The sequence below is a fragment of the Pseudomonas sp. S5D5 genome (assembly GCF_003013355.1).
Lineage (GTDB): Bacteria > Pseudomonadota > Gammaproteobacteria > Pseudomonadales > Pseudomonadaceae > Aquipseudomonas > Aquipseudomonas aylmerensis.
On sequence record NZ_PTEO01000001.1, the window covers coordinates 509,470 to 567,140 of the forward strand.

Annotated in this window: 49 protein-coding genes, 1 tRNA gene and 1 pseudogene (2 of these 51 only partly in view); 17 read left to right on the top strand and 34 right to left on the bottom strand. The window is 61.7% G+C overall.

Annotated features, from left to right (window positions below; genetic code table 11):
- A protein-coding gene (locus tag C9990_RS02405; RefSeq protein ID WP_106802455.1) for a malate synthase G crosses the window boundary here: on the bottom strand, positions 1–950 show its 5' end (the start). 1,228 nt of this gene lie to the left of the window's left edge; 950 of the gene's 2,178 nt are visible here — the first part of the coding sequence; it begins with the start codon at positions 948–950; its stop codon lies beyond the left edge, outside the window.
- Between the two features lie 365 nt (positions 951–1,315).
- Here C9990_RS02405 and C9990_RS02410 point away from each other — a divergent pair, with 365 nt between their 5' ends.
- Positions 1,316–1,828 carry a glycine cleavage system protein R gene (locus C9990_RS02410; protein WP_065904712.1) on the top strand — a complete coding sequence of 171 codons (513 nt, stop codon included), beginning with the start codon at positions 1,316–1,318 and terminating at the stop codon, positions 1,826–1,828.
- A gap of 222 nt (positions 1,829–2,050) precedes the next feature.
- On the opposite strand, the gene rarD is transcribed toward C9990_RS02410, so the two are convergent.
- The 5 genes from rarD to C9990_RS02435 all read right to left on the bottom strand — a co-directional run bounded on the left by rarD (position 2,051) and on the right by C9990_RS02435 (position 7,930).
- Positions 2,051–2,935 (bottom strand): EamA family transporter RarD, encoded by an 885-nt coding sequence (gene rarD, locus C9990_RS02415; protein ID WP_065904709.1) that lies wholly within the window; start codon positions 2,933–2,935, stop codon positions 2,051–2,053.
- A 171-nt stretch (positions 2,936–3,106) separates the two neighbouring features.
- Entirely contained in the window at positions 3,107–4,081 is a 975-nt protein-coding gene (locus tag C9990_RS02420) for a serine/threonine protein kinase (protein WP_065904707.1), read from the bottom strand.
- A 311-nt stretch (positions 4,082–4,392) separates the two neighbouring features.
- Positions 4,393–6,291, bottom strand: coding sequence for a PhoX family phosphatase (locus C9990_RS02425; RefSeq protein WP_106802456.1), 1,899 nt, complete (start codon positions 6,289–6,291; stop codon positions 4,393–4,395).
- 79 nt (positions 6,292–6,370) lie between these two features.
- The gene (locus C9990_RS02430) at positions 6,371–7,135 is read right to left on the bottom strand and encodes a TOBE domain-containing protein (protein ID WP_106802457.1); all 765 of its coding nucleotides are present in this window, start codon (positions 7,133–7,135) and stop codon (positions 6,371–6,373) included.
- A gap of 57 nt (positions 7,136–7,192) precedes the next feature.
- Entirely contained in the window at positions 7,193–7,930 is a 738-nt protein-coding gene (locus C9990_RS02435; RefSeq protein WP_106802458.1) for a ComF family protein, read from the bottom strand.
- A gap of 92 nt (positions 7,931–8,022) precedes the next feature.
- Between C9990_RS02435 and bioB the strand changes: the two genes are divergently transcribed.
- The 10 genes from bioB (at position 8,023) to C9990_RS02490 (ending at position 20,511) form a co-directional block, all read left to right on the top strand.
- The gene (gene bioB, locus C9990_RS02440; RefSeq protein ID WP_016977842.1) at positions 8,023–9,078 is read left to right on the top strand and encodes a biotin synthase BioB; all 1,056 of its coding nucleotides are present in this window, start codon (positions 8,023–8,025) and stop codon (positions 9,076–9,078) included.
- A gap of 163 nt (positions 9,079–9,241) precedes the next feature.
- Entirely contained in the window at positions 9,242–10,411 is a 1,170-nt protein-coding gene (gene bioF / locus C9990_RS02445; RefSeq protein WP_106802459.1) for an 8-amino-7-oxononanoate synthase, read from the top strand.
- Positions 10,404–11,135 carry an alpha/beta fold hydrolase gene (locus C9990_RS02450; RefSeq protein ID WP_106802460.1) on the top strand — a complete coding sequence of 244 codons (732 nt, stop codon included), beginning with the start codon at positions 10,404–10,406 and terminating at the stop codon, positions 11,133–11,135. Before bioF ends, C9990_RS02450 begins: the two co-directional genes overlap by 8 nt.
- Entirely contained in the window at positions 11,128–11,940 is an 813-nt protein-coding gene (gene bioC / locus C9990_RS02455; protein ID WP_106802461.1) for a malonyl-ACP O-methyltransferase BioC, read from the top strand. Before C9990_RS02450 ends, bioC begins: the two co-directional genes overlap by 8 nt.
- Positions 11,937–12,617 (top strand): dethiobiotin synthase, encoded by a 681-nt coding sequence (gene bioD / locus C9990_RS02460; RefSeq protein ID WP_065904689.1) that lies wholly within the window; start codon positions 11,937–11,939, stop codon positions 12,615–12,617. The genes bioC and bioD overlap by 4 nt, the downstream gene beginning before the upstream one ends.
- 106 nt (positions 12,618–12,723) lie before the next feature.
- On the top strand, positions 12,724–13,005 hold the full coding sequence (locus tag C9990_RS02465) for a pyrroloquinoline quinone biosynthesis protein PqqE (RefSeq protein ID WP_065904687.1): 282 nt from the start codon (positions 12,724–12,726) through the stop codon (positions 13,003–13,005).
- A 316-nt stretch (positions 13,006–13,321) separates the two neighbouring features.
- Positions 13,322–15,127 (top strand): phenylacyl-CoA dehydrogenase, encoded by a 1,806-nt coding sequence (locus C9990_RS02475; protein WP_065904685.1) that lies wholly within the window; start codon positions 13,322–13,324, stop codon positions 15,125–15,127.
- A 208-nt stretch (positions 15,128–15,335) separates the two neighbouring features.
- The gene (locus C9990_RS02480; RefSeq protein WP_106802463.1) at positions 15,336–16,625 is read left to right on the top strand and encodes a diguanylate cyclase; all 1,290 of its coding nucleotides are present in this window, start codon (positions 15,336–15,338) and stop codon (positions 16,623–16,625) included.
- A gap of 90 nt (positions 16,626–16,715) precedes the next feature.
- On the top strand, positions 16,716–18,485 hold the full coding sequence (locus C9990_RS02485; RefSeq protein ID WP_106802464.1) for an acyl-CoA dehydrogenase C-terminal domain-containing protein: 1,770 nt from the start codon (positions 16,716–16,718) through the stop codon (positions 18,483–18,485).
- Between the two features lie 247 nt (positions 18,486–18,732).
- A complete protein-coding gene (locus C9990_RS02490) occupies positions 18,733–20,511 on the top strand; it encodes an acyl-CoA dehydrogenase C-terminal domain-containing protein (RefSeq protein ID WP_106802465.1) in 1,779 nt (592 codons plus the stop codon).
- A gap of 241 nt (positions 20,512–20,752) precedes the next feature.
- Here C9990_RS02490 and C9990_RS02495 read toward each other — a convergent pair whose 3' ends face one another.
- A complete protein-coding gene (locus C9990_RS02495; RefSeq protein WP_065904676.1) occupies positions 20,753–21,652 on the bottom strand; it encodes a LysR family transcriptional regulator in 900 nt (299 codons plus the stop codon).
- A gap of 209 nt (positions 21,653–21,861) precedes the next feature.
- Here C9990_RS02495 and C9990_RS02500 point away from each other — a divergent pair, with 209 nt between their 5' ends.
- From C9990_RS02500 to C9990_RS02510, 3 genes and pseudogenes are all read left to right on the top strand, one after another.
- Positions 21,862–23,130 carry an aspartate aminotransferase family protein gene (locus C9990_RS02500; protein WP_106802466.1) on the top strand — a complete coding sequence of 423 codons (1,269 nt, stop codon included), beginning with the start codon at positions 21,862–21,864 and terminating at the stop codon, positions 23,128–23,130.
- A 172-nt stretch (positions 23,131–23,302) separates the two neighbouring features.
- A pseudogene (locus C9990_RS32645) lies at positions 23,303–23,410 on the top strand (helix-turn-helix domain-containing protein); the annotation flags it as partial.
- A 96-nt stretch (positions 23,411–23,506) separates the two neighbouring features.
- Positions 23,507–23,665, top strand: a complete 159-nt coding sequence (locus C9990_RS02510; protein ID WP_007904205.1) for a YqaE/Pmp3 family membrane protein — start codon at positions 23,507–23,509, stop codon at positions 23,663–23,665.
- Positions 23,666–23,670: 5 nt separating this feature from the next.
- On the opposite strand, the gene pqqE is transcribed toward C9990_RS02510, so the two are convergent.
- The 15 genes from pqqE to rpsU all read right to left on the bottom strand — a co-directional run bounded on the left by pqqE (position 23,671) and on the right by rpsU (position 41,857).
- Positions 23,671–24,801, bottom strand: a complete 1,131-nt coding sequence (gene pqqE / locus C9990_RS02515; protein ID WP_065904671.1) for a pyrroloquinoline quinone biosynthesis protein PqqE — start codon at positions 24,799–24,801, stop codon at positions 23,671–23,673.
- The gene (pqqD, locus tag C9990_RS02520) at positions 24,794–25,069 is read right to left on the bottom strand and encodes a pyrroloquinoline quinone biosynthesis peptide chaperone PqqD (RefSeq protein WP_106802467.1); all 276 of its coding nucleotides are present in this window, start codon (positions 25,067–25,069) and stop codon (positions 24,794–24,796) included. Before pqqD ends, pqqE begins: the two co-directional genes overlap by 8 nt.
- Complete coding sequence (gene pqqC / locus C9990_RS02525; protein ID WP_017138042.1) at positions 25,066–25,818, bottom strand: pyrroloquinoline-quinone synthase PqqC; 753 nt, start codon at positions 25,816–25,818, stop codon at positions 25,066–25,068. The genes pqqD and pqqC overlap by 4 nt, the downstream gene beginning before the upstream one ends.
- Positions 25,819–25,829: 11 nt before the next feature.
- Positions 25,830–26,741: a pyrroloquinoline quinone biosynthesis protein PqqB gene (gene pqqB / locus C9990_RS02530; protein ID WP_106802468.1), complete on the bottom strand. Its 912-nt coding sequence runs from the start codon at positions 26,739–26,741 to the stop codon at positions 25,830–25,832.
- A 71-nt stretch (positions 26,742–26,812) separates the two neighbouring features.
- Positions 26,813–26,887, bottom strand: coding sequence for a pyrroloquinoline quinone precursor peptide PqqA (pqqA, locus tag C9990_RS02535; RefSeq protein WP_003194766.1), 75 nt, complete (start codon positions 26,885–26,887; stop codon positions 26,813–26,815).
- Positions 26,888–27,046: 159 nt separating this feature from the next.
- Complete coding sequence (gene pqqF / locus C9990_RS02540; RefSeq protein ID WP_106802469.1) at positions 27,047–29,413, bottom strand: pyrroloquinoline quinone biosynthesis protein PqqF; 2,367 nt, start codon at positions 29,411–29,413, stop codon at positions 27,047–27,049.
- A 48-nt stretch (positions 29,414–29,461) separates the two neighbouring features.
- Positions 29,462–30,256, bottom strand: a complete 795-nt coding sequence (locus C9990_RS02545) for a carbon-nitrogen hydrolase family protein (protein WP_106802470.1) — start codon at positions 30,254–30,256, stop codon at positions 29,462–29,464.
- A 10-nt stretch (positions 30,257–30,266) separates the two neighbouring features.
- Complete coding sequence (locus C9990_RS02550; protein ID WP_065904799.1) at positions 30,267–31,949, bottom strand: NAD(P)/FAD-dependent oxidoreductase; 1,683 nt, start codon at positions 31,947–31,949, stop codon at positions 30,267–30,269.
- 168 nt (positions 31,950–32,117) lie between these two features.
- Positions 32,118–32,564, bottom strand: coding sequence for an Lrp/AsnC family transcriptional regulator (locus tag C9990_RS02555; RefSeq protein WP_065904662.1), 447 nt, complete (start codon positions 32,562–32,564; stop codon positions 32,118–32,120).
- Between the two features lie 84 nt (positions 32,565–32,648).
- Positions 32,649–33,167, bottom strand: a complete 519-nt coding sequence (locus C9990_RS02560) for a hypothetical protein (RefSeq protein ID WP_106805600.1) — start codon at positions 33,165–33,167, stop codon at positions 32,649–32,651.
- A 169-nt stretch (positions 33,168–33,336) separates the two neighbouring features.
- Positions 33,337–33,413: transfer RNA gene (locus C9990_RS02565), tRNA-Ile, on the bottom strand.
- Positions 33,414–33,428: 15 nt separating this feature from the next.
- Positions 33,429–37,172, bottom strand: coding sequence for an EAL domain-containing protein (locus C9990_RS02570; RefSeq protein ID WP_106802471.1), 3,744 nt, complete (start codon positions 37,170–37,172; stop codon positions 33,429–33,431).
- 136 nt (positions 37,173–37,308) lie between these two features.
- A complete protein-coding gene (gene rpoD, locus C9990_RS02575) occupies positions 37,309–39,159 on the bottom strand; it encodes an RNA polymerase sigma factor RpoD (protein ID WP_065904657.1) in 1,851 nt (616 codons plus the stop codon).
- Positions 39,160–39,226: 67 nt separating this feature from the next.
- Complete coding sequence (dnaG, locus tag C9990_RS02580) at positions 39,227–41,197, bottom strand: DNA primase (protein WP_065904655.1); 1,971 nt, start codon at positions 41,195–41,197, stop codon at positions 39,227–39,229.
- 444 nt (positions 41,198–41,641) lie between these two features.
- Positions 41,642–41,857: a 30S ribosomal protein S21 gene (rpsU, locus tag C9990_RS02585; protein ID WP_002551877.1), complete on the bottom strand. Its 216-nt coding sequence runs from the start codon at positions 41,855–41,857 to the stop codon at positions 41,642–41,644.
- Positions 41,858–42,059: 202 nt separating this feature from the next.
- Here rpsU and tsaD point away from each other — a divergent pair, with 202 nt between their 5' ends.
- Positions 42,060–43,085 carry a tRNA (adenosine(37)-N6)-threonylcarbamoyltransferase complex transferase subunit TsaD gene (gene tsaD / locus C9990_RS02590; RefSeq protein ID WP_065904654.1) on the top strand — a complete coding sequence of 342 codons (1,026 nt, stop codon included), beginning with the start codon at positions 42,060–42,062 and terminating at the stop codon, positions 43,083–43,085.
- 33 nt (positions 43,086–43,118) lie between these two features.
- Here the strand turns inward: tsaD and plsY are convergent, their stop codons facing one another.
- A complete protein-coding gene (gene plsY, locus C9990_RS02595; protein WP_065904651.1) occupies positions 43,119–43,688 on the bottom strand; it encodes a glycerol-3-phosphate 1-O-acyltransferase PlsY in 570 nt (189 codons plus the stop codon).
- Between the two features lie 74 nt (positions 43,689–43,762).
- Here plsY and folB point away from each other — a divergent pair, with 74 nt between their 5' ends.
- Both folB and folK read left to right on the top strand, forming a co-directional pair.
- Positions 43,763–44,116 (top strand): dihydroneopterin aldolase, encoded by a 354-nt coding sequence (gene folB / locus C9990_RS02600; protein WP_015886183.1) that lies wholly within the window; start codon positions 43,763–43,765, stop codon positions 44,114–44,116.
- Positions 44,107–44,625: a 2-amino-4-hydroxy-6-hydroxymethyldihydropteridine diphosphokinase gene (folK, locus tag C9990_RS02605; RefSeq protein WP_065904649.1), complete on the top strand. Its 519-nt coding sequence runs from the start codon at positions 44,107–44,109 to the stop codon at positions 44,623–44,625. The genes folB and folK overlap by 10 nt, the downstream gene beginning before the upstream one ends.
- A gap of 58 nt (positions 44,626–44,683) precedes the next feature.
- Here folK and C9990_RS02610 read toward each other — a convergent pair whose 3' ends face one another.
- The 11 genes from C9990_RS02610 to C9990_RS02660 form a co-directional block, all read right to left on the bottom strand.
- Complete coding sequence (locus C9990_RS02610) at positions 44,684–45,913, bottom strand: multifunctional CCA addition/repair protein (protein WP_106802472.1); 1,230 nt, start codon at positions 45,911–45,913, stop codon at positions 44,684–44,686.
- A 63-nt stretch (positions 45,914–45,976) separates the two neighbouring features.
- Positions 45,977–47,542, bottom strand: coding sequence for a SpoVR family protein (locus tag C9990_RS02615; protein WP_065904645.1), 1,566 nt, complete (start codon positions 47,540–47,542; stop codon positions 45,977–45,979).
- Complete coding sequence (locus tag C9990_RS02620) at positions 47,539–48,810, bottom strand: YeaH/YhbH family protein (RefSeq protein ID WP_065904643.1); 1,272 nt, start codon at positions 48,808–48,810, stop codon at positions 47,539–47,541. The genes C9990_RS02615 and C9990_RS02620 overlap by 4 nt, the downstream gene beginning before the upstream one ends.
- Positions 48,811–48,923: 113 nt before the next feature.
- Positions 48,924–50,846 carry a PrkA family serine protein kinase gene (locus C9990_RS02625; protein ID WP_003194732.1) on the bottom strand — a complete coding sequence of 641 codons (1,923 nt, stop codon included), beginning with the start codon at positions 50,844–50,846 and terminating at the stop codon, positions 48,924–48,926.
- A 285-nt stretch (positions 50,847–51,131) separates the two neighbouring features.
- On the bottom strand, positions 51,132–51,461 hold the full coding sequence (gene glpE / locus C9990_RS02630) for a thiosulfate sulfurtransferase GlpE (RefSeq protein WP_065904641.1): 330 nt from the start codon (positions 51,459–51,461) through the stop codon (positions 51,132–51,134).
- A gap of 29 nt (positions 51,462–51,490) precedes the next feature.
- A complete protein-coding gene (locus C9990_RS02635) occupies positions 51,491–52,342 on the bottom strand; it encodes a symmetrical bis(5'-nucleosyl)-tetraphosphatase (RefSeq protein WP_106802473.1) in 852 nt (283 codons plus the stop codon).
- A complete protein-coding gene (gene apaG, locus C9990_RS02640; protein WP_065904636.1) occupies positions 52,342–52,722 on the bottom strand; it encodes a Co2+/Mg2+ efflux protein ApaG in 381 nt (126 codons plus the stop codon). Before apaG ends, C9990_RS02635 begins: the two co-directional genes overlap by 1 nt.
- Positions 52,723–52,897: 175 nt before the next feature.
- Entirely contained in the window at positions 52,898–53,710 is an 813-nt protein-coding gene (gene rsmA / locus C9990_RS02645) for a 16S rRNA (adenine(1518)-N(6)/adenine(1519)-N(6))-dimethyltransferase RsmA (protein WP_065904634.1), read from the bottom strand.
- On the bottom strand, positions 53,707–54,696 hold the full coding sequence (gene pdxA / locus C9990_RS02650; protein WP_106802474.1) for a 4-hydroxythreonine-4-phosphate dehydrogenase PdxA: 990 nt from the start codon (positions 54,694–54,696) through the stop codon (positions 53,707–53,709). Before pdxA ends, rsmA begins: the two co-directional genes overlap by 4 nt.
- A complete protein-coding gene (locus C9990_RS02655) occupies positions 54,693–56,033 on the bottom strand; it encodes a peptidylprolyl isomerase (RefSeq protein ID WP_065904630.1) in 1,341 nt (446 codons plus the stop codon). The genes pdxA and C9990_RS02655 overlap by 4 nt, the downstream gene beginning before the upstream one ends.
- Positions 56,008–57,671, bottom strand: the 3' portion of a protein-coding gene (locus tag C9990_RS02660; protein ID WP_106802475.1) for an LPS-assembly protein LptD. Its footprint extends 1,147 nt past the window's final position; 1,664 of the gene's 2,811 nt are visible here — the last part of the coding sequence; its start codon lies beyond the right edge, outside the window; its stop codon occupies positions 56,008–56,010. Before C9990_RS02660 ends, C9990_RS02655 begins: the two co-directional genes overlap by 26 nt.

Below are 57,671 nucleotides of genomic sequence, written 5' to 3' on the forward strand. Positions count from 1 at the left end.
GCGTTCATGGTGCGGGTGAAGGTCTTGCCGCCCTTGGCCACTTCTTCGGCCAGGTCGCCTTTCATCAGGCCGAGCCAGTTGCGGTAGATCACCACTTTGTCATCGGCATCGACGGCGGCGACGGAGTCTTCGCAGTCCATGATGGTGGTCAGCGCTGCTTCCATCAGCACGTCTTTGACGCCGGCGGCGTCGGTCTGGCCGACCGGGGTGCTGGCGTCGATCTGGATTTCGAAGTGCAGGCCGTTGTGCTTGAGCAGGATCGCGATCGGCTCGGCCGCGGGGCCCTGGAAACCGATCAACTGGGCGTCGTCGCGCAGGCCGCTGTTGCTGCCGCCCTTGAGGCTGACGATCAGCTTGCCGTCGACGATCTTGTAGCCGGTGGAGTCGACGTGACTGCCGGCCGTCAGCGGCGCGGCTTCGTCGAGGAAAGCGCGGGCAAAGGCGATGACCTTGTCGCCACGCACCTTGTTGTAGCCCTTGCCCTTCTCGGCGCCGTCGGCTTCGCTGATGGCGTCGGTGCCATACAGCGCGTCGTACAGCGAACCCCAGCGCGCATTCGAGGCGTTGAGGGCGAAGCGGGCATTCATCACGGGCACGACCAACTGGGGGCCGGCCATGCGGGCAATTTCGTCATCGACGTTTTGAGTCGTTGCCTGGAAATCTGCGGCTTCTGGCAGCAGGTATCCGATATCTTGCAGGAAGGCTTTGTAGGCCACCGGGTCATGGGCCTGGCCGGCGTGAGTCTGGTGCCAGGTGTCGATCCGCGCCTGGAAATCATCGCGTTTGGCGAGTAGGGCTTTGTTCTTCGGTGCCAGGTCATGGATGACCTTGTCGGCGCCGGCCCAGAACTGGTCGGCAGTGATGCCGGTGCCGGGAATGGCTTCGTTGTTCACGAAGTCGAACAGGACTTTGGCGACCTGCAGGCCACCGACTTGAACGTGTTCAGTCATTGCTTGCCTCACTCTGCGGAGCTTATGCGCTGTTTCAGATTTTCATTATGTAGTGCACGGTTGGGCATACTACATGATGACTTGCGGTTGTGAAAATTAGACTAAATACGTCGTTTAGCGACCCACTTTGGTCGTACGGTCACAGCGGAGAACGGGATGTTCTCAAAAAACTATGAGATTGTTCCAGATAAATCTAAAAATGGTACACGATTTGTTTTCGGCCACGCCTGCGTCCACCTTGTAAGAGCTGGGGGGACGCTGAGTCCTTGCCAGCGATGAGGCCCTTGAACCTCGCGGCGATGATCAGGCCGCTGTCGCCGGAAAGCCGGCTCCTACAGAAAACAACAACATCTGAGGAATTCGCCATGGACCATCTTGTACTCACTATTATCGCCGCCGACAAACCCGGCCTGGTGGAACGCATCGCGCAGAACATCGCGGCGCACGGCGGCAACTGGCTGGAAAGCCGCATGGCGCACATGGCTGGGCAGTTTGCCGGGATCCTGCGCGTCAGTGTGCCGGCGGAAAGCCGTCAGGCCCTGGTGGCCGCGCTGGAGGACTTGTCCACCCACGGCATTCGGGTGCTGGTGGGCGAGGGCAGCAGCGGGCAGGCGTCGGCGTCCAAACCGATCCTGATGACGCTGGTGGGCAATGACCGTTCGGGCATCGTGCGCGAGATCACGGCGCTGCTGAGCAAGCAGGGGGTCAACCTTGAGCGCTTGAGCACCGATGTGCGCCCGGCGCCGATGAGCGGTGACCTGCTGTTCAGCGCCGAGGCCCTGCTGCAGGTGCCGTCGAACGTGTCCCTGGAGGCGTTGCAGGAATCCCTGGAAACCCTGGCGGATGACCTGATGGTGGAACTGCGCAACGAGGAATAACCACGCACAAGGTTATGCATGGAAATCTTGCATGGGCCTGTGGATAACCTGTAGAGACCTGGCCCCAGGCCACGCGCTGCGTGCGTCTTCGCGAGCTGAGCAAAAAACGAGCAGTTTCAAGGGCTTGTGCACAAATGGCGGGGATCAGGTTGTGGATAACCTTGGGGTGGATGTCTGCAAGCCACGCCATTCGTGGCCTGCAGGGGGTTGTACGTTATTTGATCAGCGTTTGCGCACGCTCATCCAGGCGTCCAGGCTGTAGACCACCAGGCCGGCCCAGATAAAGGCGAAGGCGATCAGCGTGCTTTGCGCCAGATGTTCGCCGAACAGCAGCACGGCTTCCAGCAGCACCAGCGTCGGCGCTACGTACTGCAGGAAGCCCAATGCGGTGTAGGGCAAATGCCGCGCAGCGGCGTTGAAGCACACCAGCGGGATCAACGTGACCGGGCCTGCGGCTACCAGCCACCAGGCCTCGGACGTGCTCCAGAATTCCAGCTGCGCACTGTGCGCCGACGGATTGAACAGCAGCCACGCCACCGCAATCGGCACCAGCATCCAGGTCTCAACCACCAGCCCCGGCAACGCCTTGACCGGTGCCTGCTTGCGGATCAGGCCGTAGAACCCGAAAGTCAGTGCCAGCACCAGCGACACCCACGGCAAGCTGCCCACCTGCCACACCTGCTGGGCTACACCCACCGCTGCCAGGCCTACGGCGACCCACTGCAGGCGGCGCAGGCGTTCGCCGAGGATCAGCATGCCCAGCAGCACATTCACCAACGGGTTGATGTAGTAACCCAGGCTCGCTTCGAGCATGCGCCCGCTGTTCACCGACCACACATAGGTCAACCAGTTACCCGCAATCAACGAACCGCTGAGGGCCAGGATCGCCAGGCGCTTGGGGTTGTCCCGCAGTTCGCGGAACCAGCCGGGGTGTTTCCACACCATCAGCAGCACGCCACCGAACAGCGCCGACCACAGCACCCGGTGCACGATGATTTCGGCGGCGGGTACGCTGGCGATGGCTTTGAAGTAGAGCGGGAACAGACCCCAGATGACATAGGCGCTCAGGCCCAAAATGTACCCTTTGCGAGGGTTGGCGGCGTGCATGCAGAATCCTTGCTTAGGCAGCTAACAAAGCGCGATTGTAAGGATTTTTGTCAGACAGTGGGACTGGCTTTTCTGTGGAGCTGGCTTGCTTGCGATGCAGGCAACTCGGTGTATCAGGCTCGCCGAGGTGACGCCATCGCAGGCAAGCCAGCTCCCACAGGAGCATTTCGGTCAGAACAGTTTCAGCGGTTCTTCGTTGAGCGCCGAGAGCTGTTCGCGCAACGCCAGCACTTGATCGCCCCAGTACCGTTCACTGCCGAACCACGGGAAGCTGTGGGGAAACGCCGGGTCATCCCAGCGCCGTGCCAGCCAGGCGCTGTAGTGCATCAGGCGCAAGGCGCGCAGCGGTTCGATCAGCGCGAGTTCACGCGGGTCGAAGTCGTGGAATTCCTGGTAACCGTCCATCAGTTCTGACAGCTGCCCCAGGCATTCCTGGCGGTCGCCGGCGAGCATCATCCACAGGTCCTGCACGGCCGGGCCCATGCGGCAGTCATCGAGGTCGACGATATGGAACATCTCGTCGCGGCACATCATGTTGCCGGGGTGGCAATCGCCGTGCATGCGGATGTTTTTGTGCGGGGTGGCCTTGTACACCTCTTCCACCCGCTTGAGCAGGTCGCGGGCCACCGATTCATAGGCTGGCAACAGGCTCTTGGGGATGAAGTTGCCTTCCAGCAGGGTGGTGAGGGAGTCGTGGCCGAAGTTCTTCACGCCCAAGGCTTCGCGGTGTTCGAACGGGCGCGTGGCCCCCACCGCGTGCAAGCGGCCGAGCAATTGCCCGAGGCGATAGAGTTGATCGAGATTGCCCGGCTCCGGCGCACGGCCGCCACGGCGAGGAAACAGGGTGAAGCGGAAACCTGCGTGTTCGAACAGGCTTTCGCCATTGTGGATCAGCGGCGCAACCACCGGGACTTCGCACTCGGCCAGCTCAAAGGTGAAGCGGTGTTCTTCGAGGATCGCTTCGTTGGTCCAGCGCTGGGGGCGGTAGAACTTGGCGATCAGCGGTTCGGCGTCTTCGATGCCCACTTGGTAGACACGGTTTTCGTAGCTGTTGAGCGCGAGAACGCGCGCATCGCTGAGGAAACCGATGCTTTCGACGGCGTCGAGCACCAGGTCGGGGGTGAGTGTTTCAAACGGATGGGCCATGCGAACTCCTGCGCGCAGCAGAGCGCCGCGTCCGGCCGGGTATGGTAACGCACACGGGCAGAGATAGGTGGTGGCTGTGCGGACGCCTTCGCGGGCAAGCCCGCTCCCACAGTTGACCCAGTTCCAGCATGCACCGGCGTCCAATCCGCCCACGTCCCCAGGCTGGAATGCGTCCACCTGTGGGAGCGGGCTTGCCCGCGAAGACGGCCTACCAGGCACCCCCAACCCCGCAGATGCAATTAACATCCGCCCATGCCCCAGGTTGGAATGCGTCCACTTGTGGGAGCGGGCTTGCCCGCGAAGACGGCCTATCAGGCGCCCACGACGCCACCATCATCCCGCCGAATCGCCATCACCGACGAGCGCGGCTTGCCGTTGGGCAGATGCTCCGGCCACGTCGAACCGCCCGTTTCGCCCGGGTGCTGAATCCCCACGAACAGGGTCTTCTGATCCGGCGAAAAGCTGATCCCCGTCACCTCACAGGCCACCGGTCCGACCATGAAGCGGCGAATCTCACCAGTGCTCGGGTCGGCGCACAGCATCTGGTTATTGCCCATGCCGGCGAAGTCGCCCGCGTTGCTGTAGTCGCCGTCGGTGAGGATCCACAGGCGTCCGGCTTTGTCGAACCCCAGCCCGTCGGGGCTGTTGAACATGTTCTGCGGGTTGATATTCGACGAACCGCCCTTCGGCGCGCCGGCATGCACACCGGGGTTGCCGGCGACCACAAAAAGGTCCCAGCTGAAGGTGTTGGCACCGTGGTTATCGGCATCCGCCTTCCAGCGCAGGATCTGGCCGTAGACGTTCTTTTCACGCGGGTTGGGGCCGCCCACCGGCTGGCCGTCTTCGCCACGCTTGGCGTTGTTGGTCAGGGTGCAATAGACCTGCCCGTCGGTGGGGCTGACCACGATCCATTCCGGGCGGTCCATGCGCGTGGCTTTCACCACGCTGGCGGCCAGGCGGGCGTGGATCAGCACTTCAGCCTGGCTGGCAAAACCGCTGCTGGCATCGATGCCGTTTTTGCCGTGGGTCAGCTCGACCCATTGGCCCTTGCCCTTGGGGTGGTCGGCATCGCCGTCGCCTGCATCGAAGATCGCCACGTACAAGGTGCCGTGGTCGAGCAGGTCTTTGTTGGCCTTCGGATTCTTGTGGTTGATCTTGTCGCGGCTGACGAATTTGTAGATGAACTCACCGCGTTCATCATCGCCCATGTACACCACGGCGCGGCCGTCGCGGGTTTCGGCGAGGGCGGCGTTCTCGTGTTTGAAGCGGCCCAGGGCGGTACGCTTGACCGGCGTGGAGTGCGGGTCGAACGGGTCGATCTCCACCACCCAGCCGTGGCGGTTGAGCTCGTTGGGGTTTTTGGCGATGTCGAAGCGCGGGTCATGCAGGTGCCAGTTGATGTCTTTGCTGGCGGCCACCACGCCGTAGCGTTTCTGCCCGGCGTCGAAGCTTTGCTGGGGGTTGCTGCTGCCGAAGCAGTCGGTGAAGTTCTCCTCGCACGTCAGGTAAGTGCCCCACGGCGTCTTGCCGTTGGCGCAGTTCTGAAAGGTGCCCAGCACCTGCTTGCCGGACTTGTCGGCAGCGGTTTTCAGCCAGGCGTGGCCGGCAGCGGGGCCGCCCACGCGGATCGGCGAGTTGCCGTGGATGCGGCGGTTGTAGCGCGAGTCCTGGACGAACTGCCAGCTGTCACTTTTGCGCTGCACTTCGATCACCGACACGCCTTCGCTGGCCTGGGCCTTGTGCACGTCTTCGGCCGACTGCGGCGCACCGCCGTGGGCGAAGAGGTAGCGATAGTTGGTGTATTCGTTGTTGATCGCCATCAGCGCGCGGTTATCGTCGCCGGGGAAGGCGAACAGGCTCATGCCGTCGTTGTTGTCACCGAACTGCTGCTCCTGGGCCTTGGCGGTGCCGTTGCCGGACGGGTCGAACGCCGGCGCGTTCTTGTGCAGCGGCTGGCCCCAGCTGATCAGCACCGAGGCGCTGTAGCCGGGCGGCAGGGTGATGGCGTCGCTGGTGGCGGCGGCGATGCTGGTAAAGCCCAGCAACGGGCTGGCTGTGGCGGCGTTGACGGCCAATGCGCTGCGGCTCAGCAGGTTGCCGCCGAGGAACATCGCGGCACCGCACAGGGCGCCGGCGCCGATAAAGCGGCGGCGGGTAAGGCCGACCATCTGCTCGAGGTCGGTGGCTTGGTTTTCTTCTAATAGGCTCATCTCAGGCTCCCTGCGGTTTTTGCAGACACCTTAAGGAGCGGGCGTGACGAAATTGTTGCAGTTTGAAGGCGGGGCGCTGCTACACCGGTGTGCCGAGCAGCACATTGCTCGGCGCAAATTGCACCTGGAGCGTCTTTCCTTCCACGGCACCCAGGGCCTTGAGTGCGTCGGGCTGGGCCAGGGCGCATAAAACCTGGCCAGTGGGCAAGGCGATGCGCACTTCGCTGGGGCCGTCCTCGGCCGCGAGAATGGCCTCGACGCTGCCGCTCATGCAATTGTGTCCAGGTGTTGCAGCTTGTTCCGGAGCGAGCAGTTCCAGCCAGCCCGCCTTGATCAGCGCGACCACTTCGACGCCCATTTCCAGCTCCAGCCGTTGCGTGCTGTCGTGGGTGATTTGCGCTTGCAGGGTCAGTCCGCCGGCCAGTTGCAGGCAGATCAGGTCGTTGCGGCCATGCTGCTCGATGGCGATCACTTGCCCGTGCAACTGGTTACGCGCGCTGGTGCGCAGCATCAAGCGGCCGAGCAGGCTGAAGTCGCTGGCGGCCTCATCCGAACCCAGCACCTCGGCCTGCAACATTTGCAGGCGCTGGTAAAGGCGCAACACGCGCTCGCCTTCGGCCGTCAGCTTGGCGCCGCCACCGCCCTTGCCACCGACGCTGCGCTCCACCAGCGGTTTTTGCGCCAGGTTGTTGAGCTCGTCGATGGCGTCCCAGGCCGCCTTGTAACTCAGGCCGGCACTCTTGGCGGCACGGGTGATGGAGCCCTGCTCGGCGATATGCCCCAGCAAGGCGATGCGCTGGGGGCGACGGATAATGTGTTGGCTGAGGGAAGTCGGCAGGGACATGGGCACACGCTTCGTTGAGATGAGCGGACGTTGCAGCGCTGGCGCGCGGGAGTCAAGTCAGCCGCCCGGTTTGGGCGTGCGCGCCAGGCAATACACATCGACCTGCCGCGCCCCGGCGCTCAGCAGCAGGCGCGCCAGGCTGTGGGCGGTGGCACCGGTGGTGAGTACATCGTCCACCAGCGCAAAGTGCCGGCCCTGCACCAGCGCGCCGGGCGCCAGGGCGAAAGCGCCGAGCAGGTTGCGTCGGCGGGTCTTGGCGTCCAGCGCCTGTTGCGCGACGGTTTCCTGGGGGCGTAGCAGCAGGTGTTCATCAACGCCGATGCCCAGCTCCTCGCTGAGCCAGCGCGCCAGCATCAGCGCCTGGTTGTAACCGCGTTCGCGCAGGCGTTTGCGCGCCATGGGCACCGGCAGCAGGCAATCGGGGCGGCTGAGTTCGGCGTTGTCCAGGCGATGGCGCAGGTGCTGACCCAGCAAGCGGCCCAGCAGGTGCCCGAGTGGCCAGCGGGCCTGATGCTTGAAACGGGTGATCATGGTGTCGACGGGAAAGCTGAAGGTGAAGGGCGCGACCACTTGTTTAAAGGCCGGCGGCTGGCGCTGGCATTGGCCGCAGATCAACCCGTCCATGGGCAACGGCAGGGCGCACACCTCGCAGTGTTCCGTCAGCCAGGGCAATTGCGATTCGCAGGCAGTGCACACGCAATCGTCTGTCTGGGTGCTTTCATCACAGAGTAAACACGCCTGTGTGTTTTTTAACCAGATGTAAACCTTGTGTTTGTAGTCGGGTTGACAGTGCATGAATCTTCCTTAAATATGCCGAGCATCCGTGTCGCGCTTGTGGGTATTGCCCTTCCCGCAGCGCTTGCCCAAGCATAATCAAGGAATCGCCCATGAGCGCCAGCACCACCGCCACGTTGCGTCACGATTGGTCCTTAGCCGAAGTCAAAGCGTTGTTCGTGCAGCCGTTCAATGACCTGTTGTTCCAGGCGCAGACCGTGCACCGCGCGCATTTCGACGCCAACCGCGTGCAAGTGTCGACCTTGCTGTCGATCAAGACCGGCGCCTGCCCGGAAGATTGCAAATATTGTCCGCAGTCGGGCCACTACAACACCGGCCTGGAAAAAGAAAAGCTGATGGAGGTGCAGAAGGTCCTCGAAGAGGCCGCGCGCGCCAAAGCCATCGGCTCAACGCGTTTCTGCATGGGCGCGGCGTGGAAGCACCCGTCGGCCAAAGACATGCCCTACGTGCTGCAGATGGTCAAAGGGGTGAAGGCCATGGGCCTGGAAACCTGCATGACCCTCGGCCGTCTCGACCAGGACCAGACCGAAGCCCTGGCCCAGGCCGGCCTCGACTATTACAACCACAACCTCGACACCTCGCCGGAGTTCTACGGCTCGATCATCACCACCCGCACCTACAGCGAGCGCCTGCAAACCCTGGCCTATGTACGTGACTCGGGGATGAAGATCTGCTCCGGTGGCATCCTCGGCATGGGTGAGTCGCTGGATGACCGCGCCAACCTGCTGATCCAGTTGGCCAACCTGCCGGAGCATCCGGAATCGGTGCCGATCAACATGTTGGTGAAAGTCGCCGGCACGCCGCTGGAAAACGCCGAAGATATCGACCCGTTCGACTTCATTCGCATGCTCGCCGTGGCGCGCATCCTGATGCCGCAATCCCATGTGCGGCTGTCGGCCGGCCGCGAGGCGATGAACGAGCAGATGCAGGCACTGGCATTCTTCGCCGGCGCCAACTCGATTTTCTACGGCGACAAACTGCTGACCACCGCCAACCCACAGGCCGACAAGGACATGCAGCTGTTCTCACGCCTGGGCATCCTGCCGGAAGCGCGCGAAGAGCACGCCGATGAAGTGCACCAGGCGGCGATCGAGCAGGCGTTGGTGGAGCAGAAGAGCAGCGAGCAGTTCTATAACGCCGTGGTTTGACGCCGCCCTCTATTGGAATGCATTCCAAAGGTGGGAGCGGGCTTGCTCGCGAAGGCGGTGTCTCAGTGCCAGATGTGCTGACTGACCCACCGCCTACGCAAGCAAGTCCGCTCCCACAGTTGATCGCATTCAGTCTCAAGTTCCTTGATCTGCCGAGGCCTGCATGTCTTTCGATCTCGCCGCGCGCCTCGCTGCCCGCCGTGCCGAACACCTTTATCGCCAACGGCCCTTGCTCGGCAGCCCCCAAGGCCCGGAAGTGGTGGTGGATGGCCAGCCGTTGCTGGCTTTCTGTAACAACGATTACCTCGGCCTGGCCAATCACCCGCAAGTGATCGAAGCCTGGCGCGCCGGTGCATCCCGCTGGGGCGTGGGCGGCGGCGCTTCGCACCTGGTGGTCGGGCACGCCACGCCGCACCATGAGCTGGAAGAGGCGTTGGCCGACCTCACCGGGCGTCCACGCGCCTTGCTGTTCACCACCGGCTACATGGCCAACCTTGGCGCCGTCACGGCGCTGGTCGGGCAGGGCGATACGGTGTTGGAAGATCGCCTCAACCACGCCTCCTTGCTGGATGCCGGACTACTGTCCGGGGCGCGTTTCAATCGCTACCTCCACAACGACCCCGCCAGCCTGGCCAAGCGCCTGGAGAAAGCCACCGGCAATACCCTGGTGGTCACCGATGGCGTGTTCAGCATGGACGGCGATCTCGCCGACTTGCCGGCACTGGCCCGTGAAGCCCGGGCCAAGGGCGCCTGGCTGATGGTGGATGACGCGCACGGCTTCGGCCCGCTGGGCGCCAATGGGGGCGGGATTGTCGAGCATTTCGGCTTGAGCCAGGAGGACGTGCCGGTGTTGGTCGGCACCCTCGGCAAAGCGTTCGGCACCGCCGGCGCGTTTGTCGCCGGCAGTGAGGAGCTGATCGAAAGCCTGATCCAATTCGCCCGGCCCTACATCTACACCACCAGCCAGCCGCCGGCGCTTGCCTGCGCCACGCTGAAAAGCCTGGAGTTGCTGCGCACCGAGCATTGGCGCCGCGAGCACCTCAATGGCCTGATTCGCCAGTTCCGCCAGGGCGCCGAGCAGCTTGGCCTGGACTTGATGGACAGCTTTACGCCGATCCAGCCCATCCTGATTGGCGACAGCGCCAAGGCTGTGCGCCTGTCCCAGCGGCTGCGCGAGCGCGGGCTGATGGTTACCGCGATCCGTCCGCCCACCGTGCCGGCCGGCAGTGCACGTTTACGCGTGACCTTGACGGCGGCCCACAGCGCAGCGCAGGTGCAGCTATTGTTAAACGCGTTGGAAGCGTGTTTTCGCTTGGAGTCCGACCATGCGTGATCGACTGATATTGCTGCCCGGCTGGGGCCTTGGCGTATCACCGCTGGAACCCCTGGCCGCTGCCTTGCAGGGGATCGACGCGCACCTGCAGGTGCAGATCGAGCCCTTGCCGCTGCTGGCTTCCAGCGACGTGGATGAGTGGCTCGACGAACTCGACGCCACGCTCCCGGACAACGCCTGGCTGGGCGGCTGGTCCCTGGGGGGCATGCTTGCCTCTGAGCTGGCGGCGCGTCGCGGCGAGCGCTGCTGCGGCCTGCTGACGTTGGCGAGCAACCCGTGTTTTGTTGCCCACGACGGCTGGCCCCGGGCGATGCCCGCCGAGACCTTCGATGCGTTTCTCGCCGGTTGCCATGCCGACTCACAGGTGACCCTCAAACGCTTCGGCCTGCTGTGCGCCAAGGGGGCCGAAGACCCGCGTGGGCTGGCGCGCCTGCTGGTCAGCGGGGCACCGACTACCGCGTCCAGCGCATTGATGAGCGGCCTGGAGCTGCTCGCCCAACTGGACACCCGCGAAGCCTTGCTGGCCTATCGCGGCCCGCAGTTGCACCTGTTTGCCGGGTTGGACGAACTGGTCCCCGCCGAGGCCGCCAGCCACTTGCTGGCCCTGCTGCCCGATGTTGAAATCGGCCTGATTGAACAGGCCGGTCACGCTTTTCTTCTGGAAGACCCCCACGGTGTGGCGGGGGCCATCCAGGCTTTTTTGCATGAGTGCGTCGATGACTGATCTATCCCAGCCTTCCTTGCCCGGCGCGTTGCCGGACAAGCGCCAGGTGGCGGCCTCCTTTTCCCGCGCAGCGGCCAGTTATGACAGCGTCGCCGAGTTGCAGCGCGCGGTAGGGCATGCGCTGCTGGCGCGCCTGCCGGCGGCTATCGCGCCAGATCGTTGGCTGGACATGGGCTGTGGCACCGGCTATTTCAGCCGCGCGCTGGCGGGGTTATTGCCAGCCAGCCAGGGCGTGGCCCTGGATATCGCCGAAGGCATGCTCAACCACGCGCGTCCACTGGGCGGGGCCGAGCATTTCATCGCCGGTGATGCCGAGCGCCTGCCGTTGAAAGACGAGAGTTGTGGGCTGATCTTCTCCAGCCTGGCGGTGCAATGGTGTGCGGACTTCGACGCCGTACTCAGCGAAGCCTGGCGCGTGCTGCAGCCCGGCGGTGTGTTGGCGTTTGCGAGCTTGTGCGTGGGCACCCTGGGTGAGCTGCGCGACAGCTGGCGCGCCGTCGACGGGCTGGTTCACGTCAATCGCTTCCGCACGTTCGAGGCGTATCAGCAGTTGTGCGCCGCCAGCGGCTTGCGCGTGGTGAGCCTGGAGCGTCGCCCGCATGTGCTGCATTACCCGGATGTGCGCAGCCTCACCCACGAATTGAAGGCATTGGGCGCGCATAACCTCAACCCGGGTCGCCCGGGAGGGTTGACGGGGCGCGCGCGGATTGTTGCACTGGTGAACGCTTACGAGCAGTTCCGCCAGGCCCAGGGCCTGCCGGCGACTTACCAAGTGGTGTATGCCGTACTGGAGAAACCTCTATGAGCGCCGCCTACTTCATCACCGGCACCGACACCGATGTCGGCAAGACCACCGTCGCCGCCGGCCTGTTGCACGCCGCACGCCAGCTCGGCAAAAGCACCGCCGCCGGAAAGCCGGTGGCCTCCGGTTGCCAGGTCACGCCCAAAGGCTTGCGCAACGCGGACGCGCTGGCGCTGCTGGCCGAATGTTCATTGCCGCTGAGTTATGCCGAGGTCAACCCGGTGGCGTTCGAGCCTGCCATCGCCCCGCACCTGGCCGCGCGCGAGGCGGGGGTGGCGTTGACCGTGCAATCGCTGTTGAAGCCCATGCAGCAGATCCTGGCGCGGCAAGCGGATTTCACCTTGATCGAAGGCGCAGGCGGCTGGCGCGTACCGTTGGCTGACCAGGACAACCTGTCGGACTTGGCGATGGCGCTCAAGCTGCCGGTGATTCTGGTCGTCGGGGTGCGCCTGGGCTGTATCAGCCATGCCTTGCTCACCGCCGAAGCCATCGCGCGGGACGGTTTGCCGCTGGCGGGTTGGGTGGCGAACATCATCGATCCCAAGACCTCTCGTCTGGAAGAAAACCTCGCTACCCTGGCCGAACGCTTGCCCGCACCGTGCCTGGGCCGCGTGCCGAAACTCAAGCACGCCAGCGCCGAAGCCGTGGCGCAGCACCTGCAGTTGGACCTGCTTGACTGATTTTGGCTATCGACAAGGCATTATGCCATTAGTGTTTTTGACGGGCGTTTTGCCCGGTTCTCTGCTTCAATCAGCGTTCACGATTCTCTAAAGGCAGGCTTACGCCATGGAAATCTCTGGAAGCAGCGCGTTTTACTCGGGCCTGAGCAGCATTCAGACCGGGCAGAACCGTGTCGACCAGGCCGCCGGCAAAATTGCCAGCGCCGCGACTACCCAACCGTCGGATGCGCAGATCGACCGTCTTCGCGCCAACGACCGGGCCCAGCCTTCCAACTCGGCCAGCAATATGGTCGAAATGGCCGAAGGCAAGTTTCAAGTGGAGCTGGGCGCCAAAGTCGCCAAGGCTTCGGATGAAATGCTCGGCACGCTGATCGACACCTACGCCTGATCCCCTCTTTCCAGGTAGGCCGGTTCTTCTGTGGGAGCTGGCTTGCCTGCGATACCTCTACTCGGTCCCCTTGATACACCGCGGCGCCTGTAAAGCAGGCGAGCCAGCTCCTGCGATTCTATTTCTCTCCTGAGCGCCTTGTGGCATCCCGCCGCAGGCCTTGCCGTGCGTGGCATTGATGCGCGTCATGACAAACGGCGTCGGGACGATGCTTGACAACCCCAGGTCGTAAACGTATGTTTCAAACACCTGTTTGACCGCCACAACAAATCCATGCGGTTGTTCATTCCAGATTCATCAGCAGAGGTTTATCGCTATGCCTGACTACAAGGCCCCCTTGCGTGATATTCGCTTCGTTCGTGACGAACTGCTCGGTTATGAAGCGCACTATCAGAGCCTGCCGGCTTGCCAGGACGCTACCCCGGACATGGTTGACGCCATCCTCGAAGAAGGCGCCAAGTTCTGTGAGCAAGTGCTGGCACCGTTGAACCGCGTGGGCGACATCGAAGGGTGTACCTGGAGCGAGTCAGGCGTTAAGACCCCTACCGGTTTCAAAGAAGCCTACAAACAGTTCGTCGAAGGCGGCTGGCCAAGCCTGGCCCACGACGTCGAGCACGGCGGCCAAGGCCTGCCGGAATCCCTGGGCCTGGCGGTCAGCGAAATGGTTGGCGCGGCCAACTGGTCGTGGGGTATGTACCCGGGCCTGTCCCACGGTGCGATGAACACTATTTCCGAGCACGGCACCCCCGAGCAGCAAACCGCTTACCTGACCAAGCTGGTGTCGGGCGAATGGACCGGCACCATGTGCCTGACCGAGCCACACTGCGGCACCGACCTGGGGATGCTGCGCACCAAGGCTGAACCTCAGGCCGACGGTTCCTACAAAGTGTCCGGCACCAAGATCTTCATCTCGGCCGGTGAACACGACATGGCCGACAACATCGTCCACATCGTGCTGGCCCGCCTGCCGGATGCACCGGCGGGTACCAAAGGTATCTCGCTGTTCATCGTGCCCAAGTTCCTGCCTAACGCAGACGGCTCGATCGGTGCGCGCAACGCAGTGACCTGTGGCTCCCTGGAACACAAGATGGGCATCCACGGCAACGCCACCTGCGTGATGAACTTCGACGCGGCCACCGGTTTCCTGATCGGCCCGGCGAACAAAGGCCTGAACTGCATGTTCACCTTTATGAACACCGCTCGCCTGGGTACCGCGCTGCAAGGCCTGTCCCACGCCGAGATCGGCTTCCAGGGCGGCCTGAAGTACGCTCGCGACCGCCTGCAAATGCGTTCGCTGACCGGCCCGAAAGCCCCGGACAAAGCCGCTGACCCGATCATCGTGCACCCTGACGTGCGCCGCATGCTGCTGACCATGAAAGCCTTCGCCGAAGGTAACCGTGCGATGGTGTACTTCACCGCCAAGCAAGTGGACATCGTCAAGTACGGCACCGACGAAGACGCCAAGAAACAGGCTGATGGCTTGTTGGCCTTCATGACTCCGATCGCCAAGGCGTTCATGACCGAAGTCGGTTTTGAATCGGCCAACCACGGCGTGCAGATCTACGGCGGCCACGGCTTCATCGCCGAGTGGGGCATGGAGCAGAACGTTCGCGACAGCCGCATCTCGATGTTGTACGAAGGCACCACCGGCATCCAGGCGCTGGACCTGCTCGGCCGTAAAGTGCTGATGACCCAGGGCGAAGCGCTCAAGGGCTTCACCAAGATCGTGCACAAGTTCTGCCAGGCCAACGAAGGCAACGAGGCCGTCAAGGAATTCGTTGCGCCGCTGGCCGCGCTGAACAAAGAGTGGGGCGAGTTGACCATGAAGGTCGGCATGGCCGCGATGAAAGACCGTGAAGAAGTCGGTGCGGCGTCGGTGGATTACCTGATGTACTCGGGTTACGCCTGCCTGGCCTACTTCTGGGCCGACATGGCCCGCCTGGCCGCCGAGAAACTGGCTGCCGGCACCACCGAAGAGGCGTTCTACACCGCCAAGCTGCAAACTGCGCGCTTCTACTTCCAGCGCATCCTGCCACGGACTCGTACCCACGTGGCCACCATGCTGTCGGGCGCCAACAACCTGATGGACATGAAAGAAGAGGACTTCGGCCTGGCTTACTAAGCCTTACCGGGTTGCCTGAACAAACCGCCGCGCCCTTTGAGGCGCGGCGGTTTTTTTATGCGTGAGAAAAAACCGCAGTAATGCGCTCAGGGATTGCCGCAGGCTGCCGTTAAAGTGATGGCAATGTGATACATGTCACACAGGTTGTGCTTAACTGTCTGTGTGAAGGCACAGTGCCATTACTTCTTTGCGGGTCGGAGCTTTACCCTTGTCACGCGTGTCCGCTGTACGTTTCAGTCATTTTCTACCTTCGTTGCTGCTCTTGCTGGCCGGGCTCTCGGCTGCGTACGTCAAGGATCTCAACGTCTTCTTCACCTCGCTGTTCAACGTGCTGCCGACCTTGGTGCTGTTGCTCGGCGGTTCGTACTGCGCGGTGTATCGCCGCCAACGTGAACTGTTCTTGATGATCACGGTGTACATCGCCTATTTCCTGCTCGACACCCAGACCGACTTCTACCGTGACAATGGGCGCGTGCGCGAAGACGCCGCCGTGGTGTTTCACTTGTGTTGCCTGTTGTTGCCACTGCTCTTCAGCATCTACGCGCTCTGGCAGGAGAAGACCCACCTGTTCCGTGACTTCGTCGCCCGTGGCGCGGTGCTGCTGGCGGTCGGCAGCGTGGCATTGGCGCTGGAGCAAAGTTATCCCCAGGCCGTGCTGAACTGGCTGGCAGAGATTCGCTGGCCGGCGCTGCATGGCACCTGGATGAGCCTGATCCAGCTGTCGTACCCGATGTTCCTGATCGGCTTCCTGACCCTCGCCGCCCAGTACTGGTACCAGCCGCGCCCGCTGCACGCGGCGCAACTGGTGGGGTTGCTGGGGTTGTTCTGGATGCTGCCGCAAACCTTCATCCTGCCGTTTACCCTGAACATCATGTGCAGCCAGGTGATGCTGATGATCGCCGCCGGCGTGGCCCACGAGGCGTATCAAATGGCCTTCCGCGACGAGCTGACCGGCTTGCCGGGGCGCCGAGCGCTGAATGAGCGCATGCAGCGCTTGGGGCGCAACTACGTGCTGGCGATGAGCGATGTCGACCACTTCAAGCGCTTCAACGACACCCACGGCCATGACGTAGGCGACCAGGTGCTGCGCCTGGTGGCGAGCAAACTGTCCAAGGTCAACGGCGGTGGGCGTGCGTATCGCTATGGCGGTGAGGAATTCGCCGTGGTGTTCGCCGGCAAGACCCTGGATGAGTGCATGCCGCACCTGGAAGAGATTCGCGAGATCATCGCCGACTACGACATCAAGCTGCGCAACTCGGACCGTCCCCAGGACGATCATCAGGGCCGTCAGCGCCGTGCCGGCAGCGGTGCATCGAGTGTGTCGGTGACCATCAGCATCGGCGTGGCCGAGCGCCAGGCCGAGCAGCGCTCCCCCGAAGAAGTGCTCAAGACCGCCGACCAGGCGCTGTACGCCGCCAAGGGCGCGGGGCGTAACTGTGTGGTGGCGGCCGGGCAAACCCGGCGTGGCGCCGTGCGCACGGAAAGCGCTGCCGGTTGAGTGATGGCGCTGTATTCAGCGGTTCTACAGTGATTGTCCGGGGCGCCGGCCGGCAGTAGGTTAAAACCATCTGCTGCCGGAGACATTGCCATGCCTGAGTACAAAGCTCCTCTGCGCGACATGCGCTTTCTGATCTATAACGTGTTTGATTTCCACGGCCACTACGCGGCCTTGGGCGCGACGGATGCCAGCCCGGACATGGTCAGTGCCATCCTCGAAGAAGGCGCCAGATTCTGCGAGAACGTGCTCGCACCGCTCAACCGCAGCGGTGATGAAGAAGGCTGCCATTTCGACAATGGCGTGGTCACCACGCCCAAGGGCTTCAAGCAGGCCTTCGCCCAGTATGTGGAGGGCGGCTGGCACGGCGTGGCGGCGGATCCGGCCTACGGTGGCCAGGGCCTGCCGCAATCGCTCGGCCTGGTGCTCAGCGAGATGATCGGCTCCAGCAACACCTCCTGGGGGATGTACCCGGGCCTGACCCACGGCGCGATGTCGGCGATCCACGCCCACGGCACCGACGAACAGAAGGCCACCTTCCTGGGCAAACTCACCGCCGGTGAATGGACCGGCACCATGTGCCTGACCGAAGCCCATTGCGGCACCGACCTGGGCCTGATCAAGACCCGCGCCGTGCCCCAGGCGGATGGCAGTTATGCGCTCACCGGGAGCAAGATCTTCATCTCGGCCGGCGAGCACGACATGAGCGCCAATATCATCCACCTGGTGCTGGCCAAGCTGCCGGATGCGCCGGCGGGTACCAAGGGCATCTCGTTGTTCATCGTGCCCAAGTTCCATGCCGATTCGGGCGAACGCAACGCGGTGCACTGCGGCTCCATCGAGCACAAGATGGGTATCAAGGGTTCGGCCACCTGCGTGCTCAACTTCGACGGTGCCAAAGGCTTCTTGATTGGCGAGGCGAACAAAGGCCTCAACTGCATGTTCACCATGATGAACCATGCGCGCCTGGGCACCGGCATGCAGGGCTTGTGCAATGGCGAGGCGAGCTTCCAGGGCGCGGTCAAGTACGCCAACGACCGTCTGCAAATGCGCTCGCTGACCGGCGCCAAGGCCCCGGAGAAACCCGCCGACCCGATCATCGTGCATGCCGATGTACGCCGCATGTTGCTGACCATGAAAGCCTTCAACGAAGGCAACCGCGCGCTGACCTATTTCACCGCGCAATTGCTCGACACCGCGCACTTGGGCAGCGACGCCGGCCAACGCCAGGAGGCCGAAGACCTGCTGGCGTTCCTCACCCCGATCTGCAAGGCCTTTATGACCGACACTGGGCTGGAGGTGACCAACCACGGCATGCAGATTTTCGGCGGCCACGGCTACATCCGCGAATGGGGCATGGAGCAACTGGCCCGCGATGCGCGGATTGCACCGATCTATGAAGGCACCAACGGCATCCAGGCCCTCGACCTGCTGGGGCGCAAAGTGCTCGGCAGCCAGGGCAAGTTGTTGCGCGGCTTTACCAAAATTGTGCATAAGTTCTGCGCGGCGAATGCCGAGCATCCGCAGCTCAAGGCTTATGTGGCGCAACTCAATCAGCTGAACCAGGAGTGGGGCGAGTTGACGGTGAAGGTCGGCACCGCCGCGATGAAGAACCCCGATGAAGTCGGCGCAGCGGCCGTGGATTACCTGATGTACAGCGGCTACATCATCTTGGCCTACTTGTGGTTGCGTATGGCAATAGCGGCTCAGGCACACGACGACGCCGAGTTCGCCCAAGCCAAACTGGCTACCTGCGACTTCTACTTCAAGCGTTTGCTGCCGCGTACAGCGACTCACCGCGCCGCTGTGGAGGCGGGCAGCGAGTGCCTGATGAGCTTGCCGGCGCAGTTGTTTGCACTGTAGGCACGGATTCTCCAAGCGCTAACTGCGCAGCGGGCTTGCTTCGCGAAGGTCATGTGTCAGAAGCACCCCAGGTGACTGACACAGCGCCTTCGCGAGCAAGCCCGCTGCCATATTAGACTCGTGTGTGACTTATAAATACTGAATGGTCACGAATGGACCCTATGTGTCTCAAAAGTTGTTCAGTTACACTCGGAGCCTGTAAAACCGATCCTACCGAATTACTTTTAACGTTCTCACGAGGTTTGCCATGGCTGATTACAAAGCGCCGCTGCGTGATATGCGCTTCGTCCTCAACGAAGTTTTTGAGGTCGCCAAGACTTGGGCCCAATTGCCGGCATTGGCAGACACCGTTGACGCCGAAACCGTAGAGGCAATCCTCGAAGAAGCCGGCAAAGTCACCGCCAAATCCATCGCCCCGCTCAGTCGCGGTGGCGATGAGCAGGGTTGTCGTTGGGCGGACAGCGTGGTCACCACGCCGGATGGTTATCCACAGGCCTACAAAACCTACGCCGAAGGCGGTTGGGTGGGCGTAGGCGGTGATCCGATCTTCGGCGGCATGGGCATGCCCAAGGCGGTGTCGGCGCAGGTCGAAGAGATGATCAACTCCTCGAGCCTGGCATTCGGCCTGTACCCGATGCTGACGTCCGGCGCCTGTGTGTCGATCAACACCCATGCCAGCGAAGAACTCAAGGCAACCTACCTGCCGAAGATGTACTCCGGCGAGTGGGCCGGTTCCATGTGCCTGACCGAAGCGCACGCCGGGACCGACCTGGGCATCATCCGCACCAAGGCCGAGCCTCAGGCGGACGGTTCCTACACGATCAGCGGGACCAAGATCTTCATCACCGGTGGCGAACACGACCTCACTGAAAACATCATCCACCTGGTGCTGGCCAAACTGCCGGACGCGCCGGCCGGTCCCAAGGGCATCTCGCTGTTCCTGGTGCCGAAATTCATGGTCAATGCCGACGGCAGCCTGGGCGCGCGCAACCCGGTGACCTGTGGCTCCATCGAACACAAGATGGGCATCCAGGCCTCCGCCACCTGTGTGATGAACTTCGACGCAGCCGTGGGTTACCTGGTGGGCGAGCCTAACCGTGGGCTGGCGGCGATGTTCACGATGATGAACTACGAGCGCCTGGGTGTGGGTATCCAGGGCCTGGCGTCGGGCGAGCGCTCCTACCAGAACGCGATTGAATACGCGCGCGACCGTTTGCAAAGTCGTGCGCCGACTGGCGCCCAGGCCAAGGACAAAGTGGCCGACCCGATCATCGTCCATCCGGACGTGCGTCGCATGCTGCTGACCATGAAAGCCGCCAACGAAGGCGGTCGGGCGTTTTCCACCTACGTGGCGACACAACTGGACATCGCCAAGTTCAGCGAAGACGCGGCGGCGCGCGAGCATGCCGATAACCTGGTGGCGTTGCTGACGCCTGTGGCCAAGGCGTTCCTCAGCGACCTCGGCCTGGAAACCACCGTGCTCGGCCAGCAGGTGTTTGGTGGTCACGGTTACATCCGTGAGTGGGGCCAGGAGCAGCTGGTGCGTGATGTGCGCATCACGCAGATCTACGAAGGCACCAACGGCATCCAGGCGCTGGACTTGATGGGGCGCAAGATCGTCGGCAGCGGCGGCGCGTTCTACCGGTTGTTCGCTGATGAAATCCGCCAGTTCATCACCACCGCGGGCGCCGAGTTGGGTGAGTTCACCCGTCCGCTCAGCGCAGCGCTGGATAACCTGGATGAATTGACCGCCTGGGTGCTGGATCGCGCCAAGGCCAACCCGAATGAAATCGGCGCGGCATCGGTGGAGTACCTGCACGCCTTTGGCTACCTGGCGTATGCCTATATGTGGGCGCGCATGGCCAAGGCAGCGTTGGGCAAAGAGGCTGAGGAAGATTTCTACGCCAGCAAACTGGGGACCGCGCGCTTCTACTTCGCCCGCCTGCTGCCACGTATTCATTCACTGAGTGCGTCGGTCAAAGCCGGCAGCGAATCGCTGTTCCTGCTGGATGAAGCCCTGTTTTAACAGCGTAGAGGTCGTGTAAGCATTCTCTTACATGACGTACTGCTATTCGTCCTCTATCGCCAAATTGGATCCACGGATAATCTACTTCACATGGACGTCGCGCAGGAAGCGCAAAGCAACAACACGGACACGTAGGATTCTGCCAGGACGGCGGAGTGAAATGGATGTCAGGGAAACAGTCTGCAAAGCCCCGCTTCGGCGGGGTTTTCTTTTGCCCACGAAAAAATCCGGACCGCCCACTTCACGGCTGTACCGGCGGGGCGTTCATCACGTCTTCCAGCAGCGTGCGCAGCAATGCCACCGTCGCCTGCTGGCGCTGCACATCGCGGCACACCAAACCTACCTTCAATGGCACCCTGGGTTCACTCAAGGGTTTCCACAGCAATGCCTTGCTGTTGTGCTCGTCCTGCGAGCGCCCCGGTAGCACCGTGGCCAGCTTGGTATGTGGCAGGCTGTCGAGAATTCCCACCATGGTATTCAGTTCGGCCTGCACCTGCGGCCGGCGCCCGAGGTTGGACAACTGGCCTTGCCAGATCTGCCGCACCTGGAATTCTTCGCCCAGCAGCAACATCGGCAACTCGGCCGCCTGTTTCAGCGAGACTTTCTTGAATTCCCGCAAGGGGTGGTCTTCAGGGATGACGACTTTCAACTCATCTTCATACAGCAGCACGCCGTGCAGGCCTGGCTGGCGCGGCGGCAGGTAGCTGATGCCGATGTCCAGCGAGCCGTTGAGCAGGCGGCGCTCGATCTCCAGCCCGGTCAATTCGTAGATCTGCACCACAAGGTGCGGCTGGGCCTTGCGCACGCGTTCAAGCATTTGCGGGACCAGGCTGGTGTGCACGGTTTGCAGCACGCCGATGGCCAAGGTGCGCATGGCCTGGCCCTTGAAGTTGCGCAAGGCTTCGACGGCCTGCTGCATGCCATCGATCAGCGGCAGGGCGTGGTTGTACAGGGTGTGGGCGGCGAGGGTCGGCAGCAGGCGCTTGCTGCTGCGCTCGAACAGGCTCACATCGAGGTTCTGCTCCAGCTGGCGAATCTGTTGCGACAACGCCGGTTGTGAGATCGACAGGCGTTCAGCCGCGCGGCCTACGTGGCCTTCTTCATACACCGCGACGAAATAACGCAGTTGCTTGAAATCCATAAGTCTTTCTTATCGAAAAAGCTGGAAAATCGAAATGGCCGTTGGCCCCCGAGACGCCTAGTCTAGCGCCTATTCGCAGGGCTTACAGGGCCGGATCGGGCAATGAACAGTGTTTATGTTGATGGTATTTACATAGGCAACGCAAAAAACCTCAAGGCCGTGAGTGCAGGGGTGACCCACCATGGTGTGCTTGCCATCGGGGGTGAAGTGTGAATCTGTTCAATATGCGCCGCCCTGTGCCGAGCCTCGACGACCTGATCGAGGACGCCTCCCACCACGACCTGTCCAGTGACTGCCTGATGCCTACCGTCGCGCGGCCTGCCCAGGTCTTCGTACGCGGCCAGGGCTCATGGCTGTGGGACAGCGACGACCGTGCCTACCTGGATTTCAGCCAGGGCAATGCCGCCAACAGCCTCGGCCACAGCCCGCAGGTGCTGATCAAAGCCTTGGCCGACCAGACCCAGGCACTGATCAATCCCGGTATCGGCTTGCATAACCGTGCCCAACTCAACCTTGTCGACCGCCTGTGCCACCGCACCGGCAGCGACCAGGCGTACCTGCTCAACAGCGGCGCGGAGGCGTGCGAAGCGGCGATCAAGCTGGCGCGCAAATGGGGCCAACTGCACCGGGGTGGCGCCTACCGCATCATCAGCGCCAGCAGCGGTTGCCATGGCCGCAGTTTTGCCGCGATGGCTGCCTCGTCGAATGCCGGTGAAAACCGCTTTGAACCGCAACTGCCGGGCTTCAGCCATGTGCCCTTTAACGATCTGCCGGCGCTGCATGCCGCCGTCGATGCGCAAACCGTTGCGATCATGCTGGAACCGATCCAGAGCGAAGCCGGCGTGATCCCTGCGACCGAGCACTACCTCAAAGGCGTCGAGCGCCTGTGCCGGGAACTGGGGATCCTGCTGATCCTCGATGAAGTCCAGACCGGCCTCGGCCGTTGCGGCGCCTTGCTCGCCGAACAGCAGTACGGCGTGCGCGCCGACATTCTCACCCTCGGCAAAGGCCTGGGCGGCGGCGTTCCGTTGGCGGCACTGCTGGCGCGTGGCAAAGCCTGTTGCTTTGCGGCGGGCGAGTTGGAAGGCACCCATCATGGCAATGCGCTGATGGCCTCGGCCGGGCTGGCGGTACTCGATACGGTGCTGGGGCACGGTTTTCTTGAACAGGTGCGTGAGTCGGGTTGCTACCTGGGCGAAGGCCTTGCCCGCCTGGCCTATCGCTACGACCATGGCCAACTGCGTGGCCACGGCCTGATCTGGGGACTGACCTTGTCGGATGATTCTGCCGATGCAGTGGTAAAAGCCGCACTGCATGAAGGCCTGATCCTAAACGCGCCACAACCTAACTGCCTGCGTTTCACCCCGGCCCTGACGGTGAGCAAGAGCAACATCGACGAAATGCTCCTGCGCCTGGCCCGTGCCTTCTCCCGCGTGCGCACAGCCCAACTGCAATGCCGCAAGGGCATCGCCGTTTAAATCCTGATTCTCGAACCGTCTCGCGGCATACGCGGCGCCTCCAGCCTGATTCTTTTGGCTGGGGGCGTTTTTTTGTCGGTGAAATTTTTGGATTGAAAAGGTTGATTGAGCGTCAGTGAAAACAATGGCTTTTTAGCGGACGTCGGCAAGGAATGCCGACCGGGCACTCATCAGCGCCTCCACGGTGAAAAAATGGGAGTCCGGCGAGAAACAACCCAGCGGCATGGCGCTAAAGCTGCTGAGCATCGTGCGAAAACACGGGTTGCAGATCCTGACCTGAAGGATGGCCCAGTGCCAGATCCCACTGAACCCTCACGAACGCCCAAGGTCGATTAGCTAGACGGCTCACACGAGCCGATTTTCTGGAGCTGATCCCATGGATTTCATTCGTATCATCATCGCCATTCTGTTGCCGCCACTGGGTGTGTTCCTGCAGGTAGGTTTCGCCGGCGCGTTCTGGCTGAACATCCTGCTGACCCTGTGCGGCTACATTCCCGGCATCGTGCACGCGGTGTACATCATCGCCAAGCGCTGAGGCCGTCAGCCTTTTGCGATGAGCCTTGAGTTGCGCTCATTGCGAAAGGCCAGTTGCTCGATGGTCTGGGTGGCATGCTCGGCTTCTTCCCGCGCTTGCAGGATGATGCCGTGCTGCTCGGACTTGCTGCACACCGGGTCGGCGTTGCTCGCATCCCCCGTGAGCATGAAGGCCTGGCAGCGGCAGCCACCAAAGTCCTTCTCTTTTTCGTCGCATGAGCGGCACGGCTCGGGCATCCAGTCGTAGCCGCGAAAGCGGTTGAAACCGAACGAGTCGTACCAGATGTGCTGCATGCTGTGGTCACGCACATTCGGAAATTGCACCGGCATCTGTCGGGCACCGTGACAGGGCAGGGCAGTGCCGTCCGGTGTCACGGTCAGGAAGATGCTGCCCCAGCCGTTCATGCAGGCTTTCGGGCGTTCCTCGTAGTAATCCGGCGTCACGAATATCAGCTTGCACGGGTGGCCTTCGGCTTCCAGTTTGGCGCGGTATTCGTTGGTGATGCGTTCGGCGCGCACCAGTTGCTCGCGGGTCGGCAACAAGCCCACACGATTGAGTTGCGCCCAGCCGTAGAACTGGCAGGTGGCGAGCTCGACGAAGTCCGCCTCCAGCGCAATGCACAGCTCGATGATGCGGTCGATCTTGTCGATGTTGTGCCGATGGGTGACGAAGTTCAGCACCATCGGGTAGCCGTGCGCCTTGACCGCGCGGGCCATTTCGAGTTTTTGCGCGAAGGCTTTTTTCGAACCGGCCAGCAGGTTGTTCACCTGTTCGTCGCTGGCCTGGAAGCTGATCTGGATATGGTCCAGGCCGGCCTTCTTGAAGTCGCTGATCTTCTGCTCGGTGAGGCCAATGCCGGAGGTAATCAGGTTGGTGTAGAAGCCCAGCCTGCGCGCTTCCGCAATCAACTCGGCGAGGTCCTGGCGCACCAACGGCTCGCCACCGGAAAAGCCCAGCTGCGCGGCCCCCATTTCACGCGCCTCGCGAAATACCTTGAACCACTGTTCGGTGCTCAGCTCCTTGCCCTGCTCGGCGAAATCCAGCGGGTTGGAGCAATACGGGCACTGCAACGGGCAGCGGTAAGTCAGCTCGGCCAGCAGCCATAATGGCAAGCCAATGGGCGGCTTGTCAGGCAAGGGTGATCCAGTGCTCAGCACGGGCGACCTCCATGAACTGCTCAATGTCTTCGCCCAGCTCCGGTACGCCGGGGAATTGCCGCTCAAGTTCGGTAATGATCGCGGCGACATCGCGATCGCCGTCGATCAGGCCACCGATCAGCGCGGCGCTGTCGTTGAGCTTGATCATGCCCTCGGGATAGAGCAACACATGGCCTTTCTGCGCCGGTTCATACTGGTAGCGATAGCCCTGGCGCCAGGTCGGTTTTCTGCTGCGATCGAAGCTCATAGGGTGATCCCTTTATGCCAGACCCGCTGCTCGGTCACGCTGTGATACGGCGGGCGTTTCAATTCATAGGCCATGCTCATGGCATCCAGCATGCTCCACAGAATGTCGAGTTTGAACTGGAGAATTTCCAGCATGCGTTCCTGGCCCTCGCGGGTGGTGTAGTGCTGCAGCGTGATCGCCAGGCCATGCTCGACATCTCGCCGAGCCTGCCCGAGGCGGGTGCGGAAGTACTCATAGCCGGCGGGGTCGATCCACGGGTAATGCTGCGGCCAGCTGTCGAGGCGCGATTGGTGGATCTGCGGCGCGAACAGTTCGGTCAGCGAGCTGCTGGCGGCCTCCTGCCAACTGGCGCGGCGCGCAAAGTTGACGTAGGCATCCACCGCAAACCGTACGCCGGGCAGCACCAGTTCCTGGGAGCGCAGCTGGTCCGGGTCAAGGCCGACGGCCTGGCCCAGGCGCAGCCAGGCTTCGATGCCGCCGTCTTCGCCGGGCGCGCCGTCGTGGTCGAGCAAGCGCTGGATCCACTCGCGGCGGATCTCGCGGTCCGGGCAGTTGGCCAGGATCGCGGCGTCTTTCAACGGAATGTTCACCTGATAGTAGAAGCGGTTGGCGACCCAACCCTGGATCTGCTCGCGGGTGGCGCGGCCTTCGTACATCGCCACATGGTAGGGGTGATGGATGTGATAGAAGGCGCCCTTGGCGCGCAACGCGGCTTCGAATTCGGCTGTGGTCAGCGGTGTGTCAGTCATTTCGATCACTCCTACAATTCAATGCTCATGCCGTCGTAAGCCACTTCGACATTGCGTCGCCCCAGCTCGGCACGCTCGGGGGAGTCTTCATCGAGGATCGGGTTGGTGTTGTTGATATGGATCAGCACCTTGCGCTGCTTCGGCAGCTGTTCCAGCACCTCCAGCATGCCGCCGGGGCCGTTTTGTGCCAGGTGCCCCATCTCGCGGCCGGTGCGGGTGCCGACGCCACGGCGCTGCATTTCGTCGTCATCCCACATTGTGCCGTCCACCAGCAGGCAATCGCTGCCAGCCATGATTTCCAGCAATGGGGCGTCGACCTTGCCCAGGCCCGGGGCGTAGAACAGTTTGCCGCCGGTGCGCAGGTCTTCGACGATCAGGCCGATGTTGTCGCCTGGGTGCGGATCGAAGCGGTGCGGCGAATAAGGCGGCGCGGCGCTGCGCAACGGCAGCGGGGTGAAGCGCAGGTTGGGGCAGGCCGAGATGGTGAAGCTGGCGTCCAGTTCGATACGGTTCCAGGCCAGGCCACCATTCCAGTGGGTGAGCATGGTGAACAATGGGAAGCCGGTGCTCAGGTCTTCATGGACCATGTCGGTGCACCACACCTGATGTGGGCAACCTTCGCGCAGGCTCAGCAGGCCGGTGGTGTGGTCGATCTGGCTGTCCATCAGGATGATTGCGCTGATGCCGGTGTCGCGCAGGGCGCGGCCGGGTTGCATCGGCGCAAAGCCTTGGAGTTGCGCGCGGATATCCGGCGAGGCATTGCACAACACCCAGTTCACGCCGTCGTCGGAAATCGCGATGGACGACTGGGTGCGCGCCTGCGCGCGCAGGCTGCCGTCACGAAAACCCGCGCAGTTCACGCAGTTGCAGTTCCACTGCGGGAAGCCACCGCCGGCGGCGGAACCTAGAATCTGGACAAACATGGCCGCTCCATCAAGCAAAGCTCAAAACAAAAACGCCCCGGGCGAACCGAGGCGTTGTATTACCCAGCGGATTAACGGCTGGCGAAGTACATGGTGACTTCGAAACCGATGCGCAGATCAGTGTAAGCAGGTTTGGACCAGGTCATATTCTTACTCCTACGAAGGGATGGGACATTCACTACCAAGTAATACATATAGTCCACCTCCAGTCGGAGATGTTCAGAGGTGTGCGTATGAATGTTACGCAATTCTTTTCAAGTTAGCGCTGTCTCGGTAACAAAAGCCTTTTGCAAGGGCGGCAATGATCAGTCTGGCACTTGCCAGGCATCGTTGATGCGCGGGCCGTTGGCGATGCAGCGCCAGCCGCCTGCAGCACCCTCAAGCTGTCGGGCGGCGTGCAGCAGGTCTTCGCGGGTGCAGGCCTGGATCGCTTGTTGCAGGCGCGTGAGGTAATCCGACGGATGGCCGGCCAAATACGCCTGCCAGAGCAGTTCGGCGGCGTGGGCGATGGGCAGCGCCTGGACCGTGAATTGTTGCGCCAGGGCCTGGTTATCCAGCGGGCGGCTGTCGATCAGCGCAGGCAACTGCGCCAGGAAAACCTGCAGGTGCTCAAGGATCCCTTCAAGTGAAACGCTGGGGGATTGCACGCCAAACAGCAGTCCGATTTGCCCGTTGATTTGTCGGACGCTGCTGAACACGGCGTAGCCTAGCTGCAGCTCGACGCGCAGACGTTGGTAGAAGGGGCCCTGGAGCAGGTGCCCGAGCAATCGCCACGCGGCTTCGTCCGTCAGGGACTGGGTAGGCGCAGGGCAAAACAGCAGCAACGCCGCCTCTGCGGAGTCGGTGTTCAGTTGATGCCAGAGATGTTGGCCGCTGATGCTGGTGCACGTGGATTCCAGTCGCGCTGCGTGCCCGGGCAAGCGCGCGGCCGCAGCCTTGATCGCCACTTCAGAGGCGGGTGACAAACCGACGCCAAGCCCTTGCCAACGTGCGGTGGCCCAGGACATGGGGTGTTCGCTGGAGACGCTGACGCCGGCGGTGCAACAGGCAGGGAGCGCCTTGAGCAATGCCCGGATCGCGAGCATCGGTGTCGGGGCGCTGGGCGTCTCTTGCGGTTGATTCAAGTCGAGCGCCAGCGCCTCGAGTATCGCTGGCATCGGCTCTTGCAGCCCGATCAGCTTCACCAACCAGTCATTGCCGACAGTTTCGAAAGACATTTCAACACCTGCCTGACGAGCATTCTCGCGCAGCGCTTGCAAGGTGCTATCCAGCCCGGCGGCTACGGCAGCCTCAAACCGCCAGTGCAGGTAGAGCGCGCCTTCATCGCTGTCATTCGCCAACCCTTGGTTGAATGTCAGTGCCGACAGCTCTCGCCGCCCCCGCGAACGGTCTTGGGCAAAGGTGCGCAAGCCCCGGTGGGCGCTGGTTTGGCCGCGAATCAGGCCGGCGCGCTCGTCCTTGGCGGGTGGGCGCAGGAGCGGATTGTTGGGCGGCAGTTGCCAGGCCTGTACGCAGGACGGGAGGTGCAGGGTCTCCAGCAGGGTCTTGAGGGCCGCGACGTCCTCATCCGTCAGGCCTTCGCTGTCGTGCCGGGCCAGGGCCAGTGCGCCTTGCACCTGCTGTTGGCGCGCCGCCAGCAGGGCGAATTCTTCTCGCAGTGAAGCCCAGTCGCTGTGTGCGAAAAAGCTCAGCCAGTCGTAAAGCAATGCCTCGATGTGTGTCGTCGAAGCGCTTTGGTTCGCGAGCGTGAAGTCGATATCCAGCACTGCCTGCCCGGCGAAGTGGTAAAGCACCGACGCCTGCACTGCGCTGGCGAGTTTTCGTGCTTTCAGTTCCGCCAACAGCCCGCCTGGCGCCGAGGCGTTTAGCCAGGTGCAGAGAAAATCCAGTGCTTCGCGGGGAGCCCTGCAGGTAATGACCTGGTGCAGGTGGTTATCGGCGACATGTTGATAACTCGGTGCCTGGCCTTGCGCCAGTGGCGGCGGCTCGACTTGGGGCTGCAAAGGCCCCGAGGTCAGGGCTGCGCTGAACTGCTGCGCCAAGGCTTGCAAGTCTGCCAGCGATTGGGGGCCGGCAAGGCTCAACGTCATCTGCCCGCTGCGATAGAACCCTTGGTGGAATGCCCGCAACGCTTGCTGAAAAGCCTCACGCTCCACCGGCAGGCTGTCGCGGTTACCTGCATGAAAACCCCGCAACGGATGATCCGCCGCCAGGCCTGCCAGCAACGCGACCTGCTGTTGCGCCTGGGCATCCTGGGACCAGGCCACATACTCGGCGTGCAGGACTTCGCGCTCACGCAACTGGTCTTCGACCGTCAGGCGCGGGTGAGTCAGCATGTCTGCCAGCCGCTCCAAACCCTGCGCCAAGCTCGCCACCGGCAACTCGAAGAAGAACTCCGTGGTGCGCTCGCGCGTGCTGGCATTGATTTGGCCACCCTGGCGTTGCACGTAGGCCATCAAGCCTTCGCCTGTGGGAAAACGCTCAGTACCGAGAAACAACAGGTGCTCCAGAAAATGCGCCAGTCCCGGCCATGCCAGCGGCACATCATGGCTGCCGGCAGCCACCCGCAAGACCGCCGCACTGCGCTTCAAGCGCGGCGCATGGTGCAGGGAAACCCGCAGGCCGTTGGCCAGGGTCAAGTGTTGGCGATGAGGGTGGGCCGGCGCAGGCATGGGCACTTCCGAAACAAGAGAGGTGCCTATGCTAGCAAACCCGCAGGATCAGGGCTTGTGCAGTGCGCCGTACAGTTCGGGGCGGCGGTCTTGCAGGTAGTGATTGGCGGCGCGCGCGTCGCGGATCGATTGGTGATCCAGCGTGCCGACAATCAAGGCTTCATCCAGGCCTGCCTGGGCGATTCGCTGGCCGTCCGGCGCGGCGATGCTGCTTTGCCCACAGTACTGAATCTCGCCTTCATGCCCACAGTAATTGGCGTAGGCCACGTAGCACTGGTTCTCGAAGGCGCGTGCCCGCACCGTCACGTCGGCAACAAAGTCGAACGGCACCATATTGGCCGTGGGTACCAGGATCAGCTCGGCTCCGGCGAGAGCCAGGCGGCGGGTATTTTCCGGGAACTCCAGGTCGTAGCAGATCAGGACGCCGAGCTTCCAGCCGTTGAGCTCGACCAGCGGCCAATCATCGCCGCCGGCACTGAACATCGAGTGGTCCAGGTCGCCAAACAGATGGGTCTTGCGGTAGTTGCACAAGCGCTGGCCATGGGCGTCGATCAATTGCACGGCGTTGTAGATCTGTCCGTCTTCGGCGCGTTCCGGATAGCCGTACAGAATCGCCAGGCCAGCGCTTTGCGCCATTTCGGCAATTGCTTGAGCCGATGGCCCATCCTGCGCTTCGGCCAGGGCGCCAACCGCCTCGGCGCCGATGTTGTAGCCGCTGAGAAACATCTCCGGCAGCACCAGCACATCGGCATCCGAAGCTTCATGCGCCAGCTGGTGCAGACGCTTGAGGTTGCCGGCCACATCCAGCGGCAACGGCGGGCATTGGTACAGGGCGACACGCATCCTCAACTCCTTAGTCCGCCAGGGCGATTGGGCCGATCTCATCGAACACATCACCCGGCCCGGGATTCTCGGGGTGAGTGCTGCCGCCAAAGTGGGTCATGATGCCCCACACCGCGTTCAGCGAGGTCTGCACCGCGCCCTCGACCCAGGCTGGGGTCCAGGACACGTCATCGCCGGCGATAAAAATCCCACGTTGTTCAGCGGGCATGTCCTTCTGCATGAAGTGCGCATACATCCGCTGGTTGTAGCGATAGTGACCCGGCAGCGCGCCCTTGAAGGCCCCGAGAAAGTGCGGGTCGGCTTCCCAGGACACGGTGATCGGATCGCCGATGATGCGTGCCTTGATGTCGACGTTCGGGTAGATCTTTTTCAGCGCGTCGAGGGCCAGCTTCACGCGTTTATCGATAGGCTGCGGCAGCATTTTCAACGCGTCGCTCATCCATGAGTACGACAGGCAGATCACGCCGGGTTTGTCGTCGCCGTTGTCGAACAGATAGGTGCCACGGGTCAGGCGATCGGTGAGGGTCATGCTCATGAGGTCGCGGCCGGTTTCCGGGTCTTTGTCTTTCCAGAACGGGCGGTCGACCATCACGAAGGTTTTCGACGACTGCATATAGCGCGTGCGGTCGAGGGCCATCCACATCTTTTGCGAGAACAGGGTTTCATCGCACTCGATCTGGGTGGTCAGCAGCCAGCTTTGGCAGGTGGTGAGCACGGCGGCGTATTCGCGCGTGTCGCCGTAGTTGTCGGTGACGGCAAAGCGGCCATCGGCAGCATGGGCGATGCGCTTGACCCCGGCGCGCGGCGCGCCGCGGTGCAACGAGCTGAGGCTAGTGCCGGCCGGCCAGTGGGCGCAACGCTCCGGTACGTGACGCCAGATGCCCATCGGCACCTGGGCAACGCCGCCGACCACCAGGTGCTGGTGGTCGTCGCAGTTGGTCATGACCACGCGGAAGATTTCCAGCATCGAGTTGGGGAAGTCAGAGTCCCAGCCGCCGGTGCCGAAACCGACCTGGCCGAACACTTCGCGGTGCAGGAACGAGAGCTTGGCGAATGCCTTGGAGGTGGCGACGAAGTCGTAGAAAGTGCGGTCGTCCCACAGTGGCACCAGCTTGTTCCACAGCGCTTTGAGGCGTGGCACGTCACGGTCGCGGATCGCCTGCTGGATATCGCCGAACTGCGAGCCGGCTTCCAGGGCATCCGCCCACGCATCGGCGACTTCCTGGAACAGCACCGGCAAGTCTGAGAGCTTTTGGGCGTAATGGGTCTGGCCTTCGAGGTCGATCACCGTGCTGCCGGACGCCGGCGTCAGCGGGTTGGGGAAGGGTTTGGTCTCCAGGCCCAGCTTGTCGACATAGTGATAAAACGCGGTGGACGACACCGGGAAGCGCATGCCGCCCAGCTCGGCGATGATGCCTTCGGCGCCTTCGAAGGCCTGGGAGCGCAGGCGGCCGCCCATCTTCGAGGCTTCGTACACCACGGGCTTTAGGCCCAGTTTCATCAGCTCGTAGGCGGCGACCAGGCCGGCGATCCCGGCCCCGACGATCGCCACTTCGGCGCCATGGTTGGCGGCGGGAATGCTGCCCAGCCCGGCCGGGTGTTCGATCCAGTCATCGAAGGCAAACGGAAAGTCCGGGCCGAAGATGGTGATGGGTTTCTTGCCGTCTGCGGGGTGGCGATTGGTCTTGCTGATGGTGCTGGACGGAATGCTCATGGCTGACCCTTGCTGACGACTCGGCAGGACGTGACCCGCTGAGTATAGGAAAAGATGGCAGCCAGTTTAGGGAGCGTTGCGCTCGTTAATAAGACGCAATGTGTCGTCGGAATGAATTGGTTTCAGTCAATATGACGAGGTTGCTGGTCAAATTGGTTGGCCGCGGTCCAATTTGTTACTGAGGATGATCGAGGTGGTGGTTTTTTCCACACCGTCGACACTGCCGATCTGGTCCAGCAGTTGGTCCAGTTGCTCCGGCGAATCGGTGCGCAGCCAGGCGACGTAATCGAACTCACCACTCACTGCACACAGCTGCTGTACCTGGGCCATGGCACTCAACTTGCGCAGCACCTCCTTGCCCGAGCGCGCCTGTACAGTGATCCCGACATAAGCCTGCAAACCGCCATCCACAACACGCTGCCCCAGGCGCACGCCGTAACCGGTGATCACCTGGGTTTTCTCCAGCCGTGCCAGGCGCGACGTCACCGTGGTACGCGCGATGCCCAGCTGCCGAGCGAGCATGGCCACGCTTTCACGCGCGTTGATCTGCAGGGCGGCGATCAGTTGACGATCGATTTCATCGAGGACGGGCAAGGGCAAAGCTCCAGAGCGGACGGCAATGGAGTGGCATGTTACAGGCTTGCGTCCTGGAACCGCACGTTCGGTTCCAGGCTGCGCTCAGCTCGCGGCGGGTGCCTTGCACACCTTCGCCGCGGCGGGGTCGTCGGGCACAAACGAATCGACTGCGCCGGGCTTCAACACCACGTAGCCACGCCGCCAAGGCTGGTCGTCGATGAGGTTCCAGCGATGGCCTGAGCCGGTGTTGTCTTCGGCGACCAGCACTTCACCGGGATGCAACGTGAACGTCTCGCCACCCCGCGTAGCGAACGCCAGGGTGCCGGACAGTGTCATCACGTACTGCGGCTCCGGGTCGTTATGCCAACCGTAAGCGGCATGCGCCGGGCTTTGCTTGAAGTGAATGGCGGTGACGTCATTGCGCATGTTCTGGTCGATGCTGCCGACCAGGACGTGCGACGCATTGTCCGCGCCCGTACACAGTTTGAACGCCTTGATCGTGGCCGGGGCGGGCGTTGCGGCATGGGCGCAGCTGAAGGTCACAAGGGTGATGGCGAGGGCGCTGCCCAGGTTGAACAGGGGGCGGATGAGCGCGTGCGGCGAACGTGGGGCTTGAGGCATGGAGCCGGTTTCCTCGTACTGAAGTCGATATTGATCGCCGGCCATGGTCTGCGTCGCAGCTGGCGCGAACAATTAACAAATCTTTCATTGCCGAGGTCGAGCGCAGCAGCGCCTCGAATTTGCAGGCGCCAGAAACGACGAAAGCCGCGCAATGCGCGGCTTTCTTGTTTGGTGGGCCCACACGGACTTGAACCGTGGACCAAAGGATTATGAGTCCTCTGCTCTGACCAACTGAGCTATAGGCCCTAAACAGGTCGCGGATTATAACGATGGTTTCTCCGCTGTGCTATCCGAAAAGTCCTCAAGGTCCATACGAAGAAACGTCGCTGCAAAAAGCTCCGGCGGCAGGGGCAGGCTGACGATGTAGCCTTGCATCTGTTCACAGCCCTCGGCGGCGAGGAATGCCTGTTGCGCAGGGTTCTCCACACCTTCGGCGATGATGGTGAATTGCATGCTGTGGCCCAAGGCAATGATGGCGCGCACGATCGCGGCGTCGTGCGGGTCGTCGGGCAGGCCGCGGACGAAGGATTGGTCGATTTTCAGGAAGTCCAGCGGCAGGCGCTTGAGGTAGCTGAGGGATGAGTAGCCGGTGCCGAAGTCATCGATTGCCAACTGTACGCCCAGGCGTTTGAGCTGGTACAGGACTTCCAGCGCTTCTTCGGCTTGGCTCATGATGAAGTTTTCGGTGATCTCCAGTTGCAGGCAGCCGGGGTCGAGGCGGTAGTCGTGCAGCAACTGTTCGATGCGCCCCAGCAGGCCGGGGTGACGCAGTTGCGCGCCGGCGAGGTTGACCGACAGCGGGCCGAAATCATCGAAGGCGGATTGCCAGGCATGCATTTGCCGGCAGGCCTGCTCCAGCACCCAGTCGCCAATCTGCAGGATCATGCCGTTCTCTTCGGCCAGGGCAATGAAGTGTTCGGGCGGTACGTCGCCAAAGGTGGGGTGACGCCAGCGGATCAGTGCTTCGGCGCCGATCAGTTCGTGGGTTTCCAGGCTGAGTTTGGGTTGGTAATACAGGCTCAGCTCGTCGCGTTCGATGGCGCGGCGCAGTTCATGTTCCAGCGCCACGCGCTCGTTGGCCTGGGCGGTAAGGTCGCGGGTGTAGCTTTCGACGCGGTTACGGCCCTTGGCCTTGGAGCGGTACATCGCCGCGTCGGCATTTTTGACCAAGGTGGCGACGTCGGTGCCATCCTGGGGATAGAGGCTGGTGCCAATGCTGGCGCTGATGAAAAACTCGTGTTCGCCGGCCTGGAAGGGCGGCGTGAAGCACGCCAAAAGCTTGTTCGCCAGGTACTGGGCGTCGCTGGCATGTTGCAGGCCGGGGAGCAGGATGATGAATTCATCACCGCCCAGGCGCGCAACGGTGTCGATGTCGCGCAGTTGCTCCTTGAGGCGCACCGCGATGTCTTTGAGCAGCAAGTCGCCGATCGGATGGCCGAGGCTGTCGTTGATGTGTTTGAAACGGTCCAGGTCGAGAAACAGCACGGCACCCTGTTTGCCGGTTTCTTGATGGCCATTGAGGGCGGCCTGCAAGCGGCTCTCGAACAGGGTGCGGTTGGGCAGACCGGTCAGTGGATCGTGGTGCGCCTGGTAGTCGAGACGGGCCTGGGCCAGTTTGAGGCTGGAGATATCGGCAAAGACGGCGACGAAGTGCGTGATCATCTGGTCGCGGTTGCGCACGGCGCTGATGGTCAGCCAGCTGGGGTACAGCTCGCCGTTCTTGCGCCGGTTGGAAATCTCGCCCTGCCAGTGCCCCTGGGCAGTCAATTGGTGCCACATCGCGGCGTAAAACGCGCTGTCATGCAGGCCGGAGGCGAGCAGGCGCGGTGTATTGCCAAGGGCTTCAGCCTCGCTGTATCCGGTGATTTCGCTGAAGGCGCGGTTGACGGCGCTGATGTTCTGCCGAATGTCGGTGATCAAGACGCCTTCGGCGGTGCTTTCAAACACCGTCGCGGCCTGTTGCAGTTTTTCCTGCATCAGCTGGCGTTCGGTAATGTCGCGGGCGATGGTCAGCATGCAATCTTCACCGGCAATCGGCAGCGGGCGGCTGGACACTTCACATAGCCGGATCTGCCCGTCGCTGCGGCGGATATGGCAGATGAAGTCACGCACAAAACCATCGCGGTGCATCAACTCCAGCATGTGCTTGCGCTCGTTGAGGTCGACCCAGATGCCCAGGTCCAGTGTGGACTGGTCGAGGGAGGTGGCACTGTTGAAGCCGGTGATGCGGCTGAAACCATCGTTGACTTCAATCAGCAGGCCATCGCGTTGCCGGCTCAGCAGCAAGCCGTCAGGGGAGGCGTGGAAGGCTTTGGCGAACTTCTCCTCGGAGGTTTGCAGTTGTTGCTGGGTTTCCTTGAGTTGGGTGATGTCGCGCACCACCACCACCAAGGCTTCGGTGGTGTCGAGCTGGAACGGCTCGGCCGAAATCAGCCCGGTGAACGCCTGGCCGTTGCTGCGCCGGAAAGGCATTTCGAGGTTGCGGATACTGGTGGTTTGCACCCGTTTCAGCAGGTCGGGGCCGATGCCCGGGATGCCCCAGATATTCAGGGACGTCGCAGTTTTGCCGAGCACTTCCTCGGCCGTCAGGCCAACCTGGTCTTCGAACGCTTTGTTGACCTCCAGCAGGCAACCATCGGACAGCCGCGCAATCACCAGAATGTCCGGGCACTGCTGGAACACGGAGGCAAATTTCTGCTCGGACAGTTGCAGCGCCTCTTCGGTGCGCTTGGCTTCGCTGATGTCGATCATCAAGCCGCGCAGTACCGGTTCGTGGCCGTGTTCGATCAGGCTGACAATGTCGCGCACCCACAGGCAGCGACCGTCGGCAGTGATCACCCGGTAATCGACACTGTGATCGCGGCTGGCGCGTGTTTCGCGGTAGCAATAGGCTTCGGTCCGCGTCAGGTCGGCCGGGTGGATGATGTTGCGCCAGAAGCCCGGAATCAGCCAATGCGCGCGGGGATAGCCGAGCAATTCCTCGGCATGTGGTGAGACGTAGCTATAGGTGAAGTCGGTGACGCTGGCTTCCCAGGCAATGGCGGACAGGCTCTCCACCAGCCCGCGATAGTGATATTCGCTGCTGCGCAGTTCCTGTTCGAGGGCGACACGGCGGGAAATTTCCGAGCTGAGCCGGCGATTGATCCGAATCACGATGGCCAGGACGGTGCTCAGCAACAGCACCGCTGGCAGGCCGTACATCAGCAGATCGGTCCAGAATGTGCGGTGATCGGTGAAGCTGCCGACCCAATGTTGCTGGATCGCGTCGGTTTCCTGCGGGCTGAGGTCGGCCAGGACCTTGTCCAGAATGCCCACCAGCATTTTGTTGTCTCGTGGCACGCCCATCGCCAGTTGGTAGCGATAGGGGGTTTCGCCGCTGACGTACAAACCATCCAGTTTGAGCTGGCGCAGGCTCCAGACGCTGGAGGCCAGGTCGCCGACCACCGCATCCACCTCATCGGTCGCCAGGGCCTGCAACGTCGAACTGACGTTTGGCATGGCCACCAGGTTGAGGTCGGGATGGTGAGTGCGCAGCAGCTCATGGGGAGCGTAGTTCTCGACCACGGCAATCTTCAGGCCGTAGAGGTCCTTCAGGGTGCGGGGAGTCGCGCCGCCTTCATGGGCCAGGATGACGATAGGGAAGTCCAGGTACGGGCGCGTGAACGCCATGTAGCCCTGGCGCTCCGGCGTGGACATGATGCCTGGCAGCAGGTCGAGCTGGTTGTTGCGGGCCTGCTCCAGCACCGCGCTCCAGTTCACTGGCTCGATCAGCTTGACCCGCACGCCGAGGCGGTCCTGGATCAGGCGCACGTAATCCGCCGCCAGGCCTTGGTAGCGGCCGTTTTCGTCGCGGTATTCAAAAGGTGGCCACGACGCGTCCACCCCCAGGCGCAGCTCCTGATGGTCCGCCAGCCAGCCACGCTCATCATCAGTAAGAGTCAACGCGCCAGCCGTTGCGGTCCAGGTCAGCAGCGACAGCAGTAACACAGTCGGCAATCTGGGCATAACGGTCTCGTTATGGCACGGGGAATGTTTCGAGTGTAGACGGGCATTGCGGGGGAGGGGTGGTGCGGGGGCAGTTAATCTGTCGAGTTAAATCGGTACAAAACAAAACCCCCGGCCTGGGCCGGGGGTTCTGGTATCACTCGTCGAGGAAGGAGCGCAGATGCTCGCTTCGCGTCGGGTGGCGCAACTTGCGCAGCGCCTTGGCTTCGATCTGACGGATCCGCTCACGGGTCACGTCAAACTGCTTACCGACTTCCTCAAGGGTGTGGTCGGTATTCATGTCGATGCCGAAACGCATGCGCAGTACCTTGGCTTCACGGGCAGTGAGGCCGGACAGTACGTCGCGAGTCGCTTCTTTAAGGCTCTCAACGGTGGCGACATCGATTGGCGACTGCATGGTCGAGTCTTCGATGAAGTCACCCAGATGGGAGTCTTCGTCATCACCGATCGGGGTTTCCATGGAGATCGGCTCTTTAGCGATCTTCAATACCTTGCGGATCTTGTCCTCAGGCATTTCCATGCGTTCGCCCAGCTCTTCCGGGGTCGGTTCGCGACCCATTTCCTGCAACATCTGCCGGGAAATACGGTTGAGCTTGTTGATCGTCTCGATCATGTGCACCGGAATACGGATGGTGCGGGCCTGGTCGGCGATCGAGCGAGTGATCGCCTGACGGATCCACCAGGTGGCATAGGTCGAGAACTTGTAGCCGCGACGGTATTCGAACTTGTCCACAGCCTTCATCAAGCCGATGTTGCCTTCCTGGATCAGATCGAGGAATTGCAGGCCACGGTTGGTGTACTTCTTGGCGATGGAGATCACCAGACGCAAGTTCGCTTCAACCATCTCTTTCTTCGCGCGGCGGGCCTTGGCCTCACCGATCGACATGCGACGGTTGATGTCCTTGATCTCGGCAATCGTCAGACCGGTTTCGGTCTCAAGCGCGGTCAGCTTCTGCTGGCAACGGATGATGTCGGGCTGCAGGCGACCAATGGCTTCGGCGTATTTCGCCTTGCCCTTGGCCAGTGCGTCGGTCCAGCTTTCGTCAACTTCGTTGCCCGGGAACTGGCGCAGGAAGTCGGCACGCGGCATGCGTGCATCACGCACACACAGCTGCATGATTGCGCGTTCTTGTGCACGCAGACGCTCAAGGGCGCTGCGAACACGCTCAACCAGGCCTTCGAATTGCTTCGGTACCAGCTTGATCGGCATGAACAGCTCAGCCAGGGCCAGCAGCTCGGCAATTGCCTGCTTGTTGGCGCGACCGTGCTTTTTCAGGGCCTTGCGGGTGATTTCCATTTGATCGGAAACCGCACCGAAACGCTGGGCAGCAATGATCGGGTCCGGACCGCTTTCGACTTCATCTTCGTCATCGCCGCTGGCTTCAGCGTCGTCGTCTTCGGAATCGTCGTCGGCTTTCGCGGCCTTGGCATCGACAGGCGGTGGTACTTCGGCGGCAGGCGGCGCAATGCCGTCGTCCGGATCGATATAACCGCTGAGGACGTCGGACAGGCGGCCACCTTCGGTGGTGACGCGAGTGTACTCGGAGAGAATGTGGTCAACCGTGCCTGGGAAGTGCGCGATTGCGCCCATCACTTCACGGATACCCTCTTCGATACGCTTGGCGATTTCGATTTCGCCTTCACGTGTCAGCAACTCGACGGTACCCATTTCACGCATATACATGCGCACAGGGTCAGTCGTGCGACCGATGTCGGTCTCCACCGCGGCCAGCGCGGCAGCGGCTTCTTCAGCGGCTGCCTCGTCGGTATCGGCGTCGGCCAACATAAGGGCGTCCGCATCCGGAGCACTCTCGTGTACGGGGATCCCCATGTCGTTAATCATGCGGATGATGTCTTCCACCTGCTCTGGATCTGAAATATCCTCAGGCAGGTGATCGTTGACCTCTGCGTAAGTCAGATACTTCTGCTCACGACCAAGGGTGATCAACTCTTTGATACGAGACTGCTGTTGCGCTTTTCCGGACATAACACCCTATCCACTGAAGGTCTTGGCGGGCAAAAAACAAGCCGAGGATTATACCCGAGCTATGACCTCACACGCCAGCTGAGGTCGGGTTTGATGCGGAAACATTCTGTTTTAAGAGGTCGCGCATCTGTTTTGCTATCTGAATTTGCTCTTCAGCCGACAATCCCGGCTGCCTTGCTCTCTTGATCAGTTCATCGAGGGTCTGCGTGTGCTGACCCGCGGATAACCTAGTAATGGTGTCTAAAAACTGTTGTTCAAGGTTATCGCCGTCAATTAGCCACTCCTTTTCCGCGAGGGCTTTCAACAAGCGGCCTTGTTCGGTTCCATGCCAACGAGCCATCAGCTGAATAGAGTTTAGCTTAGGATTTTTCTGCACGGCTTCGATCAGGGCGATCAGCACCTGGGCGTAAGTGTTGCTCTCGTTGGCAAAATGTTCGGCACTTTCAACCTTGCCCGCCAGTTGCGGGTGGTGGATAAGCGTGCGCAGGGCAATCAGCGTCGGTGCCTCCACGGCAACCGGTGTGCGTGGGGCGTAGGCTTCGTCGCGATCACCGCGCTTGCCATTCTTGCTCCAGGGCTTCTTGTCCCATTTCTTGCCGCCGGCGCCGGGTTTTTTCGGCGTCCATTCCTGCTGTGGCGCGTAGGCCTCCTGCGGTTGATGGAAATCCGAATAGTCCGGCATGGCGTCGTAATCCATGCCTGGGTCGTAGGCAGGCGGCGCGTCCTGCGGGGCGTTGTGCACCAGCTGGCTGACGGCTTCACCGCTCAGTCCGGTGATTTCGAGCAGGCGCATGCGCATCAGCGACTTCAGGTTGGCACCTGGGACTTTGTCGATCAGCGGCGCAGCGAGGGTGGCCATGTGGGCCTTGCCTTCAAGCGAGCGTGGATCGGCTTCTTCGGTCAGTTGCTGGAAGAAGTAGTCGGCCAGCGGCTGTGCATGTTGGTTGATGCGCGCGCGGAACGCGTCGGTGCCTTCGGAACGGACCAGGGTGTCCGGGTCTTCGCCTTCGGGCAAAAACAGAAAGCGAGCGCGGCGCCCGTCCTGCAGGCTCGACAGCGTGGCTTCGAGGGCGCGCCAGGCGGCGTTGCGGCCGGCCTGGTCGCCGTCGAAGCAGAACAATACGCTGGGCACCACGCGAAACAGGCGCTTCATGTGTTCTTCGCTGGTCGCGGTGCCAAGGGTGGCCACCGCATTGCGCAGGCCTTGCTGAGCCAGCGCGATCACGTCCATGTAGCCTTCAACCACAATGATTTCATCGAGGTTGCGGTTGTTCTTGCGCGCCTCGAACAGCCCGTACAACTCCTGGCCCTTGTGAAACACCGGGGTTTCCGGGGAGTTCAGGTATTTGGGCTTGTCGTCACCCAGCACGCGGCCGCCGAAGGCGATGATGCGGCCCCGACTGTCGCGGATCGGAAACATCACGCGGTCGCGGAAACGGTCATAGCGCTTGCCGGTCTCGGCGTTTTCCACCAGCAGGCCGGCATCGATCATGGCTTTTTGCTGCAGGGTGTCGCTGCTCAGGTGCTTGTAGAGGTTGTCCCAGCCCGGCGGGGCGAAACCGAGGCCGAAGTCACGGGCGATTTCACCGGTGAGTCCGCGACCCTTGAGGTAGTCGACGGCGGCCTTGCGCTGCGGATGGCTTTTAAGCGCCTGACGATAGAAGTCGGCAGCGGCCGTCAGCAGCGGGTACAGCGGCGAATCGGTAGGCTGGCGCGGTTTGTGCGCACGGCCACTTTCCTCGCGGGGGATTTCCATGCCGGCGGCTTTGGCCAGTTCCTCGACGGCCTGGGGGAAGTCCAGGTTGTCGTGGTCCATGATGAAGCCGAGGGCGTTGCCGCCGGCGCCGCAGCCGAAGCAGTAGTAGAACTGCTTGTCAGGGCTGACGCTGAACGAGGGGGTCTTTTCTTTGTGGAACGGGCAGCAGGCGGTGTAGTTCTTGCCGGCCTTCTTCATTTGCACGCGCGAGCTGACAACATCGACGATGTCGGTGCGGTTCAGAAGGTCGTCAATAAAGCTCTGGGGAATCAGCCCGGCCATGGCGTTCTCGTCATCACTGCGTGTAAATGAGGGCCCGTGAAGTGTTCAAGCGCGCGTATCGAGTGCTCGAGCATCTAGCGTCTGCATGGGGTGTACGGAAGTGTATCTGCCGAATATTCACTGACGTTAGTTTCTAATCAGTCTTCGGTGTGGAAATGTTGCCCTGACGCCCGGTATTGGCCAACGGTGGGCCTCGGAAACGCCTTGATGGGCACAGTCGATCCAGTTGATCGCCTGTTTATGGAATAAGTGTGCTCGTCAGTAGCCTTGTTAGGCTCGTCAGAAGAGACGTGCACCGCTGGCAGAAGAGCCAGTCCTGACGTGTGAAGCAGTGTCTCGGTCGCGTGTGCGGCGTCGACGGTGAAGCATCAAGCGATATCCGCAAATGCCAACAGCCCGGCTGAGGGCCGGGCTTGGCAGAAGCTTGCTACGAACGTCTGTGTATTAGTACAGACGAACGGCGCGGCGCTGCTCGCGCTGAACTTTCTTGGCGTGACGCTTAACAGCGGCTGCTGCTTTACGCTTACGCTCAGAAGTTGGCTTCTCGTAAAATTCGCGGCTACGAACTTCAGCCAGAACACCGGCTTTTTCGCAGGAGCGCTTGAAACGACGCAGAGCTACGTCGAAGGGTTCGTTCTCTTTTACTTTGACGGCTGGCATCCAGAGCTACCTTCTTTCATTACCGGGATCAACGTTCTCGTCGCAAAAAATTCGCGGCTGAGGTCGTCGGTTTTTAAGGGTTGCGGATGTTAACCCCTCATTGCCCGGAATGCAAAGCCTCTGATCGAAAACCGCTAGTCGGGAGGGGGAGTGGCGACTATTATGCGCGCCTTCGAATTCAGCCTCTACAAGGCGCAAACCCATGCTAGTACTGGGACTTGAAACCTCCTGCGACGAAACCGGTGTCGCACTTTACGACAGTGAACGCGGGCTCCTCGCCGATGCGCTGTTCAGTCAGATCGACCTGCACCGCGCTTATGGCGGCGTGGTGCCCGAGCTCGCCAGCCGTGATCACGTCAAGCGCATGCTGCCGTTGATTCGCCAGGTGCTGGACGAAGCCGGTTGCGTGCCGACCGAGATCGACGCCATTGCCTACACCGCTGGCCCCGGATTGGTCGGAGCCCTGCTGGTGGGGGCCTCTTGCGCCCAGGCGCTGGCCTTCGCCTGGGGGATTCCGGCCCTGGGTGTGCACCACATGGAAGGCCATTTATTGGCGCCGATGCTGGAAAAAACACCGCCGCAGTTCCCGTTCGTCGCTTTGTTGGTTTCCGGCGGTCATACGCAGCTGGTCCAGGTCGACGGGATCGGCCAATACACGTTGTTGGGCGAGTCGCTGGATGACGCTGCCGGTGAAGCATTCGACAAGACCGCGAAGATGATGGGGCTCAATTATCCCGGTGGTCCGGAAATCGCCCGGCTCGCCGAAAAGGGCGTGCCGGGCCGCTACACCTTCCCGCGCCCGATGTGCGATCGGCCGGGCCTGATGTTCAGCTTCAGCGGCTTGAAAACCTCGGCGCTGAACACCTGGCAGCAGAGCGTCAGCGCCGGGGACGACAGTGAGCAAGCCCGTTGCGACATCGCGCTGGCGTTCCAGCAGGCCGTGGTGGAGACTTTGACCATCAAGTGCAAGCGTGCCCTGAAACAGGCTGGTATGAAGCGCCTGGTGATCGCAGGCGGCGTCAGCGCCAACAAGGCCTTGCGCGCTTCGCTGGAAAAAATGCTCGGTGACATGAAGGGCGACGTGTTCTACGCGCGGCCGGAGTTCTGCACCGACAACGGCGCGATGATCGCCTATGCCGGTTGCCAGCGCCTGCAGGCCGGGCAACATGAAAGCCTGGCGATCAGCGTGCAGGCACGTTGGCCGATGGAGCAGTTGTCACCGCTGTGAGGTGCAGCGTGGGCCGCGCGCATCGGGGGGTATTTAAAAATGCCGTTCGCGCCCGGCAAACAGGTCGCGTAAATTGCCCCGGTGGCGCCAGACGATCAGCAGCGTCAACACGCTCATCGGCAGCAGCGCTGCCGGTTCCTGCCAGGCCAGCAACGGCAGGGTGAGCGGGGTGGCGATCAATGCGGCCAGTGAGCTGGTGCGGGTCAGGTAGAACGTCAGCAGCCAGGCCAGCACGGCCAGCAACGCCGCCGGCGGGTAGATCCCCAGCAGCATGCCGGCTGCCGTCGCGACCCCTTTGCCGCCGCGAAAGCGGAAGTACAGCGGAAACAGATGGCCCAGGACGGCGCACACGCCCACCCAGGCCTGCTGCTGCAGGGACAGGCCGGCAGCATTGGCGATCAGTACGGGCAAGAGGCCCTTGCAGACGTCGCCGAGCAACGTCAGGACGGCAAGTTTCTTGCCCGCCAGGCGCAACATATTGGTGGCGCCGGCATTGCCTGAGCCACTCATTCGCGGGTCGGGATTTCCCGTCAGGCGGCTGAGCAAAATGGCAAAGGACAGCGAGCCGAGCAGGTAGGCGAGAATCGCCAGTGACCAAAACATGCTAACTATTCCGGGCGAGGACGCCCTGATTCTAACGGGGCATCGCGCCCTTGTCGTGCTGCGGAGAAGAGTGCTTGGACAGAGTGTTTATCGAAGGCCTGGAAGTCGACACCGTGATCGGGGCCTACGACTGGGAGCGTGGCATTCGCCAATGTCTGCGCCTGGACCTGAGTTTTGCCTGGGACAATCGCCCGGCGGCTGCGGGTGACGACCTGACCCTGGCCCTGGATTACGCCAGCGTGTCCGCGCGTATCCAGGCCTTTGCCGAGCAGTCCCAGTATCAACTGGTGGAAACCTTCGCCGAGCGCCTGGCCGAAGTGCTGATGAGTGAATTCCAGATTCCCTGGCTGCACCTCAAGTTGACCAAGCCGGGAGCCGTGCCGGCTGCCAAGGGCGTGGGCGTGGAGATCGAGCGCGGATGTCGCTAACTCAGGTTTACCTTGGTCTCGGTAGCAATATCGAGCGCGAGCCGCGTTTGCACGCAGGCCTGGACGCCCTGGCGAGCTTTTTGACGGATATGCGCTGCTCGGCGGTGTTCGAAAGCCAGCCGGTGGGTATCAAGAGCGGGCCCTTCTTCAACCTGGTGGTGTCGGGCTATACCGACCTGCCGTTGATGGAACTGGACCGTCGGCTCAAGTTCATCGAGGCCGATAACGGTCGCTATGCGCCAGACCGCAAGGGCCTGCCGCTGGACATCGACGTGCTGCTGTATGGCGAACTGGTGGGCAATTTCGATGGTTTGATCCTGCCGCGTGCGGAGATCCTGAAGAATGCGTTTGTGCTGTGGCCGCTGTCGTTGATGGCGCCGGAGCGTGTTCACCCTGAGGTCGGCAAGACCCTGGCTGAGCTGTGGCGCGATGCACAGATTGACCAGGTGCTGGCCCCGGTCGCGTTTGAATGGCAAGGCCAGCAACTGACGCCGAACACACTCCTGTAGAAGTCCGGCCAGCCGGCGATAGCGACCCCGGATACGCCATCGCCGGCAAGCCGGACTGCTACAGGGTGTGGTGTTCCTTGTAGATTTTTAATGCCTTGAGCCGTTCGCGCTTGAGTGCCTCGCCCAACTCCGGGCCTTTGAAACCCTTCTCCAGCAAGGGCGCGACTGCAACCTCGCGCGCGACCTTGGCCGCGCCGCGCAAATAATCCGCCTGTGGATAACTTCTTTGCTCCAGACCTTTACGGCCTCGCGCGTCCATCTCACAACTCACCACAAACTCTTCAAAGCGCTGCGGCCGTCGGTAGACATCGAAACTCTGCAGCAAATCCAGGAGTGTCGAGGCTTTGAGTTCCAGCGCGCGATGGCCATGGGTGTGATACTGGCCGACCAGCAGTGCCAATTCCTGGCAGTCCCTGGGCACTTTGAAGCGCTCGTTGACTGCCTTGATCAGCTTCAAGCCACGGTGTTCGTGGGCAATATGCTGTGGCAACTTATCCACAGGCGTTAATCCCTTGCCCAGGTCATGCAGCAGGCAAGCCCAGCGCACGGTCAGCGGCTGTTGGTGCAAGGCGGCCTGCTGCAGCACGCTCAAGGTGTGTACGCCGGTGTCGATCTCGGGATGATGGGCTGCGGGCTGTGGCACGCCGAACAGTGCGTCCACTTCCGGCATCAATGTTTTCAGCGCGTTGCAGTCGCGCAGGACCTGGATAAAGACCTGTGGCTGATCTTCCATCAGTGCGCGGGAGATTTCTTTCCAGCTGCGCTCTGGCGTGAGGGCCTCCAGTTCACCGGATTCGCTGAGCTGACGCATCAGTTCCAGGGTCTCAGGTGCGACGGTGAAGCCCAGGTGTGCGTAGCGCGCGGCAAAGCGGGCTACACGCAGAACACGCAAAGGATCTTCGGCGAACGCGGGGGAAACGTGGCGCAAAACGCGCGCTTCAAGGTCGCGCTGGCCGTGGTAAGGGTCGGTCAGGCTGCCGTCGTCGTCTTCGGCCATGGCGTTGATGGTCAGGTCGCGGCGGATCAGGTCTTCTTCCAGCGTGACCTCGGGGCTGGCGTGGAATACAAAACCACCATACCCCCTGCCGCTCTTGCGTTCAGTGCGGGCCAGAGCGTATTCATCGCCGTTTTTCGGGTCCAGGAATACCGGGAAGTCAGCACCCACCGGCTTGTAGCCCTTGGCGAGCATCTCTTCGGTCGTTGCACCGACGACGACACGGTCGATATCGGTGACCTCGATGCCCAGCAGGCGGTCCCGTACGGCGCCGCCGACTTTGTAGATTTTCATGAAAAAGCCTCCATTAGCGGCACAGGATACCGCCTGTGCCTGACCAATGGAGGCTTTGCTGTTTCAGAGATGAACGACGGCCAGGTCCAGGCGGCCGTAGTCGTTGTCGTTGTGATCGCTGCGCGGCGGCACGTGGTGGGTTTTCATCACCTGATCGCCCTGCAGGGTCTCCAGATGGATGTCGAACCCCCACAGCCGGTGCAGGTGCTTGAGCACTTCCTCGGTGGATTCACCCAGCGGTTTGCGGTCGTGCTGCTGATGACGCAGGGTCAGCGAGCGGTCGCCACGTACGTCGATGCTGTAGATCTGCACGTTGGGTTCTCGGTTGCCCAGGTTGTACTGCGCCGCCAGTGTTTCGCGGATCACGCGATACCCGGGTTCGTCATGGATGGCTGGTACCACCAGGTCATCCTTGAGGTCGTCATCCAGAATACTGAACAGCTTGAGATCGCGAATAACCTGAGGCGACAGGTACTGCAGGATGAAACTCTCGTCCTTGAAGCTGCTCATGGCGAACTTGATGGTCGAGAGCCAGTCACTGCCGGCGATTTCCGGGAACCAGCGGCGATCCTCCTCGGTGGGGTGTTCGCACATGCGCCGGATGTCGCGGTACATGGCAAACCCCAGGGCATACGGGTTGATGCCGCTGTAGTACGGGCTGTCAAAGCCCGGCTGGAACACCACGCTGGTGTGGGACGTGAGGAACTCCATCATGAAGCCGTCAGTGACCAGGCCTTCGTCGTACAGGTCGTTCATCAAGGTGTAGTGCCAGAACGTCGCCCAGCCTTCGTTCATCACCTGGGTCTGGCGCTGTGGATAAAAATACTGGGCGATCTTGCGCACGATGCGCACGATTTCCCGTTGCCATGGCTCCAGCAGCGGCGCGTGTTTTTCCAGGAAGTACAGGATGTTTTCCTGAGGTTCTGCGGGGAAGCGTGCATTGTCCTTGTCGTTGTTTTTGCCGGCCTTTTTAGGAATGGTGCGCCACAGGTCGTTGATCTGCTTCTGCAGGTGCTCCTCGCGCTCCTTCTGGCGCAGGCGTTCTTCCTCGGCGGAAATCGGATAAGGGCGTTTGTAGCGGTCAACGCCGTAGTTCATCAGGGCGTGGCAGGAGTCGAGCAGGTCTTCCACCGCGTCGATGCCGTGGCGTTCCTCACACTGCATGATGTACTGCTTGGCGAATACCAGGTAATCGATGATCGAGCTGGCATCGGTCCAGGTGCGGAACAGGTAGTTGCCCTTAAAAAAACTGTTGTGGCCGTAGCAGGCGTGAGCCACCACCAACGCCTGCATGCAGATGGTGTTTTCTTCCATCAGGTAGGCGATGCACGGGTCGGAGTTGATCACGATCTCGTAGGCAAGGCCCATCTGCCCGCGGGTGTAGGACTTCTCGGTGCTGAGGAAGTGTTTGCCGTAGGACCAGTGGTGGTAACCCAGAGGCATGCCGACAGAGGCGTAGGCATCCATCATCTGTTCGGCGGTGATCACTTCGATCTGGTTGGGGTAGGTATCCAGGGCATAACCCGCCGCGATGCGGCTGATTTCCCGGTCATAGGCCTGGATCAGTTCGAAGGTCCATTCAGACCCCGTGGAAATGGGTTGGCGCTTATGCTCTTTTTTGGCGGTCATGTCACTAACCTGCGCTGGAAGAGTTCACGGAAGACCGGGTAAATATCGCCGGCCGAGACCAGTTGCTGTTGCGCGAATGTATCGGCAAAGGCTTCGCCGATGCGCTCGTATTCGAACCACAGGGCCTGGTGCTCACGGGGGGTGATCTCGACGTACGTGTAGTACTGCACGAACGGCATGATCTGGTTGATCAGGATGTCGCGGCAGATCGGTGAATCGTCGTTCCAGTTGTCGCCGTCGGAAGCCTGGGCGGCGTAGATGTTCCACTCGTTGGCCGGGTAGCGTTCGGCCATGATCTCCTGCATCAGCTTCAGGGCGCTGGAGACGATGGTGCCGCCGGTTTCCCGTGAGTAGAAGAACTCCTCCTCGTCGACCTCCCGGGCGCTGGTGTGATGACGGATAAACACCACGTCGATCTTGTCGTAGTTTCGCTTCAGGAATAGGTACAGCAGGATGAAGAACCGCTTGGCGATGTCCTTGGTGGCCTGGGTCATGGAGCCGGACACGTCCATCAGGCAGAACATCACGGCCTTGGAGCTGGGGTTGGGCTGCTTGACCAGCAGGTTGTACTTGAGGTCGAAGGTGTCGAGAAACGGCACGCGATGGATGCGCGCGCTGAGTTTTTCGATTTCCGCTTCCATTTCCTGAATATCGCCGAAGTTGTCCGGTTCTTCGCGTTTCAAGCGTGCCAGTTCTTCCTTGGCTTCCTTCAGTTTGGCGCGGCTGCTGCCGGACAGGGCGATACGCCGGGCGTGGGCCGAGCGCAGGGTGCGAATGATGTTGATCCGGGACGGGTTGCCCTCGTTGCTGATCCCGGCGCGTACGGTCTTGTAGGTATCGGTGCCGGTCAGGTTGCGCTTGACCAGGTTGGGCAGCTCCAGGTCCTCGAACATGAACTCGAGGAATTCTTCCTGGGTGATCTGGAACACGAACTCATCCATGCCTTCGCCGGAATTGCCGGCCTTGCCCGGGCCCTTGCCGCCGCCACCGCCTTGGGGGCGCTGGATATGTTCGCCGGTGGTGAATTCCTTGTTGCCGGGATGCACGACGGTCTGTTTGCCGCCCCGGCCATGGTGAAGTACCGGTTCGTCGATGTCCCTTCCGGGAATGCTGATCTGTTCGCCATGCTCCATGTCAGTGATGGAGCGGCGGCTGACGGCCTCTTCAACGGCCTTTTTGATGTGGTCACGGTAACGCCGCAGGAAACGCTGGCGGTTTACCGTGCTCTTGTTCTTGCCATTGAGGCGTCGGTCGATCACATAGCTCATGGGGAGCCCTCCGGGCAGCTTCACGTTACAAGCTTCAAGCCGCGAGCTGGAAGCTTAGAGACAAGCGGTCAGCTGCCAGGCCAAAGACCTGGCAGCGCACGCCTGCCGCTGCCTTACTGCGATTTACGAACTCGCAGGTACCACTCGGAGAGCAGCCGTACCTGTTTGTCGGTGTAGCCACGCTCGACCATTCGTGTGACGAAGTCGTTGTGTTTTTGCTGATCCTCCTTGCTGGCCTTGGCATTGAAGCTGATGACCGGCAGCAGATCCTCGGTGTTGGAGAACATTTTCTTCTCGATGACCACCCGCAGCTTCTCGTAGCTGAGCCAGGTGGGGTTCTTGCCGTTGTTGTTGGCGCGGGCGCGCAACACGAAGTTGACGATCTCGTTGCGGAAATCCTTCGGATTGCTGATGCCGGCGGGTTTTTCGATTTTTTCCAGTTCCTCGTTGAGGGCCACGCGGTTGAGGATTTCGCCGGTTTCCGGGTCGCGGTATTCCTGGTCCTGGATCCAGAAGTCGGCGTACAGCACGTAGCGGTCGAAAATGTTCTGGCCGTATTCGCTGTAGGACTCCAGGTAAGCCGTCTGGATTTCCTTGCCAATGAACTCGATGTAGCGCGGTGCCAGGTATTCCTTGAGGAAGCGCAGGTAGCGCTCGCGGGTTTCGGCCTGGAATTGTTCCTGTTCGATCTGCTGCTCCAGCACATACAGCAAGTGCACCGGGTTGGCGGCAATCTCATGGGGGTCGAAGTTGAAGACCTTGGACAGGATCTTGAACGCGAAGCGTGTCGACAGGCCGTTCATGCCCTCATCCACACCTGCCGTGTCGCGATATTCCTGGATCGACTTGGCCTTGGGATCGGTGTCCTTGAGGTTTTCGCCGTCGTATACGCGCATCTTCGAATAGATATTCGAGTTCTCCGGCTCCTTGAGACGCGACAGCACGGTGAACTGGGCGAGCATCTTCAGGGTGTCGGGTGCGCAATGCGCTTTGGCCAGGGAGCTGTTGAACAGCAGCTTGTCGTAGATCTTGATCTCATCGCTGACGCGCAGGCAGTACGGCACCTTGACGATGTAGATCCGGTCGATGAAGGCCTCGTTGTTCTTGTTGTTGCGGAAGGTGTGCCATTCCGATTCGTTGGAGTGGGCCAGCAGGATCCCGGTGAACGGAATCGCGCCGAGGCCTTCGGTACTGTTGTAGTTGCCTTCCTGGGTGGCGGTGAGCAATGGGTGCAGCACCTTGATCGGCGCCTTGAACATCTCCACGAACTCCATCAGGCCCTGGTTGGCCCGGCACAGTGCGCCCGAGTAGCTATAGGCGTCGGCGTCGTTCTGTGGGAATTCTTCCAGTTTGCGGATATCGACCTTGCCGACCAGCGCCGAGATGTCCTGGTTGTTCTCGTCGCCAGGTTCGGTCTTGGCCACGCCGATCTGGTTGAGGATCGATGGGTAGAGTTTCACGACGCGGAACTGGCTGATGTCGCCGCCGAACTCGGCCAGGCGCTTGGTGGCCCAGGGCGACATGATGGTGTTGAGGTAGCGGCGTGGGATGCCGAAGTCTTCTTCGAGGATCGCGCCATCTTCCGTGGCGTTGAACAGGCCCAGGGGCGACTCGAAGACCGGTGAGCCCTTGATGGCGTAGAAGGGCACCTTCTCGATCAGTTGTTTGAGTTTTTCGGCCAGGGACGATTTACCGCCGCCGACGGGGCCGAGTAGATAGAGGATCTGTTTCTTCTCCTCCAGGCCTTGGGCGGCGTGGCGGAAGTAGGAGACGATCTGGTCTATGCATTCTTCCATGCCGTGGAAGTCTTCAAAGGCCGGATAGCGGCGGATCACCTTGTTGGAGAATATTCGCGACAGGCGCGAATTGTTGGCGGTTTCCACCAGCTCCGGCTCGCCTATCGCCAATAGCAGACGCTCGGCGGCAGACGCGTAGGTGCTGCGATCCTGTTTGCACAGCTCGAGATACTCTTGAAGCGTGAGTTCTTCCTGCTGTGTGGATGCGAAGCGTTGTTGGAAGTGGCTGAAAATACTCATGACGTCGTCACCTCGCTCGATACGTGGAGCCGACGCCGGATCAATCAGTCGATGCTGGCAGTCATTGACGAACGCCAATGGCCGTTTTCCCCCCAGAACACCCTGAAACGCTACCGATGACCCGCACGCCGGTGTACCGGCTCTCCCCTGATTCGGATGGCCTGCGCTTAAGGATAGTTCGGAATCGGAGAGGTCAAGGCGCGATGCGCAATTAGTTTGGCTGCGCCGTTCGTCAGAAGCGGCGCGAGCCCAAGCGTCACGCGGGGTAGCGGGGTGTGAAAAAAATTATTGCGAATCCCCTGAAGCAATTTCTGCAGGATACGTCGTACGCCACAGCTCAAAGCCACCGTCCAGGCTGTAGACGTCAGAGAAGCCCTGACTGACCAGATAGGCGGCCGCGCTCTGGCTGGAGTTGCCGTGGTAGCAGGCCACGATCAGCGGCGCGTCGAGGTCGGCGGCGCGGATGAAATCGGCGATGTTGACGTTGTCCAGGTGCTGGGCACCGGTGATGTGACCTGCCACATACGTCGGCTGGTCACGGATGTCGACCACCACGGCACCTTGCTCGCGCAGGGCCTGGGCTTGTTCGGGAGGGATACGTTTGAATTCGCTCATGGCGGGCTCCTTGGGCATGGCGGCGGCGTCTAGCGCTTGGCGGCAGCCGGCAGTGTAACGGGAAGGGTGGATTGACACTGGCAGCCGTGGCGCTCGCCGGTGTCGATGTTCATCAGGGTCATGGTGCCGCCCCACACACAGCCGGTGTCGAGGGCGAACACGCCGGGCTCGTCGCATTTACCCTCAAGGGCCGCCCAATGACCGAAGACAATCTGCGTGTCGCGGGTCTTGCGCTCTTTATGGGCGAACCAGGGCTTGTAGCCGGGCAACGCGGTGTCGGCGCCTTCCTTGCTCTTGAGGTCCAGCTTGCCCTCGGCGGTGCAGAAGCGCATGCGGGTGAAGTAGTTGGTGATGACCCGCAGGCGGGTCACGCCGGTAAGGTCGTTGTCCCACTTCACTGGCTCATTGCCGTACATGCCGTCGAGGTAGGTGGTGTAGAGGGTGTCATCAGCCAGCGCGGTCTCGACTTCGGCGGCGCACTTGAGGGCTTTCTTCAACGTCCACTGCGGCGGGATGCCAGCATGCACCATGGCCATGTTGCGGCCTTCGTCGTAATGCATGAGTTTTTGCCGACGCAGCCAGTCGAGCAATTCGGCCCGATCCGGGGCTTCGAGGATTTCGCGCAGGGTGTCGCCCTTTTTCAGGCGTTCGATGTTATTGCCGGCCGCCAGCAAGTGCAGATCGTGGTTGCCGAGTACGCACACCAGCGAGTCGCGCAGGCTATAGAGGTAGCGCAGCGTCTCCAGCGATTGCGGGCCACGATTGACCAGGTCACCCACCAGCCATAGGCGATCGCGCGACGGGTCGAAGGCGACGCGCTCGAGCAGGCACTTGAGGGGCTCCAGGCAGCCTTGCAGGTCACCGACCGCGTACGTCGCCATCAGTGCAGGGCTCCCGGCACGGCAAGGCGAAAGGGCGCAATGACGGCGTCGAACAGTTGGCCGTCGGTGGCTTTCATCTGATAGGAGCCTTGCATGGTGCCGACCTTGGAGGTCATCACCGTGCCGCTGCTGTAGGTGTGGCTGGCGCCAATGTCGATCAACGGTTGCTGGCCGACCACCCCGGCGCCGCGCACTTCCTCGACCTGGCCGTCACCGTCGGTGATCACCCAGTGGCGTGACAGCAGCTTGGCCGGCACCAGCCCGTTGTTTTTCACCGTGATGGTGTAGGCAAAGGCGAAGCGGTTCTGTTCAGGTTGCGATTGGTCCGCCAGGAAGCGGGTGACGACGCTGACGTCGATCTGGTAGCGAGGATCGGACATGCAAGAGGCCTTAAAAGCAAAAGCGGAGGACAGCAGATGCGGATCAGTCTAGGCCAATAGGTGGGCACTAGGCCAGACATGCCGTCTGGCCGGGTGGGCACGCCCCTGTTAGAGCCGGCTTGTTGGCGATAGCGAGGTTGAGGGCGCCATCGCCGGCAAGCCGGCTGCTACGGGGTTATTCGACGGCGGGGGCGGGCTGAATGGCAAGCTGGTCCGCCAGGCGCACGAACGCCGCCAGATCCAGTTGCTCGGGGCGCAGGCTGCCGTCGACGCCGGCGGCTTCGATTTCGGCGTTGCTCAGCAGCGCCTTGAGCGTGTTGCGCAGGGTCTTGCGGCGCTGGTTGAACGCTTCGCGCACCACGCGCTCGAGCAGCTTGTGATCCTTGGCCGGGTGCGGCAGCACGGCGTGCGGCACCAGGCGCACGATGGCTGAGTCAACCTTGGGCGGTGGATTGAACGCACCTGGGCCGACGTTGAACAGATGTTCCACGCGGCAGTGGTACTGGACCATGATCGACAGGCGGCCCCAATCACCACCACCAGGCCCTGCAGCCAGGCGTTCGACCACTTCTTTCTGCAGCATGAAGTGCATGTCGCGGATGATCCCGGCGTTGTTCAGCAGGTGGAAAATCAGCGGTGTGGAGATGTTGTACGGCAGGTTGCCGACTACGCGCAGGCTGTTGGGCGCGGCATTGAGGGTGTTGAAGTCGAACTTCAGTGCGTCGCCCTGGTGCAGATTGAAGTTGGGCTTGCCGGCGAACTGCTGGTTGAGGATCGGGATCAGGTCCTTGTCCAGTTCCACTACGTCCAGTTGGCCGCCGCTGGCCAACAGGCCTTGGGTCAGTGCGCCCTGGCCCGGGCCGATTTCCAGCAGGCGGTCTTCGGGCTTGGCATGGATGGAGCGCAGGATGCGGTCGATCACGCCAGCGTCGTGCAGGAAGTTTTGCCCGAAGCGCTTGCGCGCCCGGTGTTGGTAATGCTCGGTCATATACGGGTCTCGGCCATCTGATAGGCGGTTTCCAGGGCCACGTGCAGGCTGCCGGTATCGATCTTGCCGCTGCCTGCCAGGTCCAGGGCGGTGCCATGGTCGACGGAGGTGCGGATGATCGGCAGGCCCAGTGTCACGTTGACTGCGGCGCCGAAGCCTTTGTATTTCAGCACGGGCAACCCCTGGTCATGGTACATCGCCAGCACTGCATCGCAGTGCTCCAGATATTTGGGGGTAAACAGAGTGTCTGCAGGCAACGGGCCGCGCAGGTCCATGCCTTCTTGGCGCAGACGCTCCAGGGTTGGTTCGATGATGTCGATTTCTTCATGGCCCAAATGGCCGCCTTCACCGGCGTGGGGATTGAGCCCACAAACCAGGATGCGCGGTTGGGCAATGCCGAATTTATGTTGCAGGTCGGCGTGCAGGATGCGCGTTACGCGTTCGACACGTTCAACGGTGATGGCGTCGGCGATCTCGCGCAGTGGCAGGTGCGTGGTCACCAGGGCGACCCGCAGGCCGCGCGTGGCCAACATCATCACGACTTGTTCGGTGTGCGTCAGCTCGGCAAGGAATTCGGTGTGGCCGGAAAAGGCGATACCGGATTCGTTGATCACGCCCTTGTGCACCGGCGCGGTGATTATGCCGGCGAAGTCGCCGTCGATGCAGCCCTGGCCAGCACGTGTCAGGGTTTGCAGGACAAAGGCCGCATTGGCCTTGTTCAACTGCCCGGCCACGACCTTGGCTGCAAGCGGGGTGTCCCACACGTACAGGCTGCCGGCAGGAGCAGGCAGGTCAGGCCAGTTGCCCGGCGCCACGTCCAGCAGATTGACCGCCACACCCAGCTGCGCGGCCCGCTCAAGGAGCAGGTCACGGCTGGTAATGGCAATCAGGGGGTGTGGCTGGGGTTGCGAGGCGAGCAGCAGGCACAGGTCTGGACCAATGCCGGCCGGCTCGCCGGGTGTCACCGCGAAACGCTGGGGTTTCACTGGGCTGCCTGGTCGGTGCCTGTTTGCTCGGCGCCTGGCAGCTTGTTCTCTACATAAGCTTCGTCACGGATCTGACGCAGCCAGGTTTGCAACTCTTCGTCGTATTTGCGGTTACGCAGTACGTTCAGTGCTTGTTGCTCGCGGGCCTGACTGGTGTTGTCGGTGGCGCGACGGCCAAGGACTTCCAGTACGTGCCAGCCATATTGGGTCTTGAACGGCTTGGACAGCACGCCTTGTGGCGTCTCGGCCATCACCTGCTGGAACTCCGGCACCAGGGCCTTCGGGTCGATCCAGTTCAAGTCGCCGCCGTTGAGGGCGGAACCCGGGTCTTCCGAGAAGCTCTTGGCCAGGGTGGCGAAGTCTTCACCGCTTTCGATGCGGTCATAGATCTTCTGGGCCAGTTCCTTGGTTTGCGCTTCGCTGCGGATTTCGCTTGGTTTGACCAGGATATGACGAACATGCACTTCGTCTTTCAGCGAGGTCTCGCCGCCACGTTTTTCCAGGAGCTTGAGGATGATGAAACCACCCGGGGTGCGTGCAGGCTGGGTGATGCCACCGACTTCCATCGCGCTCAGCTCGCGGTCGAACGGAGGTGGCAATTGAGCAGCTTTACGCCAGCCCATGTCACCGCCTTCGAGGGCGTTGTCGCTGCCCGACTGGGCGATCGCCATTTGGGCGAAGTCGGCACCGGCCTTCAGGCGATCATAGATAGCCTGGGTCTTGGCCGCGGCGGCATTCAACTGCTCGGATGTGGCGCTGTCAGGCGTGGCGATCAGGATGTTGGCCAGGTGCAGCTCTTCGGACAGCTGCATCTTGCCCAGGTCCGACGCCAGGAAGTTCTTCACTTCCTGCTCGGACACCTGGACGCGTTCGGCCACACGACGCTGGCGCACACGGCTGATGATCATTTCACGACGGATCTGGTCACGGGCGTCCTCATAGGACAAACCATCGTGGGCCAGGGCCGCGCGGAACTGGTCAATGCTCATGTTGTTGCGCTGGGCAATGGTGCCCACGGCCTGGTTCAGTTCTTCATCCGAAATACGGATGCCGGAACGGTCGCCGATCTGCAGTTGCAGGTTCTCGACGATCAGGCGCTCAAGCACCTGCTGGTCCAGGACGCTGGTAGGCGGCACGCCACCGCCACGCTTGGCGATGGTTTGCTGGACTTCCTTGACGCGCTGGTCCAGTTGGCTCTGCATGATCACGTCGTTATCGACGATGGCCACTACTTTATCCAGTTCTTGAACCGCAGCGTGAGCCGATGCGGTACCCAGGAACAGCGCGCCCAGCACTAGCGGGCGCAGACAATCAGAAAGCTTGGTCTTCACGTTCACGATAACCTTCAATGCCTTTGTCGAGGAAGCTCTCTACCTTGGCGCCGGTCAGGCCGCCGAGTCCTTTGAGGACGATTTGCAGGAAGAGCCCGTGGTCACCCTTTTCGTTAAGCGGGGCGATCTGGCTGTATTCGTCGTTGGAAACCCAGTAACGGTTGATCAAGCGCAGTTTCCAGCAGCAGTTGTCGTACTCGAAACCACCAAAGGCTTCCAGGGTACGGTTGCGAGCGTAGTCATACTGCCAGCGGGTGATCAGGTTCCACTGTGGAATGATCGGCCACATCATCGAGAAGTCGTGTTGCTGGATTTTGTAGTAATCCTTCACGAAGTTCGGATCGCCTGGCTGGCCATAGTCACCACCGAACTGCCATTTGCCGGTCAGCTGGTTGTAGACGACCTGGTCGTTACGATAGCGATAGCCGACGTTGATGATCTTGTTCGGGTTGTCTTCCGGCTGGTAGTGAAGCATCGCGCTGCCGGAACGAGGACTGTGATTCTCGGTGTCCCAGTTGTAGTCGGCAGTGGCGCGCCAGTCGCGGTTGAAGCGGAACTCGTAGTCCAGGGCGATTGGCGAGACATCGGACTGTGCATCGGCACGGTCGGAAGCCAGGATGCCCGGCAGTTGCACTTCACGATCCTTGAAGTACAGCGCCTGGCCCACGGATACGCGCTGACGCTCGAAGCCGTTGTCTTCGATCCAGCGGCTGGTCAAGCCCAGGGACAGCTTGTTCTCGTCGCCGATACGGTCGGAGCCGCTGAAGCGGTTGTCGCGGAACAGCGACGCGTAGCTGAACGAGTACTCGCTGGTGTCAAACACCGGGATATCGCTCTGGTCCTTGTTCGGTACGTACAGGTAGAACGCACGCGGCTCAAGGGTCTGGCGATAGTCCTTGCCGAACCAGTTGGTGTTGCGATCGAAGTACAGGCCGCTGTCGATGCTGGCCACCGGAAGCGCACGGTCCTGGGAGCTCTTGAAGGTGCCGCCCGCGTACGGGTTGGCAGCGGTGGCTGCAGCCTGATCAGCAACGATCTGGTTCTTGCCGATGTTGTCCAGGTCCAGGTCGTACTTGGTGTAGACGTACTTGAGCTTCGGCGTCACGAAGCCGTAGGTCCAGTTCATCGGGTATTCGACGGCTGGCGCTACGTTCAGGCGAGTACCGTTTGCACGGGTCAGGCCACGAACATAGGTGTCCAGGCGCGGTTCAATCTCGCCGTTTTCGTTGGTGAAGCTACCGTTTTCCAGGTCGCGGTCGAAGCGTACGGCTTCGGTCTCGTAGCTGAAGTTCAAGCCACCTGGATGGTACGGCAGGGTACCGTTGAAGGTGATCTGCGGCAGGCGGTCATACGGGGTGACCTGGGAAATCGTGGCCAGCTGGTAGGCCTGCAGGTTCAGACGTGCCTGGAAGGTGTCGCCGCGATAAGTGACGGAACCCTGCTGGTTGACGTAGTCCTGGCTCTCGACACCTTCCTGGTAGGACTTGAGGTCCTGGAAGTAGTAAGGGTCGCTGATCGTGGTGTAGTCGACCTGGGTCAGTACACGCGAATCCAGCCCGCCCTTGTGTTGCCAGTTGAGCATGTAGCGGGTTTTTTCGTAATCGGTCTGGCGCTTGCGTTCGTCGTTGTCGTCGTTCAGGTACG

What these genes read in the sequence shown, in the direction of transcription:
- C9990_RS02410 (WP_065904712.1), top strand. Translation starts at nt 1,316, where the DNA reads ATGGACCATCTTGTACTCACTATTATCGCCGCCGACAAACCCGGCCTG.
- rarD (WP_065904709.1), bottom strand. Translation starts at nt 2,935, where the DNA reads ATGCACGCCGCCAACCCTCGCAAAGGGTACATTTTGGGCCTGAGCGCC.
- C9990_RS02420 (WP_065904707.1), bottom strand. Translation starts at nt 4,081, where the DNA reads ATGGCCCATCCGTTTGAAACACTCACCCCCGACCTGGTGCTCGACGCC.
- C9990_RS02425 (WP_106802456.1), bottom strand. Translation starts at nt 6,291, where the DNA reads ATGAGCCTATTAGAAGAAAACCAAGCCACCGACCTCGAGCAGATGGTC.
- C9990_RS02430 (WP_106802457.1), bottom strand. Translation starts at nt 7,135, where the DNA reads ATGTCCCTGCCGACTTCCCTCAGCCAACACATTATCCGTCGCCCCCAG.
- C9990_RS02435 (WP_106802458.1), bottom strand. Translation starts at nt 7,930, where the DNA reads ATGCACTGTCAACCCGACTACAAACACAAGGTTTACATCTGGTTAAAA.
- bioB (WP_016977842.1), top strand. Translation starts at nt 8,023, where the DNA reads ATGAGCGCCAGCACCACCGCCACGTTGCGTCACGATTGGTCCTTAGCC.
- bioF (WP_106802459.1), top strand. Translation starts at nt 9,242, where the DNA reads ATGTCTTTCGATCTCGCCGCGCGCCTCGCTGCCCGCCGTGCCGAACAC.
- C9990_RS02450 (WP_106802460.1), top strand. Translation starts at nt 10,404, where the DNA reads ATGCGTGATCGACTGATATTGCTGCCCGGCTGGGGCCTTGGCGTATCA.
- bioC (WP_106802461.1), top strand. Translation starts at nt 11,128, where the DNA reads ATGACTGATCTATCCCAGCCTTCCTTGCCCGGCGCGTTGCCGGACAAG.
- bioD (WP_065904689.1), top strand. Translation starts at nt 11,937, where the DNA reads ATGAGCGCCGCCTACTTCATCACCGGCACCGACACCGATGTCGGCAAG.
- C9990_RS02465 (WP_065904687.1), top strand. Translation starts at nt 12,724, where the DNA reads ATGGAAATCTCTGGAAGCAGCGCGTTTTACTCGGGCCTGAGCAGCATT.
- C9990_RS02475 (WP_065904685.1), top strand. Translation starts at nt 13,322, where the DNA reads ATGCCTGACTACAAGGCCCCCTTGCGTGATATTCGCTTCGTTCGTGAC.
- C9990_RS02485 (WP_106802464.1), top strand. Translation starts at nt 16,716, where the DNA reads ATGCCTGAGTACAAAGCTCCTCTGCGCGACATGCGCTTTCTGATCTAT.
- C9990_RS02490 (WP_106802465.1), top strand. Translation starts at nt 18,733, where the DNA reads ATGGCTGATTACAAAGCGCCGCTGCGTGATATGCGCTTCGTCCTCAAC.
- C9990_RS02495 (WP_065904676.1), bottom strand. Translation starts at nt 21,652, where the DNA reads ATGGATTTCAAGCAACTGCGTTATTTCGTCGCGGTGTATGAAGAAGGC.
- C9990_RS02510 (WP_007904205.1), top strand. Translation starts at nt 23,507, where the DNA reads ATGGATTTCATTCGTATCATCATCGCCATTCTGTTGCCGCCACTGGGT.
- pqqD (WP_106802467.1), bottom strand. Translation starts at nt 25,069, where the DNA reads ATGAGCTTCGATCGCAGCAGAAAACCGACCTGGCGCCAGGGCTATCGC.
- pqqC (WP_017138042.1), bottom strand. Translation starts at nt 25,818, where the DNA reads ATGACTGACACACCGCTGACCACAGCCGAATTCGAAGCCGCGTTGCGC.
- pqqB (WP_106802468.1), bottom strand. Translation starts at nt 26,741, where the DNA reads ATGTTTGTCCAGATTCTAGGTTCCGCCGCCGGCGGTGGCTTCCCGCAG.
- pqqF (WP_106802469.1), bottom strand. Translation starts at nt 29,413, where the DNA reads ATGCCTGCGCCGGCCCACCCTCATCGCCAACACTTGACCCTGGCCAAC.
- C9990_RS02545 (WP_106802470.1), bottom strand. Translation starts at nt 30,256, where the DNA reads ATGCGTGTCGCCCTGTACCAATGCCCGCCGTTGCCGCTGGATGTGGCC.
- C9990_RS02560 (WP_106805600.1), bottom strand. Translation starts at nt 33,167, where the DNA reads ATGCCTCAAGCCCCACGTTCGCCGCACGCGCTCATCCGCCCCCTGTTC.
- C9990_RS02570 (WP_106802471.1), bottom strand. Translation starts at nt 37,172, where the DNA reads ATGCCCAGATTGCCGACTGTGTTACTGCTGTCGCTGCTGACCTGGACC.
- rpoD (WP_065904657.1), bottom strand. Translation starts at nt 39,159, where the DNA reads ATGTCCGGAAAAGCGCAACAGCAGTCTCGTATCAAAGAGTTGATCACC.
- dnaG (WP_065904655.1), bottom strand. Translation starts at nt 41,197, where the DNA reads ATGGCCGGGCTGATTCCCCAGAGCTTTATTGACGACCTTCTGAACCGC.
- rpsU (WP_002551877.1), bottom strand. Translation starts at nt 41,857, where the DNA reads ATGCCAGCCGTCAAAGTAAAAGAGAACGAACCCTTCGACGTAGCTCTG.
- tsaD (WP_065904654.1), top strand. Translation starts at nt 42,060, where the DNA reads ATGCTAGTACTGGGACTTGAAACCTCCTGCGACGAAACCGGTGTCGCA.
- plsY (WP_065904651.1), bottom strand. Translation starts at nt 43,688, where the DNA reads ATGTTTTGGTCACTGGCGATTCTCGCCTACCTGCTCGGCTCGCTGTCC.
- folK (WP_065904649.1), top strand. Translation starts at nt 44,107, where the DNA reads ATGTCGCTAACTCAGGTTTACCTTGGTCTCGGTAGCAATATCGAGCGC.
- C9990_RS02610 (WP_106802472.1), bottom strand. Translation starts at nt 45,913, where the DNA reads ATGAAAATCTACAAAGTCGGCGGCGCCGTACGGGACCGCCTGCTGGGC.
- C9990_RS02615 (WP_065904645.1), bottom strand. Translation starts at nt 47,542, where the DNA reads ATGACCGCCAAAAAAGAGCATAAGCGCCAACCCATTTCCACGGGGTCT.
- C9990_RS02620 (WP_065904643.1), bottom strand. Translation starts at nt 48,810, where the DNA reads ATGAGCTATGTGATCGACCGACGCCTCAATGGCAAGAACAAGAGCACG.
- C9990_RS02625 (WP_003194732.1), bottom strand. Translation starts at nt 50,846, where the DNA reads ATGAGTATTTTCAGCCACTTCCAACAACGCTTCGCATCCACACAGCAG.
- glpE (WP_065904641.1), bottom strand. Translation starts at nt 51,461, where the DNA reads ATGAGCGAATTCAAACGTATCCCTCCCGAACAAGCCCAGGCCCTGCGC.
- C9990_RS02635 (WP_106802473.1), bottom strand. Translation starts at nt 52,342, where the DNA reads ATGGCGACGTACGCGGTCGGTGACCTGCAAGGCTGCCTGGAGCCCCTC.
- apaG (WP_065904636.1), bottom strand. Translation starts at nt 52,722, where the DNA reads ATGTCCGATCCTCGCTACCAGATCGACGTCAGCGTCGTCACCCGCTTC.
- rsmA (WP_065904634.1), bottom strand. Translation starts at nt 53,710, where the DNA reads ATGACCGAGCATTACCAACACCGGGCGCGCAAGCGCTTCGGGCAAAAC.